This is a genomic window from Streptomyces sp. NC-S4, assembly GCF_054353315.1.
On the sequence record NZ_CM135937.1, the window covers coordinates 4176901 to 4234137 of the forward strand.

The window sequence follows — 57237 nt, forward strand, 5'->3', positions numbered from 1 at the left end:
CCGAGGACCAGCGGGCGGATGCCCTGCGGGTCACGGGCGGTGTAGAGGGTCCCCTCGTCCATGAAGACGAGGGAGAAGGCGCCCTTGACCTGAGGCAGGACCTTGGCGGCCGACTCCTCGATGGTCAGGGGCTTGCCCTCGTCGTCGGTCTGACCGGCGAGCAGGGCGGTGACGAGGTCGGTGTCATTGGTGGCGGCCACCTGGGTGGCACGGCCGTCCTGACGGGGGAGGTCGGCGACCATCTCGGCAAGCTCGGCGGTGTTCACCAGGTTGCCGTTGTGGCCCAGGGCAATGGAGCCGTGGGCGGTCGCGCGGAAGGTCGGCTGGGCGTTCTCCCAGACGGAGGCCCCGGTGGTCGAATAGCGGGCGTGACCGACCGCGATATGACCTTGGAGCGAGCCGAGAGAGGTTTCGTCGAAGACTTGGGAAACGAGGCCCATGTCCTTGAAGACGAGGATCTGGGAACCGTTGCTCACAGCGATTCCCGCGGACTCTTGTCCACGGTGCTGCAGGGCATACAGTCCGAAGTAGGTGAGCTTGGCGACCTCTTCACCCGGAGCCCAGACACCGAAGACGCCGCAAGCGTCCTGGGGGCCCTTTTCGCCGGGGAGCAGGTCGTGGTTGAGTCGTCCATCACCACGAGGCACGCTCCCGAGTGTAGGCGAGATCGACCACTGGTCCGAATTGGGGACGGCCGGGAAATGTCACAGCACAGAGGGTGACCGATCCATTCCGTCTCGGTATCCGGAATGCCCTTGTTGACAGGCGCATGGGCATTCGTACAGGCTCTCGCCCCATGCAGCCTCTCGGTGACCGTACCGTCACCCTCGTCGAGCGCCGGCACGTGGACCTCGTCCGTGTCGCGAGCGCCATCTGTCGCTGTTCTGCGTAGTCACACGCCGCTTTCCGCTCTTTTCCTTTCCTGATCCCTGCCCGAGCCCGCCCTGCCGTGCCGCGCGCCGTCCCGCGCCGCCCGGGGCGGGCCGGCGGGCCATGCCTTGGAGTACCTGTGACCTCGTACGAACCCAACCTGTCCCGGCGCGCCTTCGGCGGCGCGGTCGGCGTGAGCGCGGCCGCCGCGGCGGTGGGGCTGGGCGCCTCCCCGGCGGCCGCCGCCCCGGCCTCCGCCCCGGCCGCCGGGGACGGGCGGGACCTGCCGCAGGAGCGGGAGTTCCGGGCCGGGCGGCCCCGGCCGTCCCGCCGGCCGAACATCCTGTTCATCCTCGGTGACGACCTGGGCTGGGCCGACCTCTCCTCGTACGGCTCCCCGCACATCAAGACCCCGAACCTGGACCGCCTCGCCCGCCAGGGCGTCCGGTTCACCGATGCCTACTCGGGCTCCGCGACCTGCTCGCCGACCCGGTTCAGCCTCTACACCGGGCGCTACCCGGGCCGCACCAGGGGCGGACTCGCCGAGCCGATCGCCGACAAGTCGGTCGGCCTGGACCCCACGCACCCGACGCTGGCCTCGCTGCTGAAGTCGGCCGGCTACGCCACCGCGCTGATCGGCAAGTGGCACGCGGGCTACCTGCCCGACTACAGCCCGACGAGGTCCGGCTGGGACGAGTTCTTCGGCAACTTCGGCGGCGCCCTGGAGTACTACTCCAAGCTGGGCCTGGGCGGTGAGTACGACCTGTACGAGGGCGACGCCGAGTACAAGGACCTGCGCTACTACACCCGGATCATCACCGAGCGGGCGAGCGAGTACGTCTCGCGCGACCACCACGGCAAGCCGTGGCTGCTGAACCTCAACTTCACCACCCCGCACTGGCCGTGGATCGCCGACGGGGACACCGGGCAGAGCGCCGAGATCGTCCGCCGGATCAAGGCGGGCGACGGGCGCGCCCTGTGGCACCAGGACGGCGGCTCGGTCGAGAAGTACAAGGAGATGGTCGAGGACCTCGACCGCTCGATCGGCGAGGTGCTGAAGGCCCTCAAGCGCTCCGGCCAGGAGGAGGACACCCTCGTCGTCTTCTCCAGCGACAACGGCGGCGAGCGCTTCTCGTACAACTGGCCGCTGTCCGGCAACAAGGCCTCCCTGCAGGAGGGCGGGATCCGGGTGCCGAACATCGCGCGCTGGCCCGCCCGGCTGGACGGCGGGCAGGTCAGCCACGTCCCGGTGTTCAGCCCGGACTGGACGGCGACGCTGCTGGAACTGGCCGGGGCCCGGCCCGACCGGGCCCACCCGCTGGACGGGGTGAGCCTCGCCGGATACCTGCTGCGCGGCGAGAAGCCGGCCGAGCGGGACCTGTTCTGGCGGGTCCGCGGCGAGCGGGCGCTGCGCCGCGGCGACTGGAAGTACTACCGCGGCAAGGCGGGGAAGGACCAGCTGTTCGACCTGGCCGGGGACGTCCGCGAGCAGGCCGACCGATCCGCCGCGGAACCGGCCCGACTGGCGCAGCTCCGCGCGGCCTGGGAAAAGCTGGACGCCCAGCTCCTCCCGTACCCGGCCTGACCGCCGCCGCCCTCACTCGGCGGCGGAGGCCGCCTTCGCGGTCAGGCCCTTGCCGTCGGGGGCGGTGAGGGTGAGGGTCCGGCCCTCGGTCTTCGCGGTGAGGGGGCCGCTGCCGAACAGCTCGGTCAGTGTCCGCTCGACCTCGCCCACCGCTCCCTCGCAGGCCATCTTGGTCGAGGTCAGCGGCCCGAAGGTGATCGTGGAGCCCTCCACGGTGGCCTTCGCGCTGAACCGGTTGCAGCCCAGGATGCCGCTCACGGTGAAGTCCGGGGCGATCGTGAACCGTGCCTTCCCGGCCGCCTCGGTGGGCAGGGAGGCCGCGGTCCCCGAGCTGAGCAGGGACTCCACGGTCCACTCGGTCGTGGTGAGCGGGGCGTCCGTGACCGCGGGCGCCGAGGTCATGGCGATGGTGCTCCCGTCGGCGGTCTTCAGGGTGAGCCGATCGGGTCCCCGGTCGATCGCCAGCCTGCCCCGGAACAGCTTGGCGAAGGCCGTCTCGAACTCCATGTCCGCGCAGGCCATGGTGGTCGAGGCGCCGGGTGTCACGGTCACCGCGGAGGAGCCGTCGAAGGCCGCCGCCGCGGTGAAGCCGTTGCAGCCGTAGTTGCCCTTGACCTGGTCGCGGCCGATGTCGAGGTGGGCGGACTCGGGCGCGTGCAGGGTGCGGCCGCCCGTGGTCAGGGACTCGACGGCCCAGGAGCCCACGGGATCGGGCAGCCGGACGCCGCGGCCGTCCTCGGACCGGCCGCAGCCGGCCAGGGCGAGCGTGAGGGCGAGGGCCAGGGCCGTGGAGGCGGGGACGTACCGGATTCCGGGCATGTCCCTGGGACGGAGCGGGCGGCGCGACGGTTCCACCGTGATCGCTCCCCTCAGCCCATCAGCGGGAGCAGCGCCGACAGGTCGGCCCGCTCGCCACTGGCCCGTACCTGCGCCGCGTCGAGGGCCTCGGCCCATCCCGTACGGCCGGTCGCGAGCCGGATCCAGGTCAGCGGGTCGGTCTCCACCACGTTCGGCGGGGTGCCGCGGGTGTGCCGCGGGCCCTCGACGCACTGGACCACGGCGAAGGGCGGGACGCGGACCTCCACGGCGCCGCCCGGCGCCTTGAGGGCGAGGGCGTCGGCGAGCAGCCGGGTGCAGGCGGCCAGGGCCTGCCGGTCGATCGGGATGTCCAGCCCGGCGGCCCGGTTCAGGTCGTCGGTGTGGACCACCAGCTCGACGGTCCGGGTGACCAGGAAGTCGGCCAGGGTCATGTCCCCGATCCACAGGTCCAGCACCCGCTCGCCCGGGTTCGCCTCGAGCGCCCGCGCCATCCGGGCGGCCGCCCGGTCGTACAGCTCGGGCAGCGGGGCCCCGGTCAGGGTCTCCCGGGCCGCTTCGGAGATCTTCCCGGCGAGGGAGGCGGTGGCGAAGGGCCACTCGACCGCCGACAGTTCGGCGACGGCGGCGGGCGGCCGGGCCAGGCCCCCCGCCAGCGAGTCCGCGATCCAGGCGATGTGCCCGGCGAGTTCGGCCACGGTCCAGTCCCCGAGCCCGCTGGGCCGTGCCAGCTGCTGCGGCCCGAGGTCCGCCACCGCCCCGACGACGTGCGCGAACTGTGCGGTGACGGCCGCGCGGATCTTCGCGGGGTCGTACGTTCGGGTGCGGGTCCTGGATGCCATGCGGCGAGTCTGCCGGATCAGTCGCCGCCACCGCAGCCGCCCCCGCAGCTGCTGCCGCAACTGCTGGAACAACCGCTGGAGCCGCAGCCGCCGGAGGAGCCGCAGGAACTCCCCGAGCCGCTCGGCCGATCCGCCGCGCGCTGCTTGCGCTTCTCCTCCTCGGCCCGCCGCACGAGGGTGTACGAAGTGCCCGCCGGCCTCCAGGACGACCGCAGGTGGCGCCGGAGGAAGGGCAGCAGCGGCACCGCCCTGACGGCGTCGACGATCCGGCTGTCTCCGCGGTAGACGGCGTACCGCAGGATCACCTCGGCCCCCTCGCAGGGCACCCCGTACAGGAGCGCCTCGTAGGGCTCGGCCCGGCGGTCGATGTCGTGGTGGTCGGCCCGCAGCCGGCTCTCCGGGCCCCCGAGGAGGGTCTCGGGGGCGCGGCTGCGGTAGCCGTCGTCGAAGCGGTCCCGGAACGCGATCAGCGGCGGGGCGGTCGGCGTGTCGGCGTCCGCGACCAGCCAGAAGGGCCCGGACCGGTGCTCGCGGACGCCCACGCGCACCACCGGCTGGGGCCCGTCGTGCAGCCGCCGGGCGGCGCGCCGCGCGGTGAGGCCGCGGCCGAGCAGCGGGACGCCCGGGACGAGCAGCAGCATGGCCAGGACCTGCTGGCCCGTCGCGTCGTACGGGTGCTCCGGGCCCGCTCCGAGATCCTGCGCGAGGCCCCACACCAGGAGCGCGGCGGCGGCCGGGCACGCCGCCGCGCCGGCGACGAGCAGCCACCGGCCGCGGTGGCGGTGGCCGTCCGGCAGGTTCTCGGGGATCGCCGCGCGGGCGTCCCCGGCGGCGGCGAGGAACAGCTCGCGCCCGCGCCGGCGCGAGCGCAGCCGGAGCACGGACCCGGCGAACGCCCAGGCGCACAGGACGAGCATCAGCACCCCGCCGACCCGGGCCGCGCCGTCGGCGGGACCGAGGACGTGGAGGCTCCGGAGCGCGTCCGCGGCGATCACCGGGGTGGACACGAGGGTGGCGGCGGGCAGGAACCGGTACCAGGCGGGGAGGGACAGCAGCAGGACCGCGGGGGCGTATCCGGCCCAGGTGGTGCCGTGTCCCGGGGTGTCGGGGGTGTTCCGGGCGACGAGGGCGATCGAGAGGAGCACCAGCGGTACGAGGACCCAGCCGACGACGATCGGGGCGAAGGCGGCGGGGACGCGCGCTTCGAGCCAGCGCTGGGCGTCCGCCACCCGCCAGGCCGGGGCGCCGCCTTCGGGTATCGCGGCGTCCGGCAGGTGTTTGACGATGCTCACGCGGTCAGTATGCGGAGACGCCCGGCAGGCCAGAAGGGCCGCCGGGCCACGGAATCGCTACGGCCGCTTCCCCGCGGGCCCCGACGCCGAAGCCCCGCACGGCACTGCGTGCGGGGCTTCGAGCGGGCTGTCGCCGGGGATCAGGCCAGCAGCGCCGGGATGGTCGCCTCGTGGGCCTCGCGGAGCTCGGCCAGGGGGAGGGTGAACTCGCCCTGGATCTCGATCTCCTCGCCGTCCACCACACCGATGCGGGCGACCGGCAGGCCGCGCGCACCGCACATGTCGGTGAAGCGGAGCTCCTCGCTGCGCGGGACGGCCACGATGGCGCGGCCCGCGGACTCGGAGAACAGGAAGGTGAAGGCGTCCAGGCCCTCGGGCACCACGATCCGGGCACCGTTTCCGCCCTTGAGGCAGGACTCGGTGAGCGCCTGGATCACGCCGCCGTCGGACAGGTCGTGCGCGGCGTCGATCATGCCGTCGCGCGAGGCGGAGATCAGGATCTCCGCGAGCAGCTTCTCGCGGCCCAGGTCCACCTTCGGCGGCATGCCGCCGAGGTGGTCGTGGACGACCTGGGACCAGGCCGAGCCGCCGAACTCCTCGGCCGTGTCGCCCAGCAGGTACAGCAGCTGGCCGGCCTCCTTGAAGGCCATCGGCGTACGGCGGTTGACGTCGTCGATCACACCGAGGACCGCCACGACCGGGGTCGGGTGGATCGCGATGTCGCCGGTCTGGTTGTAGAGCGAGACGTTGCCGCCGGTCACCGGGGTGCCCAGCTCCAGGCAGCCGTCCGCGAGACCGCGGGTGGCCTCGGCGAACTGCCACATGACGTCCGGGTCCTCGGGGGAGCCGAAGTTCAGGCAGTCGGAGATGGCCAGGGGCTTGGCGCCGGTCGCCGCCACGTTGCGGTACGACTCCGCCAGCGCCAGCTGCGCACCCGTGTACGGGTCGAGCTTGGCGTAGCGGCCGTTGCCGTCGGTGGCCATGGCGACGCCGAGGTTGGACTCCTCGTCGATGCGCACCATGCCCGCGTCCTCGGGCTGCGAGAGCACGGTGTTGCCCTGCACGAAGCGGTCGTACTGGTCGGTGACCCACGACTTCGAGGCCTGGTTCGGGGAGGAGACCAGGGCCAGGACCTGGGCGCGCAGCTCCTCGGAGGTCTGCGGGCGGGGCAGCTTGCCGGCGTCGTCCGCCTGGAGCGCGTCCTGCCAGGAGGGGCGCGCGTAGGGGCGGTTGTAGACGGGGCCCTCGTGGGCGACGGTGCCCGGGGGCACGTCCACGATCTGCTCGCCGTGCCAGAAGATCTCCAGGCGCTCGCCCTCGGTCACCTCACCGATGACGGTGGCGATGACGTCCCACTTCTCGCAGATCTCCATGAAGCGGTCGACGTGCTGCGGCTCGACGATGGCGCACATGCGCTCCTGCGACTCGCTCATGAGGATTTCCTCGGGCGAGAGCGTGGCGTCGCGCAGCGGCACGGTGTCCAGCTCGACCCGCATGCCGCCGGAACCGGCGGAGGCGAGCTCGGAGGTCGCGCAGGAGAGCCCGGCGCCGCCGAGGTCCTGGATGCCCGCGACCAGCTTCTCCTTGAAGATCTCCAGGGTGCACTCGATGAGGAGCTTCTCCTGGAAGGGGTCGCCGACCTGCACGGCGGGGCGCTTGGTGGGCTTGGTGTCGTCGAAGGTCTCGGACGCGAGGACCGAGACGCCGCCGATGCCGTCGCCGCCGGTGCGGGCGCCGTAGAGGATGACCTTGTTGCCGGGGCCGGAGGCCTTGGCGAGGTGGATGTCCTCGTGCTTCATCACGCCGATGCAGCCGGCGTTGACCAGCGGGTTGCCCTGGTAGCAGGCGTCGAAGACGACCTCGCCGCCGATGTTGGGCAGGCCCAGGCAGTTGCCGTAGCCGCCGATGCCCGCGACGACGCCGGGCAGGACGCGCCGGGTGTCGGGGTGGTCGGCGGCGCCGAAGCGCAGCGGGTCCACGACCGCGACCGGGCGGGCGCCCATCGCGAGGATGTCGCGGACGATGCCGCCGATGCCGGTGGCCGCGCCCTGGTAGGGCTCGATGTAGCTCGGGTGGTTGTGCGACTCGACCTTGAAGGTGACCGCGTAGCCCTGGCCGACGTCGACGACGCCGGCGTTCTCGCCGATGCCGACGAGCATGGCGTCGTTCTGGGGGGCCTTCTCACCGAACTGCTTCAGGTGGACCTTGCTGCTCTTGTACGAGCAGTGCTCGGACCACATGACCGAGTACATGGCGAGCTCGGCGCCGGTGGGGCGGCGGCCGAGGATCTCCCGGATCCGGGCGTACTCGTCCTCCTTGAGGCCGAGTTCCTTCCAGGGCTGGGAGGCGTCCGGGGTTTCGGTGGCGTTCTTGACGGTGTCGAGGCTCATGCGCTGACCAGCTTCTTCAGGACCGAGGTGAAGAACGGGAGGCCGTCGGTGCGGCCCGTCCCGATCAGCGGCTCGACCGCGTGCTCGGGGTGCGGCATGAGGCCGACGATGTTGCCCGCGGCGTTGGTGATGCCGGCGATGTCGCGCAGCGAGCCGTTCGGGTTGCCGTCCAGGTACCGGAAGGCCACTCGGCCTTCGGCCTCCAGTTCGTCGAGCGTGCGCTCGTCGGCGGTGTAGCGGCCGTCCATGTTCTTGAGCGGTACGGAGATCTCCTGGCCGGCGGTGTAGTCGCCGGTCCACGCGGTCTCCGCGTTCTCCACCCGCAGCTTCTGGTCGCGGCAGATGAAGTGCAGGTGGTTGTTCCGGAGCATCGCCCCCGGCAGCAGGTGGGCCTCGGTGAGGACCTGGAAGCCGTTGCAGATGCCCAGGACGGGCATGCCGCCCTTGGCCTGCTCGATGATGGTCTCCATCACCGGCGAGAAGCGGGAGATGGCTCCGGCGCGCAGGTAGTCCCCGTAGGAGAAGCCGCCCGCGAGGACGACCGCGTCGACCTGGTGCAGGTCCTTGTCGCGGTGCCACAGCGAGACCGGCTCGGCCCCCGCGAGGCGGACGGCGCGCAGCGAGTCACGGTCGTCGAGCGTTCCGGGGAACGTGACGACTCCGATGCGAGTGGTCACCGTCAGGCCTCGACCTTCACGGTGAAGTCTTCGATGACGGTGTTGGCGAGGAACGTTTCGGCCATCTTGTGGATGCGGTCGAGGGCGGCCTGGTCGACCGGTCCCTCCACCTCGAGCTCGAAGCGCTTCCCCTGGCGGACGTCGGCGATCCCTTCGAAGCCCAGGCGCGGCAGTGCACGCTGCACCGCCTGGCCCTGGGGGTCGAGGATCTCCGGCTTGAGCATGACGTCGACTACGACGCGTGCCATCGGGCACTCCCGTGTGTGGTTGGTGCGAAGGCGGTTCCATCAGCGTACCCGGCCGAAATTTCTACGCGGGTAGATATCCCAGGGGCATGATCACCGGGTCGTTTCGGCTTCACCAACGCTTCGCAAAATCCGCCGGAAAACCACGCACCCGGCATTGCGGCGGGACACGCGGAGAGAATTAACTGGGCTTCGCATTGCAATGGGAATCGCGGTACAAAGGAATCACTCCGGATTCCGGATGAAAGTTGCATTGCCCCGAAACATCCACACAGGCGACATCACCGCACGTCAGCGGGTGGCGACGTCGCACGAAGGGACCGATATCCGTGGCGCAGCGCGTAGTAGTCACGCTCTCCGACGACATCGATGGCGGAGAAGCGGCGGAAACGGTCGTGTTCGCTCTGGACGGAAAGTCCTACGAGATCGACCTCAATGCGGCGAACGCAAAGAAACTGCGTAAGGGCCTCGCCCCCTTCGTGGCCGCCGGCCGGCGCCAGTCGCGCTCGGGGAAGGCCTTCAAGCACACCGCCGTCGCCCCGGACCCGGCGGTCGTCCGCGCCTGGGCCCGGTCGAACCAGTACGAGGTGCCGCCGCGCGGGCGCATCCCGAAGAAGATCTACGAGGCCTACAACGCGGCCCACTGAGCGTCGATTTGCCATGCACCCCCATCCATCGGCTAGTGTGTGGATCACGCCGAGGGGCCAGACCGCAGGTCAAAGCCCCGAAGGTCGTGCGGGTGTAGTTCAGTAGCAGAACATCCCTCTTCCAGAGGGAAGGCGCAGTGTGCAATTCCTGTCACCCGCTCTGCATCACTTCCGGACCACTGTTGTGGATCGGGTAGAGTGATGCACGCATCGCCTCACGGCAATGCAGTGCATGCGGACGTAGCTCAGTTGGTAGAGCACCACCTTGCCAAGGTGGATGTCGCGCGTTCGAGTCGCGTCGTCCGCTCTGTGTGCAGAAGGCCCCGATCATTGCGATCGGGGCCTTCTTCGTGTTCCCCGACCTCGACGCCCGGGGCGCCGCGGCTCCCTGACAAATGTCATCGGCGGCGGTGACAGCACGCACTGCCGACCCGGCGCCGGCGCCGCGAGGCTTGGATCATGACTGACACCGTGATCGAAGCCGAGGGCCTGCGCCGCGGCTACACCGGAGGGTTCGAGGCCGTACGGGGCGTCTCCTTCTCCGTGGCCCGGGGCGAGATCTTCGCCCTGCTCGGCACCAACGGCGCGGGCAAGACCTCCACCGTCGAACTGCTGGAGGGGCTGGCCGCGCCGAGCGAGGGCCGGGTACGCGTCTTCGGGCTCGATCCGCACACACGGCGGGCCGAGGTCCGCCCGCGAACCGGGGTCATGCTCCAGGAGGGCGGCTTCCCCTCCGACCTGACGGTGACCGAGACCGTCCGGATGTGGAGCGGGGTCACCACCGGCGCCCGCCCGGCGGCGGAGGTGCTGGAACTGGTCGGCCTGGCCGCCCGGTCCGCCGTACGCGTCAAACAGCTCTCCGGCGGTGAGCGGCGGCGCCTGGACCTGGCGCTGGCCCTGCTCGGCCGGCCCGAGGTGCTCTTCCTGGACGAACCGACCACCGGCATGGACCCGGAGGGGCGCCGGGACACCTGGGCGCTGGTCCGGGAACTGCGCGCGCAGGGCACCACGGTGCTGCTGACCACGCACTACCTGGAGGAGGCCGAGGAGCTCGCGGACCGCCTGGCCATCCTCCACGAGGGGGAACTCGTCCTCTGCGGCACCCCGGCCGAGGTGACCGCCACCCGCCCGGCCCGGATCCGCTTCGCACTGCCCGACGGGGTGCCCGCCGCGCGGCTGCCGCTGTCGTTGCGGGCGGCCGCCTCCGGGCAGCGCGTGGAGATCCGCACCGGACGGCTCCAGGAGGACCTGACCGAACTGCTCGGCTGGGCCCGGGAGAACGGCGTGGAACTGGCCGGGCTCGACGCCCGGTCCGCCTCCCTGGAGGAGGCCTTCCTGGAAATCGCGGAGAACCGCCGCACCGCGGCCGGCACCCGCACCGCGGCCGGCACCCGCACCGAGGACGACACGAAGGCGGGGACCCGATGACCACGCTCACCCTGAACCCCGGCCGGCTCACCGCGCTCGGCCGCTCGGAGCTCACCCTCCTGGTGCGCAACCGGGCGGCGCTCAGCCTGGCCGTCCTGATGCCCGTGCTGATGGTGTTCGTCCTGCGCTCCTCGCTGAGCGGGGCCGAGGGCGCCGAGGCGGTCGGGGTGGCGACCCTGACGGGCGGGATCGGCATGGTGCTGATCCTCGTCGTCCACATGAACCTGGTGTCCGCCTACGTCGCCCGGCGCGAGGAGCTCGTCCTCAAGCGGCTCCGGACGGGCGAGGCGAACGACCTGGAGATCCTCGCCGGGACCGCCCTGCCCGCCGCAGTCCTGGCGTTCGGGCAGATCGTCGTCCTCGCCGTGGCCGGGGCGGCCGTCCTGGACGTGCCCATGCCGCGCAACCCCCTGCTGCTCGTGGTGGCCGTCCTGGCCGGCATCGTGGTGCTGGCCGGACTGTCCGCGCTGACCAGCTCCGTCACCCGCACCGTGGAGACGGCGGGCCTCACCACGCTGCCGCTGTTCCTGGCGACCGCGCTCGGCTCGGGGCTGTTCCTCCCGGCGGACGCGCTCCCGGACGTCGTGGCCTCGCTGTGCGAACTGCTGCCGCTGAGCGGGGTGATGACCCTCGTACGGGCCGGGTGGAGCGGTGCGGGGGACGCGGACCTGGTGGGGGCCTGTCTGGTCACGCTGGCCTGGACGGTCAACTCCGTGTTTGCTGTTCCGCGGTGGTTCCGCTGGGAACCGCGCCGGTAGTACGAGTCGGGGGACGGGAACCGTGTCGAAGATGACCGGGTGGTGGAAGAACCGCAGCAGTGCGGGGAAGGTCGAGCTGTACACGCGGTGGTCGTTCCACCTGTTCGTGCTCATCGAGATCACGTCGTTCGGACTGCCGGCGTTGGGAGCCGCCGCCGAGGACCCCTCCGACCTGGCGCTGCCCCTCTCGCTCTTCATGCTGCTGTGCGTCCATGCGGTGCTGTGCGGGGTGCTCTCCTCCGAGGCGCTCACCTGGGTGGTGGGGCGGCGCGAACGCCCCACCCGGCTGGCCGCGACCACGGCCTCCCTGACGGCCGCTGCCGTCCTGGGCATCCTCGCCCTGAAGGCGGCCGGAAGGATCGACGAGCCGGCGCTGGCTCCGATGCTGGTGCTGGGGCTCACCTGTTTCACGACCGGATCGCTCGTGCTCTGCATGCAATCGGTGCGGAACATGCGCTACGTCGCCCCGGTCGCGGCGACCGGGACGGGGGTGGCCGTGCTCGCCCTGGGCCTGCCGGCCACACATGCTCTGGGTTACTTCCTCGGGGTGCTGCTGTGCTGCCTGTTCTTCACCGCCACCAGCGGGTTCTCGGCCTGGCTGCTGCGGACCGTGCACGAGCTCGACCAGGCCCGCGAGGTCCAGGCACGCCTCGCGGTGGCGGAGGAGCGGCTGCGCTTCGGCCGCGACCTGCACGACGTGATGGGCCGCAACCTCGCGGTGATCGCGCTCAAGAGCGAGCTGGCGATACAGCTGGCCCGGCGCGAACGTCCGGAGGCGGTCGAGCAGATGATCGAGGTTCAGCGGATCGCCCAGGAGTCCCAGCGGGAGGTACGCGACGTGGTGCGGGGCTACCGGGAGGCCGACCTCGCGGTGGAACTGGAGGGCGCGCGCGGGGTGCTCAGCGCGGCCGGAATGGACTGCCGCGTGGACTTCCGGGCCGCTCGGGGCAGGGAGCTGCCGTCCGAGGTCCAGTCGGCCCTCGGCTGGGTGGTGCGGGAGGCGACGACGAACATCCTGCGGCACGGGGACGCGCACCGCTGCCTGATCCGGCTGACCGCCGAGGAGGCGGGCTCCGTGACGCTGGTGGTGGAGAACGACGGGGCACCCGAGGCCCCGGCCGGGCCGCCGGGCTCGGGTCTGGCCGGGCTGCGGGAACGGCTCGCGGCCCTGGAAGGGACCTTGGAGGCGGGACCGGTCGGCGACGGCCGCTTCCGGCTGCTGGCACGGATCCCGGACCGACGACAGCAAGAACTGGAGGTGCGGGCGTGAGCCCCGTACGCGTACTGCTCGCCGACGACGAGCACTTGATCCGCGGGGCGCTGGCCGCGCTGCTCGCGCTGGAGGACGACCTGCTGGTCGTCGCGGAGGCGGCCTCGGGCCCCGAGGCGCTGGCGATGGCGCGGGCGCACCGGCCGGACGTGGCGGTGCTGGACCTGCAGATGCCGGGGGCAGACGGTGTGAGTGTCGCCACATCCCTGCGGGCCGAACTGCCCGGCTGCAAGACCATGATCGTGACCAGTCACGGCCGTCCCGGGCACCTGAAGAGGGCCCTGGCGGCGGGGGTGCGGGCCTTCGCCCCGAAGACCGTTTCGGCGCAGCGGCTGGCCGAGCTGATCCGGACCGTGCACGCCGGAGGCCGTTATGTGGACCCGGAGTTGGCGGCCGACGCGATCAGCGCGGGGGACTCGCCGCTGACCGCCCGGGAGGCGGAGGTGCTCGAACTCGCGGCGGACGGGGCACCGATCGCGGAGATCGCGGAGCGGGCCTCGCTGTCGCAGGGGACGGTACGGAACTACCTGTCCTCGGCGGCGACGAAGCTGGGCGCGGAGAACCGGCACACGGCAGTGCGTCTCGCCCGCGAGCGAGGTTGGGTATAGTAGTTCTCGCGTTACGGCGCACCTGCGGACATAGCTCAGTTGGTAGAGCACCACCTTGCCAAGGTGGATGTCGCGCGTTCGAGTCGCGTTGTCCGCTCTGTAACGAAGAAGCCCCCGGTCCTCGGACCGGGGGCTTCTCTCGTTTCCTACGACCAGGACTGGCCGGTGAGGCGCTCGAAGGCCTCGATGTACTTGGCGCGGGTCCGGTCGACGACCTCCGCGGGCAGGGCCGGCGGCGGGAGCTCGCTCTTGCGGTCCCAGCCGGAGGCCGGGGAGGCCAGCCAGTCGCGGACGTACTGCTTGTCGAAGGAGGGCTGCGAACGGCCCGGCTCCCAGGCGTCGGCCGGCCAGAAGCGGGAGGAGTCCGGGGTCAGCACCTCGTCCGCGGCGACCAGGGTGCCGTCCTTCGGGTCGAAACCGAACTCGAACTTGGTGTCCGCCAGGATGATCCCGCGCTCGCGCGCGATCTCCCGGGCGCGGCTGTACACGGCGAGCGTGGTCTGGCGCAGCAGTGCCGCCGTCTCGGGGCCGGCGGTGCGCGCGACCTCCTCGTAGGAGACGTTCTCGTCGTGCTCGCCGACCTCGGCCTTCGCGGCCGGGGTGAAGATCGGGGCGGGCAGCTCGGAGCCGTCCACGAGCCCCTCGGGGAGGGCCAGCCCGCAGACGGTGCGGGTCCGGTCGTACTCGACGAGGCCGGAGCCGGTGAGGTAGCCGCGGGCCACGCACTCGACCGGGACCATGTCGAGGTTCTTGCAGATCAGGGTGCGGCCGGCCCAGTCGGCGGGGGCGCCGGCGGGCAGGTCGGTGGAGATCACGTGGTTCGGGACGAGGTCCGCGAGCTGGTCGAACCACCACAGGGAGAGCTGCGTCAGGACACGGCCCTTGTCCGGGATCTCGGTGGGCAGCACCCAGTCGAAGGCGGACATGCGGTCGCTGGCGACCATGACGAGGCGGCCGTCCTCGTCACGGTAGAGGTCGCGCACCTTGCCGGTGTGGAGGTGGACGAGGCCCGGAACCTGAACCGGCTCGGGCTTTTCGACGAATCCGGACACGGGGTCTCCCTGTAGATCTGTATGAGCGCACCCCGATTCTCCCGCACCGGGCCCGGTCCGGCGGACCGGGGTGTTCCGGCCCCCGGGTCCGCGATGGGTCGGTGGCCGGTCGGTGGCCGGTCGGCGGTGGGCCGGCGGTGGGTCAGTCGTGCTTGCAGATCCGGTCGAGGAGGTTGGCCGTGGCCCGCTGCACGCGCTCGTCGACGTGGCCGGGGCGGTCGAGGGCCGGGGACCAGGCGAAGGTGCCGGAGGCGAAGACCAGCGCCCCGCTGGGCGCCCGGTAGAGGGAGGTCTCCTGGTGGCGGCGGTGGCCCTCGCTGTCGAGGTACGGGGAGTGCGCCAGCAGGATCCGGTCCTGGTGCTCGGGGAGCTGGGTGCGCGGGAAGTAGCGGTCGGCCTCACCCGCGACCAGGCCGGGCAGCTCGTCGTTCTCGCCCGCACCGGTGGAGTCCCAGAGCCAGTGGGTGGCGTTGCGCACGATCAGCGGCGCGGGTTCGGGGACCCGGCCCGCGTACTGGATGCCGAGCAGCTGCTGCTCGGGGCGGTCGACCTCGCGCCACAGGCTGGGGCGGCCCGGGCCGCGCCGTTTTCGGCAGGTGAGGAGCCGGTCGTCGACCCCGGAGGGCGACGGACCGAGCTCGACCTGCCAGTACATGGTGTTGGCGGAGAGGAAGACGAGCGAGGTGCCGTGCCGGCGGGCGCGCTCGACGGTGCGGCGCATGGGGGCCGACCAGTACTCGTCGTGGCCGGGGAAGACCAGGCCGCGGTAGCGGGTGGGGTCGACGCGGCCGGCGTGCAGGTCGCGGGTGTCGGCGTAGGCGATGTCGTAGCCGTAGCGCTCGGCCCAGCGGATGAAGTCGTAGGCGTGGCCGACGTGCAGGGGCAGGCCCGCGCCCGCGTAGGGGCGGTCGAAGGACACGGTGATGGCGGCGTCCTGCTCGCCGAGCAGCCGGCCCTCCTCGTCCCAGGCGTGGTAGAGGCTGGCGCCGCTGCGGCCGTCCTCCGGATAGAGGTTGTAGGCCTGCCAGGTGATGTCGGGGAGCAGGAGCAGGAGGTCGGCGGGATGGTCGTCGCGGACCGTGAAGGGGATGTGGGAGCGGTAGCCGTCGGCGGTGGTGAGAACGGCGACGTACGCGCCCACGCTCCAGTACGAGGGGACCTGCAGGCGCCAGGACAGCCACCAGTGGTGGCAGGAGACGGTGCGGTCGGCGGCGAGCGGGGCCGGCTGGACGATGCCGGAGAGCCGGGGGCTGGTGGTGATCTTGGAGGCTCCGTCGCCGCCGTAGTGGCCGATCCGGTAGACGTCGACGGAGAACTGCTGGGGCGGGTCGACGGTGATGTGGAAGTCGATGGCCTCGCCGGGGGCGACGCCGCCGGTGGAGGCGAAGCCCTTGATCTGGCGGTGCACGTCGTCGGCGGTGCGGGGGCCGCCGTTGCCGCGGGCGCGGGGGATCTGGCCGGTACCGGCGGCCGCGGCGGCGGGGTCCACGTACCAGGGGACGACCTGGCCGGTGTCGTCGAAGTAGAGCTCGCTGCCCCGGAACCAGGGCAGGGGGCCCTGCCCGAAGGGGTCGGACACCGCGTGCGCGAGCGCACCTGACTCCCAACGCCGGATCTGGTCGGCACCCATGACCGTTCCCCTCCCTCGATCCCCCCGAACGGGCGTACATCGCCTCGGTACGCGGCTCCCGGCCGAGCAGAAACGGTGTTTCTCGGTACCCGCTTCTGAACCGCCGGCCGCGACCGGTCCCAGCACATCACATAACGCACGCACTCCGTCACTGTTCGTCGCGAATTGACGTGATCGGAACACCGGCATCCGTTGCCGTCCGGCTGCCCGTACGCGCCTCCGGCCTCAGACCAGGCGGACCGGCTTCTCCGGACGGACGCCGAGGGCCGAGAGCCAGTCCCGCAGCGGCTCCGGGTTCCCCTCCTCGACCAGGGACAGCACGCGCGGCGCCAGATCGGAGCGGCGGTCACCGCCCACCAGCAGGACCGGCCCGTCGAGCCAGTCCAGCCCGGGGGCGGCCCCGGCCGAGTCCACGGCCGCGCAGCACACCATCGCCGTGACGTGGTCGGCCAGCAGGTCCCGGCCGCTGCGCGGCGGCTGGAGCGGGAACAGCGGGACGGCGTCCGCGCCGCGCGCCTTCCCGGCGTCGGCGGCCGGTCCGGCGGCCCGCTCCTCGCGGGCCAGCTCACCGGTGATCCGGCCGGCCAGCGCCTCACCGGCCGCGCCCTCGCCGCCGAGGTCGGTGAGGTAGCGCAGCACACGCTCCAGGGTGGGCCCGGCGAAGGCGTCCGCGGTGGGCGGGGCCGAGTCGGCGGCCGCGAGCGTGGCGGGGCCCGCCGCTCCGGCCGCACCCGGGGAGCCCGGGGAGTTCGCGGAGCCCGGCCGGGCCGCGGGGGCGGCCGGAGGGGGCGCCGCGGCCGGTGCGGGGGAGCCCGAAGGGCCCGCCGGCAGCCCCGCCGGGACGGCCAGGGCGTCCAGCGCCGCATGCAGGCGGGCCGCCTCCGTCCGCCACTTGCGGTCCACGACCTCCTCCGGATACGCCGTCCAGTCCACCGGGGACCAGTCCGGCCCGGCCTCGGCCGGACCTCCGTGGAACAGCCGCGCGGCCAGCAGCGAGGTCGCCTCGTCGATCAGCCCGGGCTGCTCCAGCAGGTCGCAGGCGGGGCGCTCGCCCAGCCGCGAGGTGAACCCCTCGGCCAGCCGGTCCCGCCGGGACAGCTCGGTCAGCGCGGAGACCACGCCGGCGTCGAGGTGCGCCGGCCATCGGCCCATCCGCCAGGCGGGCAGCGCGACCCGGGTCAGCAGCCGGTCCCAGCCCGCGTAGGCGAGGCCGACCTGCTCCTGGGCGACGATGCGCAGCCCGTAGTCCACACCCTGTGCACGCTCGGAGGCGGCCGCGGCCACCCCCCGCTCCATCTCGGCGGCGTCCGTGCGGCACAGCCGCAGCAGCAGCCGCGCCGGCGCGGCGATCCAGCCGAGGCCGCGCCTGCCGCCCACGTCCACGGCGGCGTCCAGGCCGCGCACGAAGCCGCGCGCGTCGGCTATGTCCGGGTGCGCGGAGGGGCCCGTACCGGCGACGACGGGCGCGAGGACCGCCCGCAGCTCCGCGACCCGCATCCACCACAGGAAGGGCGAGCCGATCACCAGCACCGGGGCCGCGCCCGGCTCGGACTCCGGCCCGCCGGATCCGGGCCCGGCGCCGAGGACGCGGGCGGCGCCGCGGCGGTGGGCCGCGTGGCTGCGGTCCTCCAGCCAGCTGTCGCAGTCCGGTGTCAGGGCTATGGCGGAGGGCGGCGGCACGTCCATCCGGTCGGCCAGGTCCCGCACCAGCCGGTACAGATCGGGCGCGGCGGCCTCCGAGAGGGGCACCGTCGGTGTCACGGCAGGGCTCGCCCGCAGCACCACCGCGGCGAAGGCACCGCCGACGAGCAGCACGATCACGGCGACCACGCACACCACGAGGGTCACCGTGGGCCAGGGATCACCGGCCAGCCGGCCCGTCGCCCGGGCGGCCACCAGGACCACCGCGAGGGCGGCGGGCAGCAGCCCGACGGCCGAGGCCCTGCTGCGCACGCGCAGCACGGCCAGAGCTCGGGAACGCGCGGACGGTACGCCCGCTTCCAAGATCGAACCGGTTCCGGACACGGCCGGACCTCACCCCCTCTGCCCTGCGGCGACGTTGCTCACTCCCCCACTGTGACACCCGCCACTGACATCGCAATGCCGGTGGGCCAAGTGCCGGAATGCTTGGCATCGCACCCTAGTTGGGGCACGCGCGGGCGTCAGGCAGACCGGTGGACGATCACCCGATGGAATGGCTTTGGGTAAAGCTGGCTGCGTTCGAACGCGGCCGGATGCAGTCGCACGCGGACACGCCCGCGGGCCCGGGCGCACGAGGTGCGCACCGGGCCCGCGGGTCTGCGGAGCCGCTGGTCAGCGGCCCTCGGCGGCCTTGGCCGCAATATCCGTACGGTGCTGCGAGCCGTCGAGACGGATGCGCGCCACCGCCTTATACGCCTTCTCGCGCGCCTGCGCCAGGTCGGAACCGGTCGCCGTCACCGACAGCACGCGGCCGCCGGCGCTGACCACCGTGTCGCCCTCGTGCCGGGTCCCGGCGTGCAGCACGTAGGCGTCCGGCCCGTCCTCGGCGGCCACCTCGGCCAGGCCCTCGATCGGGTCCCCGGTGCGGGGGGTCCCGGGGTAGTTGTGGGAGGCGATGACCACCGTGACGGCCGCGTCCTCGCGCCAGACCAGCGGGGGTACGGCGTCCAGGGTGCCCTTGGCCGCGCCCAGCAGCACGCCGGCGAGCGGCGTGCGCAGCCGGGCCAGGACGACCTGGGTCTCGGGGTCGCCGAAGCGCGCGTTGAACTCGATGACGCGGGTACCGCGGCTGGTGATCGCGAGGCCCGCGTAGAGCAGCCCGGAGAAGGGCGTGCCGCGGCGGCGGAGCTCGTCGACGGTCGGCTGGAGGACCAGTTCCATGACCTCGTCGACCAGCTTCGGGTCGGCCCAGGGCAGCGGGGAGTACGCGCCCATGCCGCCGGTGTTGGGGCCCTCGTCGCCGTCCAGGGCGCGCTTGAAGTCCTGCGCCGGCTGGAGCGGGACCACGGTGACGCCGTCGGTGATGGCGAAGAGCGATACCTCGGGCCCGTCGAGGTACTCCTCGATGACCACCCGGTCGCAGGCGAGCGCGTGCGCGCGGGCGGCGGCGAGGTCCTCGGTGACCACGACGCCCTTGCCGGCGGCGAGGCCGTCGTCCTTGACGACGTACGGGGCGCCGAAGGCGTCGAGGGCCTCGTCCACCTCTTCGGGGGTGGTGCAGACGTAGCTGCGCGCGGTCGGGACCCCGGCCGCGGCCATCACGTCCTTGGCGAAGGCCTTGGAGCCTTCGAGCTGCGCCGCCTCGGCGGACGGGCCGAAGACGGGGATCCCGGCGGCACGCACGGCGTCGGCGACGCCCGCGACCAGCGGGGCCTCCGGGCCGACGACGACCAGCTCGGCTTCGAGTTCGGTGGCGAGAGCGGCGACGGCGCCGCCGTCGAGGGCGTCGACCGGGCGGAGCTCGGCCACCTCGGCGATGCCGGCGTTGCCGGGAGCGCAGTACAGCGCGGAGACGGCGGAGTCGAGGGACAGAGAGCGGCACAGGGCGTGTTCGCGGGCGCCGCCGCCGATGACGAGGACCTTCACGCTGCTCAGCCTAGCCGGGACCGGGCGGTCGTCTTCGTGCGGCCACCCAATCAGGACCGGCTACTCGTTCGTGTATTCCTCCACAACGGTGGCTCCGAGCTCGCGCACGATCAGGTCGTGCCCGGTCAGGGCGCTCTCGACGAGGTCGGGGTCGTCCTCCTCCGCGAAGTCGTCCTCGGGGGCGACCGGCGGGGGCGCCTGCTGTACGGGGGGCTGCGGAGCGGGGGCCGACTGCTGGGGCTGCTGCGGCGCGTACGGCGGGGCGGCCGGAGCCTGCGGGGCGGGCGCCTGCGGCTGCGCCGGGGCCGGCGGCGGGCTGTAGGCGGGGGCGGCCGGGGCCCCGTACGAGGAGCCGTACGAGGAGGGCTGGACCGGGGCCGGGGCTCCGCCGCCGACGACGGCCTCGATCTTCCAGTTGACCTGGAACTGCTCGGCCAGGACCGCCTTCAGGACGTCCTCGCTGCCGCTGCTGGCGAAGTTGTCGCGGGCTCCGGCGTTGGGGAAGCCCAGCTGGAGGGTGGTCCCGTCGAAGCCGGTGACCTGGGCGTTCTGGCTGAGCAGGATCCAGGTGAAGCGGCGGCGGTTCTTGACGGCGTCCAGCACGCCGGGCCACATCGCCTGGACCTGCCCGGCTCCGGCGGCCATGCCGGGGGAGGGCGCGGGGGCCGCGGCGGCCGGGGCAGGAGCGGCGGCCGGGGCGGCGGGCGCGGGAGCGGGGGCGGGAGCGGCGGACGCGCTGGGCCAGGCACCCGCGGCGGCCGGTGCCGCGGCGCCGGGCCAGGCACCGGGCGCACCGCTCCCGGGCTGCGCGGCGCCGGGCCAGGCGCCGGGGGCGGCCGGGGCGGGGGCGGCCGGGGCGGGAGCGGGGGCCGGAGCGGCCCGGACCGGCTCGGGAGCCTGCACCGGGGCGGGTGCGGGAGCCGGGGCCTGAGTGGGTGCGGGGGCGGCGGCGCGCGCGGCGGCCGCGCCGCCACCGGGACCGGCGGGCGCCATGGCATGCGCCTCGGGCCCGGGCACGTACCCCATGGCGGGCGCGGCGGCCGGCGGCGCGGCGAAGGCCGCGGCGGCGGGCGGGCCGCTGCGCTCCAGCCGGTCGAGCCGGGCCTGGAAGGACCGCTCGTCGTCGAAGGCGGCGGGCAGCAGCACCCGGGCGCAGATCAGCTCCAGCTGCAGCCGCGGCGAGGTCGCGCCCCGCATCTCGGTGAGCCCTGCGTTGACCAGATCGGCGGCGCGCGACAGCTCGGCGGCGCCGAAGACGGAGGCCTGGGCCTGCATCCGCTCCACGACATCGGCGGGGGCGTCGATCAGCCCCTTCTCCCCGGCGTCCGGCACGGCGGCCAGGATCACCAGGTCGCGCAGCCGCTCCAGCAGGTCGGCGACGAACCGGCGCGGGTCGTTCCCGCCCTCGACGACCCGGTCGACGACCTCGAACGCGGCGGCCCCGTCCCCGGCGGCGAAGGCGTCGACGACCGAGTCGAGCAGCGAGCCGTCGGTGTAGCCGAGCAGCGAGGTGGCCATGGCGTATGTCACACCGTCGTCGGCGGCGCCGGCGAGCAGCTGGTCCATGACGGACATCGAGTCACGCACGGAGCCCGCGCCGGCGCGCACGACCAGCGGCAGCACGCCGTCCTCGACCTTGGCACCCTCGCGCCCGCAGACCTCGCCCAGGTACTCGCGCAGGGTGCCGGGCGGCACGAGCCGGAAGGGATAGTGGTGCGTCCTGGACCGGATGGTCCCGATCACCTTCTCCGGCTCCGTGGTGGCGAAGATGAACTTGAGGTGCTCCGGCGGCTCCTCGACCACCTTCAGCAGGGCGTTGAAGCCCGCCGAGGTGACCATGTGGGCCTCGTCGATGATGTAGATCTTGTAGCGGCTGGACGCCGGCCCGAAGAACGCCTTCTCGCGCAGGTCACGGGCGTCGTCCACGCCACCGTGCGAGGCGGCGTCGATCTCGATGACGTCGATGGACCCCGGCCCGTTCCTGGCCAGGTCGCGGCAGGACTGGCACTCCCCGCAGGGGGTGGGGGTGGGACCCTGCTCACAGTTCAGGCACCGGGCGAGGATGCGCGCACTGGTGGTCTTGCCGCAGCCGCGCGGCCCGCTGAACAGGTACGCGTGATTGACCCGGTTGTTCCGCAGGGCCTGCATCAGCGGGGCAGTGACATGCTCCTGCCCGATGACCTCGGCGAACGACTCGGGGCGGTAGCGGCGGTACAGCGCAAGGGACGACACGTATACGAGGTTATCCGGGCCCACCGACATCAGCGGTCCGCCGAAGCCCCCGCAGGGCATCCGCAGGACGCCCCGGAACGCAAAGCGCCCCCCACGCACCCGCCAGAGCCCACTTACCCTTGCTGCCTTCCGGCCCTGGGGGAGTTGGGTGAGATAGCGCCACGTGAGGGGCTGGCCCCACCCTAGCGGATGGAGGGCCCCGGAATCGAGCCGGACCCCGACCGGATCCCGGCCGGACCTCCGCCCGACGATCACGTTCGCGAGCACCCCTCAACGTCTTGTATTGTTTGCCGCGGAGGATTCGCCTAGTGGCCTAGGGCGCACGCTTGGAAAGCGTGTTGGGGGCAACCCCTCACGAGTTCGAATCTCGTATCCTCCGCCAGCTCAGAGGCCCGGACCGCGCAAGCGGTCCGGGCCTCTGGCGTTTTCCCGTCCCGGTTTCCGTCTCGGTCGGCCGGTGCCCCCAGAGCGCCTTCCCCGGCCTGACCGGCGGCCCGCTGGAGGAGGGGCCCGGTCGCATGCATGCACCGGGCTCCCGTCTCAGGACTGCGTCGACCACCACATTCGGGACTCCGAGCAGGAGCAGGAGGGTCGCCGACCGCGGCTCGCGCCACTCCGGCCTGGCCAACGACGCCCGGACCCTTCGCCCCTCCATCCCGAGCGGGCTGCGGCACCGAGCCCCCCACCCACCAGGGAGAGATCCCGGCACAGCGATAAACCATCGAAGGTATACTTGTCTCCATAGTTGATATATGAGAGGTGTGCCATGAGTCGTACGGTGATCGACCTCGATGACGAGCTGGTCGCGGACGTGGCCAAGGCTCTGGGGACCAGCACCAAGAAGGAGACGGTCAACACCGCCCTGCGCGAGGTGCTGGAGAGCAGGCGGCGTGCGCTGGCCCTGACCCGCCTGCGCGCCGCGGCCGACGATGGCGCATTCGATCTGACGCTCTTCGAGGACAAGCGGAACTACCGACGGTGAACGCAGCGCTCTACCTGATCGACACCAGCGCCCTCGCCCGCTTCATGCGGGGCGACGCGGAGCAGTACGGCTGGGACCAGGCGTCAGCCGCCGGCCTGATCGCCACGTGCCCCGTCACGGAGCTGGAGTTCTTCTACAGCGCCCGGTCGGCAGCCGACCGGGCGCGCGGCATTGAGGACATGCGGCTGCTCTTCGGCTGGGTTCCTGTCGACGACCGCGCCTACGACCGCGCCTGGCAGGTCCAGGAGGCCCTCACCAAGCAGGGCAAGCACCGCAGCGCAGGTGCGGTCGACCTCGTCGTCGCAGCGACTGCCGAGTTGCAGGGGCTCACCCTCCTGCACTGTGACCACGACTTCGACGGCATCGCCGCGGTAACCGGCCAGCCCGTCCAGTGGTACGGCCCGGAGGGCCGCAAGTAGCCGAGCAGTAGTTGCAGTTCTGAGCGTGTTGGGGGCAACCCCTCACGAGTTCGAATCTCGTATCCTCCGCACTCGCCCGCCAGGGCAGCCGAAGGACCCGACCGCATCGCGGCCGGGTCCTTCGTCGTTCCGGGCGTGATGCGGACCCGAGGAGCCCGGCGGTACGTCACGGGCGCACGGCGGGCCGTCCGGGGGCGCTCGGGGCCCGCACCGGGACGTGTAGCATGTCCGTCAGACCACAGCGTGAAAGCGCATTCGGTCGAACCATTTCGGTGGTCACAGCGTTAGGGAAACGCCCGGTCACATTCCGAACCCGGAAGCTAAGCCTTTCAGCGCCGATGGTACTGCAGGGGGGACCCTGTGGGAGAGTAGGACGCCGCCGAATCAAACATGGAAAGCCCCACCCGGTTATTCGGGTGGGGCTTTCGCTTTGTTTCCAGCGGCGATCCGTATTCCGGGCAGGGCGCGGCACACCGGTGCGGCATTTCTTGCGGCGGCCGCCGCGCCGCCCTCCTCACGCTGCGTCCGGCGTCCCGGTGGCCGTCGGCTCGGGCAGGAGCGCCGCGAGGGCGGCGAGGGCGACCGTCGTACCCGCCCTGTCCTGGGCTTCCCGGGTGCCCGCGCCCAGGTGCGGGGTCACCGTGACGTTGTCCAGGCCGAACAGCGGGGAGTCGGTGCACGGTTCACGGCTGAAGACGTCCAGGGCCGCGCCGGCGATGCGCCCCGAGCTCAGCGCGGCATGCAGCGCGTCCTCGTCGACGATGCCGCCCCGGGCGACGTTGACGACGAGTGCCGTGGGCTTCATCCGCCCCAGCTCGGCCCCGCCGATGAGACCGGTGGTCTCCGGGGTCTTCGGCAGATGGACGGTGACGACGTCGGCACGGTGCAGCAGGTCGTCCAGGGACATGAGCTCGATCCCGTCCGGGGCGGCGCCGCGCCGGTACGGATCGTGGGCGACGATGTCCATGCCGAAGGCCGCCATCCGCTCGGCGACGAGGGTGCCGATGCGGCCGAGGCCGATGACACCGAGCGTCTTGCCGGACAGTTCGAAGCCCGTATGGCGACCGCGGGACCAGTCGCCCCGCTTCAGCGCGGTCCCGGCCGGGACGATGTTGCGCGCGGCCGCCATGATCAGCGCGCAGGTCAGCTCGGCGGCGGACACCACGTTCGCGGTGGGGGCGTTGGTCACCGCGATGCCGCGGCGGCCGGCCTCCCGGACATCGACGTTGTCCAGGCCGACGCCGGCCCGGCCGATGAACCTGAGGCGTTCGGCGCACCCGATGACCTCGGCGTCCACCGTCGTGGCGCTGCGGATGAGGAGTGCGTCCGCGTCGCGGACGGCGGCCAGCAGGGAGGGCCGGTCCGTGCCGTCGCAGCGGCGGACCTCGACGTCGGGACCGAGGGCTTCCAGTGCGGCGGGGGAGAGCGGGTCGGCGACGAGTACGACGGGTCTGGTGTTCACAGGGTTCCTCCGGTGCGTGGGGCACGCACAGGTCGTGGTTCGGGTCGGCCGGCGGGGCCGTTCAGGCCGCCGCGGGGGGCGCCAGGACGCGGTCCGGTCGGACGTCGCGGCGTCCCCAGGGGACGCGGTCCTCCCGCGGTACCTGCCCGGAGTAGTCGCATGCGTAGGAGAACCGCCCGTCCGGCGCGGGCGCGGAGGCGCTCAGGAGGTACAGCTCCACGAGTTCTTCGAGCAGGGATTCGGCATGGTGCTCGTCGGTGCCGAGGAGTACGGCAGCGGTTTCCGGGGTGATGCGCGCCGGGTCCCCCTGGGAGGCCAGGGTGTGGAAGGCCGCCCGGACGTCGGTGGGCACGGCCGCGAGCGTGCGGTCGAGCCCGGCCCGGGTGCCCAGCGGGTCCTCGTGGGCGTACGAGGAGCCGGTGATCCAGCTGATCGCCTGGCGTGCGGTCCAGTGCGGCCGCAGCCGGAGCTTCGACGTCACGGCGAAGAGCGCGCCGGGCAGTCCCTGGCAGAGCTCGGCCAGGGCACGGACCCCCTCAGGGTCCATCGTGATCCGGTGCTCCGGGACGGCGGTCAGCAGGATCTCCAGGCAGTCGTCGAGCGGGAGCCGGTCGAGGGTGATGTGCTCGGTGGCCGACGGGACGAACAGCCGCCTGCGGCCGCTGACCAGTGCTCCGCACCCCGTGCCGGAGGGCAGGAGCGGGGCGAGGTCCTCCGGCCGGGTCACGTCGTCCAGCACGACGAGGACGCGGCGGTCGGCGGTCCAGGTGCGGTAGAGCAGGCCGAGATCGGTGACGTCGAGTTCGAGCTGCTCCCCGGTGGCCCCGAGGCCGCGCAGGAAGGAACGCAGGATCTCGGCACGACCGACCGGCCGGCCGTCGTCGTCGAGCAGCCGGGCGAACAGCTGCCCGTCGGGGTAGTGGTCCCTGACCTGTTGGGCGGCGTGGAGGCAGAGCTCGCTCTTGCCCGACGAAGGACCGCCACCGGCGACGACGAGCGACCTCTCTCCTGCCGTCGGCCGGGGGGTCAGGGCACCGACCATGCGGACCAGCTGGCCCGTCCGGCCGGTGAGCCGGCCCTGCGGCGCGGGCACGTGGCACGGCGCCTGGACGGCGGGCGCGGAGAGGACCGCGGCCGCGCGCGGCGGGCGGGGTGCCGACAGCAGGGAGTCGTCCGAGTTGAGGATGGCCGTGTGCAGCGCCTGGAGTTCGGGTGAGGGGTCGAGGCCGAGTTCGTCGGCGATCGAGGTGCGGGCCCGCTGGAACACCCGTAGCGCGTCCGCCCTTCGGTCCGTCCGGTACAGCGCCGTCATCAGGCTGCGCTGGACGCCCTCGTTGGTGGGTTCCAGTGCCGCCAGGGACGTGAGCTCCCCCAGCAGCTCGTGGTGGCGGCCGAGGTGGAGGTCCGCCTCGATGCGCAGGTTCTTGGCACTGCCGTACAGCTCGGCGAGGCGCAGTGCTTCGGCCTCCAGGATGGCGCCCTTGCGTACGTCCACCAGGGCCGAGTCGCGCCACAGTGCCATGGCCGCGGACGCCGAGTCGCGGGCGCGCGGGTAGTCGCCCGCCTGGAATTCCCTGCGGCCCCGGGAGACGAGGGGTTCGAAGCGGAACGCATCCACGCGATCTCCGGCCAGGGTCAGCTGGTACCCACCGTCGATCGTGCTCAGTGAAGGCGTCTCGGCGTTCGTGCGGGAGCCGCCGCGTCGCGGGCTTCCGAGATCGAACTTCTTCCTGATCTGATAAATGTACGTCTGCAGTGCCGTGCTGGCGCTGACGGGTGGATTGTCTTCCCACAGTTCGTCGACGAGTTGGTGGGACCGCACCACCCTGTTCGCGTTCAGTGTCAGGACGGCGAGGATCTGACGCATTTTCTGCGCTGCGGGTGCGGTGTTGACGGGGCTTTCTCCGGCATAGATCTCGAACGACCCCAGAAGATTGACTCGCATTGAATCTCCATCCCGCACGAGTGCGGGTACTCGGGTTGAACTCCTGGCAGTCCGCGGGTCACTGCCAGCCGGCGTCGTAGCGGAACGTCTGGACGGAAGCGGCCATCGTGCGGGGGGTGGGCGACTGCCAGCCCGCGTCGTCCGCCAGGCTCCGGACCTGGTGCGCCGACGGCGCCTGACCCGCCTCGGCCGCACCCACCGCCATCGTCAGCACAGCGGCGGCCACGGCGACGAAACCTGCAACTCGACGAACCGTCATCATCTTTCTGTTCCCCCTCGTACGACTTTCTCCGGGATGCCGATCGGCCCCGACACCGAATATGGCCGGTGCACAAGGGTGGAGAGAAGGGCTCCGGGGAGGGGCAGAGCGGTCATGTCCGCATGTGGACAGGCCGAGGGTCGCCCGCTCGGTACGCATGGGTACGAATCAGCCCGCAGGGGGATCACCGGGCGGTGTCCGGCGCCAGGGAGACCGACGCCCGCAGCAGGGACCACTCCCCCAGCCACGGCCGCTCGTCCACGGCGCTCCACCAGGCCACGCGCGCCGCGGACTCGGCGAGCTCCGGTGCCGCGGACTTGAGGTAGACGCCGATGACCGGACCCGGGCCGTCCGCCGGGTGCACGGCGACGTGCAGGATCTCCGGGGTCCTCGCCGCGGCACCCGTGATGAGCGCCGCCACTTCCATGGGCAGCGCGGTGCCGGCCGGGTGCGGCGCCAGGTAGACGTGAACGAGGTACAAGATTTCGCCTAGGGTAAGAAAATGGACATTCTCGGTGCGCTCACCACGACGGTCCCCGTCGCTCCGGCGCCCGGCGCGGTAGCACCGCGCGTAACCCCCGTCACTGCTCGTACCTGGGCCTTCATGTAATCTCCGGGCTGGTTCGCACGCAGGGGATCGGACATTTCGGGGGAGTCCCAATGCTTTCTGGCCTGGGCATCGATTCGGTCGCGGAGGTCGTGTACCGGACCATGCTGTCCCGCCCGGAGGGAGGCGTCGCCGATTGGGCGGACTCCCTGGGTCTGCCGGCCGACGCGGTGCGTGATGCGCTCGACCGGTTGAGTCGGCTCGCGCTCGTCCGACGCTCGACAGAGGACCACACCCAGGTACGTCCGGTAAACCCCCTTCTCGGCCTGGAAGCCCTGCTCGCCCAGCAGCAGGCCGCGCTGGCCGCGCACCAGCAACGCGTCGAGGCGAGCCGCGCGGTGGTCGCGGAGACGATGGCCCAGTTCGCCCATCAGTACGCTCCTGGCGCCGGCTCGGGATTCCAGTACGTGGCGGGCGTCGACGCCATCAGGGAACAGATAGAGATCCTCACCACCCAAGTGCGCGAGGAGTTCCTGACGTTCGCCCCCGGGGGGCCGCAGACGCCGGAGAACATGGTCGCGTCACGCCCTCTCAACCTGCGGCTGCTCGAGCAGGGGATCCGCATGCGCACCGTCTACCTCGACAGCATCCGGCGTGATGCGCCCACCGTCGCCCACGCCGAATGGCTGGTCGCCCACGGGGGCATGATCCGTACCGCTCCCTCCCTGCCCAACCGTCTCATCCTCGTCGACCAGCGCATCGCCCTCATCGCGACGGACAGCCAGAACACCGGAGCGGGCGCGGTGATGGTGGAGAACGCGGGCACGATCACGCTGATCTCCGCGCTCTTCGAGTCCGTATGGCAGTCGGCACAGCCGCTGGGCGTGAGTCCCGAGCGGGCTCCGGAGGAACTGACCTCGCACCAGGCCGAGGTCCTGCGCCTGATGGCGCGCGGGCTCACCGACGACGCGATCGCCCACCAGCTCGGGGTCTCGGCCCGGACCGTGCGAAGGACCGTGTCGGGCCTGCTCACCCAGCTGGAGGCGCGCAGCCGCTTCCAGGCCGGTGTCGAGGCCGTACGCCGTGGCCACCTGGACGCCGCCGCCGAGTGAGGCGTGCCCGCGGCCGGGCCGGGCCGGGCGTCACCGGAGCCGCGGCGGGTCGTGCTTGAGTCGCGCTTGAGCCCGTCCGGAATTCGGCGTGCCAGAGTCGGATCATGGTTCAAAGACATGCCGACAAGGCGCTGGTCGAGCGAATCAAGCAGCTCCGCAACGGCCTGGCGGGGACCCCGCTGATTCCCCTCGAAGATGACGAACTGAATATTGTTGCCAAGCTGGAGTTCTGTAATCCGACCGGCAGCACCAAGGATCGCTCGGCGCTTTGGATCCTGGAACAGGCGATCGTCCGCGGAGAAATCCTCCACGGCACCACCGTCGTGGAATCCTCGTCCGGAAACTTCGCCCTGGCACTGGCCTTCTACTGCCGCCTGCTGGGTATTCCGTTCGTCCCGGTGATCGACCCCAACTGCAACGCGGGCACGGAAGAGCACCTGCGCACCCTGTGCCGACGGGTGGAGAGGGTGGTCGACCGGGACGCCACGGGCGGTTACCTGAAGACCCGCCTGTCCCGGGTCCAGGAACTGCTGACCGAGCTTCCCCATGCGTACTGGCCCAACCAGTACGCGAACCCGGACGCGCTCGAGGCGCACTACCGCTTCACCGCCGGAGAGCTGGTCAAGGACGCCGGCGTGATCGACTACCTGTTCGTCGGTGTGGGCACCGGTGGCACCATCGCGGGGGTCTCCCGCAGGGTCAAGGAAGAGTTCCCGCAGTGCGTCGTGGTGGCCGTGGACACCGAAGGATCGGTGATCTTCGGCGGGCCGCCCCGGAAGCGCAGCATCCCCGGCATCGGATCCAGCATCGTGCCGCCGCTGTGCGAGCAGGCACTGATCGACGACGTCGAGATCGTCTCCGAGGTCCGGGCCGCCGAGAGCTGCCATGAACTGCTCGCCCGCTACGGGCTGTTCGCCGGCGGATCGACGGGCAGCATCTACGCCGCGATCCGGAGCTACTTCGCACGCAACCGGCCCACCGGGCACCGCCCCACCGTGGCCTTCCTCGCCGCGGACCGCGGGCACGCCTACCTCAAGACCGTTTACGACCACGACTGGCTCCAGCGACTGCGCGCGGAGGATGCGCTGCACTCCGCCCTCGCACAGGACCGGCCGAGCACCGAAGGAGAACAGCTCATATGCACGCCATGACCCCGCCGACCATGACGGTGATCGACGCGGCCTCCGTCGCCGCGGAGGTCGAGGGCAGCCGTCCGGAGATCCTGGAAGTGGTCCGCGCCGCCTATCTGGCGCACGACGCCGGCCAGAGCTCCAATCCGCACAGCTCCTTCCTCCGGTTCCCCCACCAGGACCGCTCCCGCGTCATCTCCCTGCCCGCCTACCTCGGTGGCGAGTTCGACGTCGCGGGCAACAAGTGGATCGCCAGCTTCCCCGACAACACCCGGCACGGGATCCCGCGGGCCTCGGCCACCCTGATCCTCAACGACTGCACCAACGGGTTCCCGTTCGCCTGCATGGAGTCCTCGATCATCTCCGCCACCCGTACCGCGGCCTCCGCGGTGCTCGGCGCCGAGGCGCTGCTCGGTGAACGGCGGGCCCGCAGGGTCGGCGTCGTCGGCACCGGCCTGATCGCCCAGCACGTGTGGAAGTTCCTGCGGGACCTGGGCTGGGAGATCGCCGCCTTCCGGCTCTTCGACCTCGACCGGGACGCCGCCGAACGCTACGGCAGGGTCATCGCGAAGGACTCCACGGCCGAGGTGGAGATCGCCGACCGCGTCGAGGACGCGTTCACCGACTGCGACCTGGTCGTGCTCACCACCGTCGCGGGCGAGCCGCACCTGCACGATCCGCAGCTCGTGGCACACGGGCCGGTGGTGCTCCACCTCTCGCTGCGCGACCTCGCCCCCGAAGTGGTCCTCGCCGCGCAGAACTTCACCGACGACGTGGACCACGCCGTGCGCGAGCGCACCTCGCTGCACCTGACCGAGCAGCGGACCGGCAACCGCGACTTCATCGACGGAACCATCGGCGACCTGCTCACCGGGCGGGCCGCCAAGGAGGCCGGACGCCCCGCGGTCTTCGCCCCGTTCGGCCTCGGCGTGCTGGACCTCGCCGTCGGCAAGTGGGTGCACGACCGGGTGGTCGCGGCCGGCAAGGGCTACCGTGCGGCCGGCTTCTTCGACGGCGTGGAGGCCTGATCATGAGCAGCCGCGAAGAGCGCTACGTGACCGTCGTCAACCACGAGGAGCAGTACTCGATCTGGTTCGCCGACCGCGCCCTGCCCGCCGGCTGGACGGCGGTCGGCGGCGAGGGCACCAGGCAGGAGTGCCTCGCCCGCATCGAAGAGGTGTGGACCGACCTGACGCCGCGCTCCGCGCGGGTCGCGCCGTCCCCGTCCGGGGCAGGGGTACCGGCGCGATGAGCACCCAGACCGTCGCCGCGCCGCTGTGGCTGCGCGGCCTGGACAGCCGGGAGCGGACGGCGGACCGCCGCCTGTTCGTGTTCCCCCATGCCGGCGCCGGCGCCTCCGCCTACCAGCTGGCCGACCACTTCCCGGACCGTGTCGAGGTGTGCTCCGTGCAGCTGCCCGGCCGGGAGAACCGGTTCGCCGAGCCGTGCCTGTTCTCCGTGGACGCCGTGGTGGACGAGCTGGCACCGCTGATCGCGGGGTGCTCGGAGCTGCCCTTCGCCTTCTTCGGACACAGCATGGGCGCGCTGCTCGCCTTCGCGGTGGCCCACCGGCTGCGCGAGACGGGGGCGCGGCTGCCCGCCCGGCTGTTCCTGTCCGCGATGCGCGCGCCGCACGTGCCGGACCGGGACGAGCTGCACGCCCTGCCGGACGCCGACCTGCTGGCACGGCTCGGGCGTGCCGAGCTGGCCGGCCTCGATCCCGAGCTCCAGGAGCTGCTGCTCCCCATGGTGCGCGCGGATCTGACCGTGTGCGAGACGTACGAGCCCTCGTACGAGGTGCCGCTGCCCTGCCCGTTCACCGTGCTCGGCGGCTCCGAGGACGAGACCGTCCGCGCCGCGGAGCTGGCCGCCTGGCGCCAGCACACGACGGGCGGGTTCGAACTGCGGATGTTCCCGGGCGATCACCTCTACGTGCGCGGCGCGCAGCAGCGGCTGGCGGAGTCGATCGCGCACACCGCCCCCGCCTGGAGTTGACGGACGTCCCCCTCTGGGGTTGAGAAAGGATCAGTTCATGGCGTCGACCACCTTGGTCGCACTGTGGGAGCAGCGGGTCGCGAAGACCCCTGACTCGGTTGCTGTCATCGCGGGTCCGGACCGCGCCACCTATGCCGAAGTCGACCGGCGCGCCGCCGTGCTCGCCGCCGAGCTGCGCGGACGCGGCATCGGCCCGGAGTCGCTGGTCGGCGTCTGCCTGGGCCGGTCCGTCGACATGGTGGTGGCGCTGCTCGGCATTCTGAAGTCGGGCGCCGCGTACCTGCCGCTGGACCCCGGCTACCCGGCCGACCGGCTGCGGTACATGCGGGCGGACTCCGGCGCGGCCCTCGTGCTGTGCGACGCCCTCCACCGCGAGCAGGCCCGTTCGGCGGCGCAGGACGCCGCCGGGGCGGTGGAACTCGTACTGGTCGAGGAGGTCACGGCGGCGGGCCGCCCGCACGCCCCGGCGGCCCCCTGCGGTGCGGTGCGGCCGGACCACCTGGCGTACGCCATCTACACCTCCGGATCCACCGGGCTGCCCAAGGGCGTGGGCATCTCCCACGCGTCGATCGCGTCCTTCCTCACGAGCGTGGCCGAACGCCCCGGACTCACCGCCGGGGACCGCGTCCTCGCGCTGACCCCGCTCTCGTTCGACATCTCGACCCTCGAACTGTTCCTGCCCCTGACGCTCGGCGCGACCGTGGTCATGGCGCCGCAGGCCGCCAACACCGACCCGGAGCTCCTGGCCTCCACCATCGAGGACGCCCGGGTGACGGTCGTCCAGGCGACGCCGACCACGTGGCGCATGCTCGTGGCGTCCGGCTGGACCGGTGGCGAAGGGCGCGTCCTGCTCTCGGGCGGCGAGGCCCTGGACCCGCAGCTCGCCGCGGACCTGCTCGCCACCGGCGGCACGGTGTGGAACCTGTACGGCCCGACCGAGGCGACGGTCTGGGCCACCGCGGCCCGCGTCGACGCGGCGGACCGCCGGGTGACGGTCGGCAGCCCGCTGTCCAACACCCGGGTCCACGTGGTCGACGAGCAGGGCGCGGAGGTCGCGCGGGGCGTCACCGGCGAGCTGTGGATCGGCGGTGAAGGGGTCGCCCGCGGCTACCTGAACCGTCCGGCGCTGACGGCGGAACGCTTCGTCCCGGACCCGTTCGGCGGCACCGGGGAGCGCCTGTACCGCACCGGTGACCTCGCCCGGTGGACCGCCGAGGGCGACCTGGAGGTGCTCGGCAGGAACGACCAGCAGGTCAAGGTGCGCGGCCATCGCATCGAGACCGGCGAGATCGAGGCGGCCGTACGCAGCCACCCGCTCGTCGCGGACGCCGTGGTCGTCGTCGACCACGAGGCCGCGGGCGGTGCCCGGCTGGTGGCGTACGTGATCGGTGCGGGGACCGCGCCGGACGACCTGCCGGCCCGGATCCGCGACCACGTCGCCCGGAGCCTGCCGGCCTACATGGTGCCGCAGGGGTACGCCGTGCTGGCGTCCCTTCCCCGGACCCCCGCCGGCAAGGCCGACCGGGGCGCCCTCGCCGGTGTCGCGTACGAGCGGGTCCGCTCGTCCGGGCCCGTGGCCGGGGACGGCCCCCTGCGACCGGAGACCGCTGTCATCCGCCAGGTGTGGGGCGAGGTGCTCGGACTGGCCGACGTCTCCCCCCATGACGACTTCTTCGCCCTGGGCGGGCAGTCCCTCACCGCCGTCCGCGCGGTGGTCCGGCTGCGCGAGGTGCTCGCCGTACCGGTCGACACCCGGACGGTGTTCGCCCACCCGACGCCCGCCGGGCTCGCAGAGGCCCTCGGCACGATGTCCGCGGTGCCCGAGGAGCCGATCCGCCCGGCCACCCGGGCCGAGCTCTCCTTCGGCCAGGAACGGATCTGGATCTTCGAACAGCTCAACAGCGGGATCCCCGCCTACCACCTGCCGCTCGTCCTGGCCTTCCCGGACGGACGCGCCGCCGTGCCGGAACTGCAGGAGGCCCTGTCGTCCGTGGTCCGCCGGCACGAGGTGCTGCGCACCGCGCTGCGGGCGGTGGACGGCCTGGCCGAGCCGCAGGTGCAGCCCGCCGCACCGGTCCGCGTCACCCGCATCGAGACCTCCGAGGAGGCGCTGGACGAGCTGCTCACCGAGCGGATCCGCATCCCGTTCGCCCTGGACGAGGCACCGCTGCTCCGCGCGGACCTGCTGCACACCCCGCAGCGCGACCTGCTGCTGCTCACCCTCCACCACATCGCCTCCGACGGCACCTCGCTCGACCTGGTCGTGCGGGAACTGGGCGCGCACTACGCGGACCTGCGCGCCGGGCGCCGCCCCGCCGAGCCGGCGCCGCCCGTGCAGTACGCCGACTTCGCCCAGTGGCAGCGCGAGCGGCTGGACGAGGCGGAGCTGGCACGGCTGCTCGGCTACTGGCGCGAGCAGCTGGCCGGTGTCCCCGCGCTGGAGCTGCCGACCGACCGGCCGCGCCCGGCGGTCGCCGGGCACCACGGACGGCGCGAGCTGTTCCGTGTCCCCGCCCGCCTGGCCGACCGGGTGCGCGAACTGTGCAGGGCCGAAGGCGTCACGCTGTTCATGGGGCTGCTCGCACCGCTCCAGGTGCTGCTGGGCCGGTACGCCGACATGACCGACGTGGCCGTCGGCACGCTGATCGGCGGCCGGCAGCGGGCGGAGACCGCGGACGCCGTCGGGTACTTCGTGAACACGGCGGTGCTGCGCACCGACCTCTCCGGCGACCCGTCCTGGCGCGAGCTCCTCGGCCGGGTCCGCGAGGTCGCGAAGGAGGCGTACGCCCACCAGGAGCTGCCGTTCGAGAAGCTGGTCGAGGAGCTCTGCCCGCAGCGCGACCTCAGCCGCAACCCGCTCTTCCAGGTGCTGTTCGCCCTGGACGAGGAGGCCCCCGCCGGCGCCCTCACCGAGGTGTTCGACCGCAAGGAACTCGAAGGACGGCTCGGTTCGGCGAGGTTCGACCTGGCCTTCGACGTCACCGACCACGCCGCTCGGGGCGGGGACCTCTCGGTGTCGATCGAGTACGCCACCGCCCTGTTCGACCACGCGTTCGTCCAGCGGCTGGGCGCCCACTTCGTACGGGTCCTGGAGCAGATGGTGGGCGACAGCGCGGCTCCGCTGTCCCGGCTGGAGATCCTCGACCCGCGGGAACTGCGCAGCCTGTCCCGCGGCGAGCGCGCCGCGGCGCTGCCCGAGCCGAGCACCCTGGTGCACCTGTGGGAGGCCCAGGTGCGCGCGACCCCCGACGGGGTGTGCCTCGTGGGTGACGGCGAGTCCCTCACCTTCACCGAGGTCGACCGCCGGGCCGCCGCGCTGGCGCGGGTCCTGCGGTCCGAGGGGGTGGGACCGGAGCGTCTGGTGGGTGTCTGCCTGGAACGCTCGGTGGAGATGGTGGTCGCCCTGCTCGCCGTGCTGAAGGCCGGCGGCGCCTACGTCCCGCTCGACCCCGGCTACCCGGCCGACCGGATCCAGCACCTGCTGGACGACTCGGGCGTGCGCCTGGTGATCGCGGACCCCGGGCACGGCTCGGCAGCCCTGCTGCCCGACTCGGTGGCTCTCGTCCCCGTCACCGCGGGGGCCGGTCTGCCGGCGGAGCACGACGTCCCCGACGGGCCGCGGGCCGAGCCGCAGCACCTGGCGTACGTGATCTACACGTCCGGCTCGACGGGCAAGCCGAAGGGTGTCGCCATCACCCACGCCAACATCACCGCGTTCCTCGAATGGAACCAGCGGGTGTGCCGTCTCACCGGACGGGACCGCGCGCTGCTGAACCACTCGGTGGCCTTCGACAACTCGGTGTGGGAGATCTTCCAGTGCCTGGTGTCGGGCGCGCAGCTGCACCTCGCGAGCTCCACGGCGGCCTACGACCCGCAGGCGTTCCTGCGCGAGCTGTCCGGGCGCGGGATCACCACCCTCAACGCGACCCCGTCGCAGATGAGGATCCTGCTGGAGGCGGCCGACGACGTCGCCGGGGGGCTCGCGTCCGTCAGGCTGCTCTTCACCGGTGCGGAGGCCGTGCCGCACGACGTCGCGCGCCGCATCCTGGCCGCGACCGCGGAGGGCTGCGAGGTCTTCAACGAGTACGGCCCCACCGAAGCGACCGTCACCTCCGCGTACTGCCCCATCACCGAGGACCTCCTCGACCGGCACGCGCACCGCCCGAGCGTCCCGTTCGGCCGGGCCACCGACAACGCGCGGCTGTACGTGCTGGATCCGCAGCTGCGGCCGGTGGTGCCGGGATGCCGGGGCCAGCTGTACGTCGGCGGGATCGCCGTGGGCCGCGGTTACCTGGGGCAGCCCGCCAGGACCGCACAGGCCTACCTGCCCGACCCGTTCGCGGAGGAGGCGGGCGCGCGGATGTACGCCACGGGAGACGTGGTGCAGCTGCTGCCGGACGGGAACCTGGTCTTCCTGGGCCGCGACGACCACCAGGTCAAGGTGCGCGGCTTCCGCATCGAGCTCGGCGAGATCGAGTCCGTGCTGCGCACGCATCCGGCGGTCGCCGACTGTGCGGTGGCCGTACGCCGTACGACGACGGGCGTCGAGCAGCTGGCGGCCTACGTCGTCCCGGCGGACACCGCGCCGGCGGACCCCGCGCCCGTACCGGCGCACCTGCGGGCCCACCTGGCGGAGCAGTTGCCGTCCTACATGGTTCCGCAGAGCTACACGGCCGTGGACGGGATCCCGCTCACCCCGAACGGCAAGGTCGACCGGGGCGCCCTGCCGGCGCCGCAGCCGATGGCCGCCGAGCCGGTGGCCGCCCAGGACCTCACCGAGGAGCAACTGCTCGTGGCCGAGGTGTGGCAGGAGGTCCTCGGCATCGAGGGCCCCCTCGGCGCCGACGCCGGATTCTTCGAGGTCGGCGGCAACTCGCTGGCCGTCACCCGGGTCGCGGCGCGGCTGGGGGAACGGCTCGGACACCGGGTCCCGCCGGTCCTGGTCCTCCGTCACCCGACCGTGGCGCAGCTCGCCGAGGCCCTGGACGAGGCGGCATGAACGACAGCGGCACATCGCATGACCGACACCGCAGCAGCTTGACCGACCGCCCGGTCGCAAGCAGAGAGGCAAGCGTGAACAACACCGGCAAGAGCGTCGTCGTGCTAGTCGACGCGTACCCCTCCAGCTTCGCGCTGGCCAAGGCGTTCATGGACGAGGGCTGTGACGTCGTACGCGTGCAGTCCACCGTGGACGTACCGAAGTGCTACCAGGGCGATTTCGACACCTCGGCCTTCAGTGCCGACATCGTCCACCGGGGTGTGCTCGCCGATACCGCCGCGGCGGTGGCCGAGCACCGGCCCGTGGCCGTCATCGCCGCCGGTGAGTACGGCGTCGAGCTGGCCGACGAACTCAGCGAGGAGCTCGGCCTGCCGACCAACGGCCGCCGGCTCTCGCCCGCCCGGCGGAACAAGTTCATCATGATCGAGACGATCAGGGCCGCCGGACTGCGCGCGGCGCGGCAGCTGCTCGTCGAGGACGAGCGGACCCTGGCCGACTGGCACCGCGAGGTCGGCGGCCGGGTCGTGGTGAAGCCCCTGCGCAGCGCCGCCAGCGACGGCGTGGCCGTCTGCGACACCCCCGAGGAGTCGGCGGCCGCACTGCGCGGCATCCTGGGCCGCACGACGGTCTTCTCGGAGACCAACACGGCGGCCGTGGTCCAGGAGTACCTGGTCGGCGGCGAGTACGTCGTGGACACGGTGAGCCGGGACGGCCGGCACCGGGTCACGGACGTCTGGAAGTACAGCAAGATGTCCGTCCCCGGCGTGCGCGACCGCATCACCGGCGGGCACCTCGTCCCCGAGGACTCCCCGGTCCGCCGCGTCCTGGTCGACTACGCGTCCGACGTCCTGGACGCGCTCGGGATCCTGCACGGTCCGGCGCACCTGGAGATCATCGTGACCGAGGACGGGCCGTGCCTCGTCGAGGTCGGGGCGCGCATGGCGGGCGCGAACACCCCGTACTACGCCGAGCTGGGCGCCGGGGAGTCGCAGATCGGCTGGACCGTGGAGGCGTACCTGCGCCCCGAGCGCTTCCTCGCCGAGTACCGGCGCCCGTACCGCTTCGAACGGCACGTGTCCGTGTGCTGGCCGACCGCGCCGCGGGAGGGCAGGCTCGTCCGCTACCCCCTGCTCGACGTGGTCAAGGGCATGGAGAGCTTCAACAACGTGGAGACCTTCATCCGGCCGGGCGAGGTCATCGTGCGCACCGTCGACGACTCCACCAAGACCATCGCCGTCGGTTTCGCGCACTCCTCGGCCGAGGTCGTCGAACGCGACTTCAACGCGATCTGCTACCTGGACGGACCGGGCTTCTACGACGTGGAGCGCGCATGAACAGCAACGTACTGACGGAAATACCCGGGTTCCCGCCCTTCGATCCCACGCATCCGGTGGAGAACGCGGTCATCACGCGCTTGGCCGGCAACTGGCACCGCCGGGCGACGGTGAAGCGCAAGGAACCCGAGCTGGAGGACCTGTTCGAGGTCGACCGTCCCGACTACCCGGAACACCTCGTCCCGTTCGTCGGGCACCCGGTGTGGGAGGCACTGGACCCCGAGGTCCGCAGCCGGATCCTGAGCTGGGCCTGGCTGGGCTACAACAAGCACACGGTCCTCGCGGAGCAGCGGGTGGTCAACCCGGCCTTCGCCTACCTCATCGAGGGCGAGTTCCCCTCGCTCGGGGGGCCCGCGCTCGAAACCTCGCTCGCCCAGGCCATGGTGGACGAGCAGTACCACACGCTGATGCACCTCAACGCGAGCACGATCACCCGGCAGAAGCGGAACATCACCCTCCCCGACACGGTGCTCCCGGCCCCGCACCTGGTCCAGCGGCTCGCGGAGCTGCGGGACGGCTGCAGCGAGTCCTGGGAGAAGAAGCTCACGACGCTGGCGTTCGCGACGGTGTCGGAGACCTCGATCAGTGCGTACCTGCACCTGCTGTCGAACGACCGGGACATCCAGGTCATCAACTCGACGACGGTGGCGCTGCACAACCGCGACGAGATCTGCCACGCGTCCATCACCGGGGAGCTCGCGAAGACCGTCTACGACTTCCTCTCCAGGGATCAGCAGCGGTTCTTCGTCGACACCCTGATCACGGGCCTCGAGGCGTTCGTCGCCAACGACTACGGGACCTGGCACCGGATCCTCACGATGCACGGGGTGCCCCGCGTGGACGAGATGATTGCCGAGGTCCAGCACGACGCGAATCGCAAGAACCTCGTGCGTGACTTCAGCGGTCTGCGCTCGCTCCTTTCCGATATGGACCTGCTCGGTGACGTCGACTGGGCCTGGGAGGACGGGAACTAGGCCCGCCGGGCCCGTTGCGGCCCGTTCACTGTCGACGCGAGAGGCGTTATTCGTGTTTTCCACTTATCGGCGGCTGTTTTCCGAACCAGGAATCCGGCCCCTCATGGTCATCGGCCTGCTGGCGAAAATGCCGGGCCTCGGTATCTCCTCGGTCCTCATCCTGCACGTGGTGGGGAACATGGATCTCGGATTCGGCGCGGGCAGCCTGGTGGCCGCGTTCTGGACGGCCGGCGGCGGCCTCGGCGCCCCGCTGCAGGGCCGCGGTCTCGACCGCTACGGACTCCGCAGGGTCTTCGGCCTGCTCGTGCTCGTCCAGGCCCTGTTCTGGGGCACGGCGCACTTCCTGCCGTACCCGGCCCTGCTCGCCGCGGCGTTCGTCGGAGGCCTGACCACCCTCCCGGCCTTCACGGTGATCCGGCTCGCCCTGGCCAACATGGTCACCGAGGAGAACCGTCACACCGCCTACGCGGTCGAGGCCATCACCACCGACATCGCCTACATGGCGGGCCCGTCGATGGGCATCCTGCTCGCCTCGATGGCCTCGCCCACGATCGCGTTCACCGTGATGGGCGCGATGCTCCTGGCGGTCGGCGCGGCCTATCTGCTGCTCGACCCGCCGCTCAAGCGGGCCCGGCCCGCCGAGGGTCCGAGGCCCGGCCTGCGCAGCTGGCTCACCGGGCGCATGCTGTGCGCGCTCAGCATCACCGTCGCCACCTCGATCGCCGTGATCGGGTTCGAGGTCGCGGCGATCGGCACGCTCCAGCGGTACGACCAGCTCATGTGGAGCTGGCTGCTGCTGGTGCTCGCCGGGATCGCCTCCGTGCTGGGCGGCTTCCTCTACGGAGCCATGCGCAAGCCGCCGTCCGTGTTCGTGGTGGGCGCGGCGCTCGGCCTGCTGTGCATGCCGATCGGGCTCGCGACCGAGTGGTACTGGCTGTGCCTGATCGCCGTTCCCGCCAACCTGCTGGTGGCCCCCGCGCTGTCGGCGAGTGCCAGTGCCGTGAGCGGGCTCGCGCCGGACGACAGCAAGGGCGTGGCCATGGGGTCGTACGCCAGCGCGCTGCTGATCGGCAACGTGATCGGGTCGCCGCTGGCCGGCACGGCCCTGGAGCTCGGCGGACCCGCCGTCTCCTTCGCCGTCATCGGCGCGGTCGCCGCGGCGCTCGCGGGCCTGGCCTACCTCTGCGACCTGCGGTTGCGGAACAAGCAGAACGATCTGTCCGCCGGACGGGACGGACAGCTGGAGACCTCGGGAGCCCCACAGTGAAGATCGCGATAGTCGACGGCTACTCGACCGGCAGCCTGCTGGTGAAGAAGCTGATCGAACGGGGCGTGGAGTGCCTCCACGTCCGCAGCCAGGAAGTACCGCCCGCACGCCTGCTCCCCTCGTTCGTGCCGGAGTACTACGCGGCCGATCTCGGCCACTTCCCCGACCCGGCCGATGCCGTGCGCGCGTTGAAGGAGGCGGGGGTCGACCGCGTGGTCGCCGGGACCGAGTGCGGGGTGGTGCTCGCCGACACGCTGGCGCACGAGCTCGGCCTGCCCGGCAACGCGTTCGACGGGGTCGAGGCCAGGCGCGACAAGTACGCGATGGCCGGCCGCCTCACGGACGCGGGTCTCGCCGCACCGGTCGGGTTCAGCACCACCGACCCGGACGCGGCCGTGGAGTGGTTCCGCGCGGCGGGCACCACCGTCGTGGTCAAGCCCGCCGCCAGTGCCGGCACGGACAACGTGCACATCTGCTCGACCGCGCAGGAGGTGCGCTCCGCCTGCGCGGCCGTCATGCGCAGCAACGACTACTTCGGCAACCCGAACCCGTCGGCGGTGGTGCAGGAGTTCCTCGTCGGTACCGAGTACATCGTCAACACGGTGGCCGTGGACGGCGTGCAGAAGGTCTCCGACGTCTGGCTCTCGATGAAGACCGACGGCCCGGCCGGTGCGCCCCTGTACGACTACCAGCAGCCCCTGCCGATGACCGCGCCGCACGTCCGGGAGCTGGTCGACTACGTGGTGTCGGCCGTCACGGCGCTCGGAATCACCGACGGCGCCGCGCACAGCGAGGTGATGCTCACCGCGGACGGCCCGGTGCTCATCGAGACCGGGGCGCGGCTGATGGGCGCCATGCTGCCCGACGTGATCGAGCGGCACTCGGGCACCTCCCACGTCGACCTGCTCGCCGTCGCCCTCACCGACCCGTCGGCGTTCCACGCCTTCCAGGACCAGGCGGTGCGCTGGGACGGCTACGTCCGCAACATCTGGCTGATCAACGGGGATGCCGGCACCTCGGCGGCCTGGCACGACCGCTTCCGCGCCCTGCCCACCTTCGACCGGCTGGTCACGGGTGTCCGCGCGGGCGCAGCGATGGCGGCGACCGTCGACATGGCGACCTCCCCCGGTTTCGTCTCCCTCACCGCAGGTACGGAGGCCGAGCTGGACCGCGATCAGGCGGTGATCCGGTCCATGGAATCCGCCGGAATGTATGCCGGGGTTCCGATTTCCCCGTGAAGGGCGGAAGACCGCCGCCACTCCCGATGCCGATGCCGTCCGAGCCCGACCGCCCGGACGGCATCGGCATGTCGTCGACTCCCGTCGACATTCGCACTACACAACCGCTCGATTCGTACTTGAGTACCCGCTCCTAACGTCTTCCCGGTGAAGTTGTATTCGATCCGGATCCGATTGATGGCCGCCGTCGCCAACTCCGTTCGAAGATTGGATGTGTTCTCGGGTGCTCATCAGCCGAAATGAAAGCGACCGTTCATGGCGAGAGGTACGGGCTGCCTGCGCGAGTGTCGTACAGGAGCTGCGGGCCCGCGGAGTCGATGAATCCCACCGGGTTCTGCTCTCGTCCGCCAATTCCGCGGCCTCGGTTCTGGCCACGTTCGCGCTCATGGAGATCGGCGTCTCCGTCGGACTGGTCGACCGCGGGGTGACCCCGAACCAGTTCGCACGTCTGGTGGCGGAGGCCGACGCGGACTTCTTCGTCTCCGACCACGAGGAGCCGGCGGCCGCCTTCGAGAAGCTCGACGCCCGGTGGGTGCCCCTGCAGGCGCTCGCCACGGCGGCGGAGCACAGTGACGGCGAGCCGGCCGAGCTCTCGTTCGAGCGGTGGGCGCAGCGCTCCGACGCCCTGATCGTCTGGACGTCGGGCAGCCTGGGCCGGCCCAAGGGGATCGTGCGTTCCGGCAGCTCCGTACTGGCCAACGTGTCGCGCACGCAGGACCGCATGCAGTACACCGAGGCGGACGTGCTGCTGCCGCTGCTGCCCTTCACGCACCAGTACGGTCTCTCGATCCTGCTGCTGTGGTGGCAGACGAAGGCCCGCCTGGTCCTGCTCCCGAGCCGGCGCACGGACCTGGCCCTCGACGCCATCGTCGACCTGGGCGTCACCGTCGTGGACTCCGTTCCCGCCGTGTACGAGGGCGTGCTGCGCCTGCTCGACCGCGGACACACCAGCACCACGCTGCTGGAGTCGGTACGCATGTGGTGCGTCGGCGGCGAGCCGCTGCAGGACGATCTCCTGCGCCGCTTCACCGAGCAGCTGGGCAAGCCCCTGCTCGACGGGTACGGCAGTTCCGAGGCGGGCAACATCGCACTGGCCGCGCCCGGGAACCCGGTCCACTGCGGCCGCCCCCTCCCCGGCATCACCGTGACCGTCGTCGACGACGAGGACCGCCCGGTGCCGGCCGGAGAGATCGGCGAGGTGATCGTCCACTCCCCCGACCTGATGGTGGGGATGCTGGAACCGGGCGGCCGGGTCCGCGAGACCCAGCGCACCGTCCACCGCACGCAGGACCTCGGCTTCCTCGACGAGGACGGCAATCTGCGGGTCCTCGGCCGCAAGGCGGCCGTGCACCGCTTCGGCAACACGCTCTACCCCGACGCCATCACCGCCAAGGCCAGCGAGTGCGGCCGGCCCGTACGCGTCGTTCCCGTGGAGAACGGCCGCTACGGCACGGACCTCGTCTTCGTCGTCGCCGACCCCGAAGCACGGCCCGCCGCGCACTGGCGCCGGGTGTTCGCCGATCTGGTGGCCGAGTTCGAGCAGCCGAACAAGGTGCTCGTCGTACCGGAGTTCCCGGAGCACACCAACGGCAAGGCGAACCTCACCGCGCTGGGCTACATGGCCCAGGCGGCCCTGCGCAACCGCGAGCAGAAGACCGAAGCCCCGAAGCAGACCGGTCCCGCCATTCCCTTCGCGGACCGGATCACGGTCCTGCAGGACGTGGCCCGGCTGCTGAGCGAGCGCCGGACCGAGATCCTCGGCATCCTCACCGAGGTCTGCAACCACCGCACGGCCACGGACGAGATAGACGCCTCCATCGAGGCGCTCGAAGGCGCGGTCGCGGAGGTGGCGCGCTACGGCCCGCAGGCGAGCCGGCTGACCAGCGTGCTGATGCCGTCGAACATCCCGCTCTACGGCTACATCCTCTACGTCGTCATCCCCAGCCTGTACAGCGAGAAGATCGTCTTCCGCCCGTCCCGGATGATCGGCGACCAGACCCGCGCCCTGCACAAGCTGATCGGCACGGTCCACGACCTGCCGCTCGTACTCGACGACAGCGGCCAGCGCGAGTTCATGGAGCAGGTCGGCAAGAAGTCCGACGTCCTCGTCTTCACCGGCTCGTACGAGAACGCCGAGGCGATCCGCGAACAGCTGCCCCAGGAGACGGTGTTCTGCTTCTTCGGCCAGGGCATCAACCCGTACATCGTGGGCGCCGACGCGCACCTGAACCGGGCCGTCGACGGCCTGATCAAGGTCCGCATGCTCAACTCCGGGCAGGACTGCTTCGGCCCGGACGTCGTCTTCGTCCACACCTCGGTGAGCGCCCAGTTCTGCAACCTGCTGACGCGGCGGGTCGAGGCACTGCGCCACGGCGCACCCAGCGACGCCACGGCCGACTACAGCGCGCTGTTCTACGACGAGGCCTTCGAATCGACGCTGGACTACCTGCGCAGCAAGCGCGAGTTCGTCGCCGCCGGCGGCCGCATCGACTTCGTGGACCGCCACGTCCGGCCCACCGTCCTCATCCACCCGACGGACACGCAGTTCCTGCCCCCCGAGATGTTCGCCCCCGTCTTCAACGTGGTGCCCTACTCCTCGCAGGAGTGGCTGAACGAGCTGCTGCGCCACCCCTACTACGCCGAACGCGCCATGGCGGCCTCGGTGTTCGGAACGCTGCCGGACACCGTGGAGGCCCTGCGGGAGCGCCACATGGTGAGCGTCGACGAGACCTTGATCGAGATCGAGAACGGCAACAAGCCCTTCGGCGGCCGGGGCATCCGCGCCAACTACGTCTCCGTCGGCCGCAAGCGGCACACGGAGCCGCTGCTGCTGTCGAAGGTCGTCGCCTCCTACCTCCCGGGACAGTCATGAGCAACGAATCGAACACGTCGGCGGCCGCCGCCTGGACCACCGCCGCCGCGGTCCTCTCCGCCTCGGGCGTCCGCACGGTCTTCGGGCTGCCCGGCGACGACATGTACGCGCTGGAGGCTGCCCACGAGGCCGGGATCCGGTTCGTCCTGTGCCGCGACCAGCGCAACGCGATGTTCATGGCCACCGGATGGGCGATCCAGTCGGGAGAGGTCGGCGTCGCCGTCGTCGGCAAGGGTCCCGCGGTGACCAACACCGTCACCGGGCTGCTCGAATCGGCCGCCTCCGCGGCCCCCGTACTGCTGCTCAGCGGCGGCACCGGGGCCCAGCACCGCGGCAGCGGGGCGTTCCAGGAACTCGACCAGCTCGCCGTCGTCGCCCCCCTGGTCAAGTACGCGGCCCGGGTCGACCACCCCGACCGGCTGGTGCCCACCCTCCGGCGCGCCCTCCTGGTCGCCCGGCACGAGCGGGGCCCCGTGTACGTGGAGCTGCCGGAGAACCTGCTCGCGCAGGCCACGGCCCTCACCGCGGCGTCCGCGGCGGCGCCGGACCCGGCCGAGACCCCGGAGGAGATCGTCACGCCGGCCGACTCGGCGGCCCTGCGGGCCCTGCGCGCGGCCCGCCGCCCGGTCCTCCTCGTCGGCGGCGGCACCCGCCACGAGAACCACGGCCGCGAGCTGGAGCGCCTGGCCGAGCGACTCGGCGCGGCGGTGTTCAGCACGGCGTCCGGCCGGGGTGCCGTGGACGAGGCGTCACCACTGTTCTGCGGTCTCGCCGGCCTCTACACGCCCGAGCAGGCGGCCCGGCTGTGGCAGGAGACCGACTGCGTGGTGGCCCTGGGCACCCGGCTGGAGGAGACGGCCACCTTCCAGTGGCCCGCCGCCATCGGCGACGAGGTGCCCGTCATCCAGGTCAACGTGGTGGCGGCGGACTTCGCGACCACCTTCCGGGGACCCAAGGTGCTGGCTCCCGCCGGGGCCACCGTCCGTTCCTGGCTGGCACACCTGCCCGCGCGGGACGCGGACGACGAGTGGACCACGGCCGTGCGCGCCGTGCACACCGAACTGCACGCCGCGCACCGCGAACTCCTCGCGGAGCTGGCGGGCTCCCCGGAACTCCACATCGCAGAGGTCCTCGCGGCTCTGGACGCGGAGCTGCCCGCCGACCGGATCCTGGTCCAGGAGAACGGTCTGCAGGACATGTGGTCGTACAAGTTCCCGCTGTACGCCTGCGCGTCGGGGGCCGGATCCGTCGTCCCGTCCGAGCAGACGAGCCTGGGCTTCGGCGCGGCCGCCGCGCTCGGCGTCAAACTCGCCGCGCCCGAGCGGCCGGTGGTGGCGTTCGTCGGCGACGGCGCGTTCGCCATGGCCGGGGTCGACCTGCCCACCGCGGTGAAGTACGGCGGCGGCCTGCTCTACGTGGTGCTGCGCAACGGCGGCTACGGGTGGCTGCAGGTCCAGCTCGACCAGCGGGAGAACCCGGTGGGCGACCACGCGTTCGTCGACCCGGAGGCCGTGGGCGCCCAGGCCCCGCAGCTCCCCGGACTGCACCAGGTGACCCTCTCGGACAAGGAGTCCCTCGCCTCGGAGGTGGCGCGGGCCTGGCAGAAGTGCGCCGCCGGTGAAGTGGTCGTGCTCAACGTGCCGGTGCGCCTGACCGACGCGATGTTCGGCGCCGACGTGGCCGGCGGCGACTTCCCCCAGATCGGGGCGGCGGGCGATGAGTGAGGCGCAGAGCGCGGCACCGGCCCGCACCGGATCCTCCCGGAAGGTCGTGATCACCGGCTGGGGGGCCGTCACCCCCCTCGGCCTGTCCGTCGACGAGACCTGGGACGCGCTGACGGCCGGGAAGAGCGGCATCACCGCGCTGACCGGCGTCGACACCACCGGCCTGGCCACCGACTTCGGCGGGGAGGTCAAGGGCTTCGACGCGTCCCGCTACCTCGACACCCGCCGGGCCCGGCGCACCGACCCGTACGCGCAGTACGCCTTCGCGGCCGCCGCCGAGGCGATGCGGCAGGCCGGTCTCGTCCTGGACGAGACCACGGGGCAGCGGACCGGAGTGCTGATCGGCAGCGGCTACGGGCCGGTGACCTCCACCGCCAAGCACCTGATGGCGCTGGTGGAGCACGGCCCCCGGAAGGTCAGCCCCTTCGCCCAGATCACCGGCGCCATGGACAGCGCTGCCTGCGAGATCAGCTTCGAGTACGGGGCGACCGGGCCGACCAGGGCCCTGAGCACGGCCTGTGCCTCCGGGGCCGACGCGATCGGCGAGGCGGCCGGCTGGATCCGGCACGGCACCGTGGACGTCGCCGTCGCGGGCGGCGCCGAGCACATCCTCACCCGGGTCGACCTGGCCACCAGCGGCAACGCCCACGCGCTGTCGACGCGCACCGGCGACCCGGCCGGGGCCTCCCGCCCGTTCGACGAGGACCGCGACGGCTTCGTCATGAGCGCGGGCGCCGGCGTGCTGGTCCTGGAGGCCGAGGAGCACGCCCTGGCCCGCGGTGCGACCATCCTGGCCGAGGTGGCCGGATACGCCTCGACCTCGGACGCGCACCACTGGACCGCGCCCCACCCGGAGGGGCGCGGCGCCCGGACCGCGATGGCGCAGGCCCTCGCCGACGCCGGACTGCGGCCGGCCGACGTGGACTACATCAACGCGCACGGCACCTCCACCCAGGCCAACGACCGGACCGAGGTGGACGCGATCCGGTCGGTCTTCGGCAGCCACGCCGAGCGCATACCGATCAGCTCGACCAAGTCGATGACCGGGCACATGATCGGTGCCGCGGGTGCCGTCGAGGCCATCGTCGCCGGTCTGGCGATCCGGCACTCCGTGGTCCCGCCGACGATCAACTGCCACCGTCCGATCGACGAGGACCTGGACTTCGTACCCCACGAAGCGCGGGAGCGGCGGGTCGACGTGGCGATGAGCAATTCGTTCGGCTTCGGCGGTCACAACGCCGTTCTCGTCCTGCGCGCCTGGGAGGCCCCGCATGAGCACTGACGACGGCGCCGCCGTGACGCTGCCCGCGTACGGCATGCCGGTAAGGGGCCTGGCGAACGGCGAGACCGACTCCGACGGCTATCTGCGCCGGAACCCGGCGGAGATGGCGTGGAACCTCTTCCGGGTCCGCGGCCCCCTCGACGCGGCGCGCCTCGCCGCCGCCGTGGAGCGGGTCACCCTGGCCACGGACGTCCTGCACCTGCGCCTGCGCGCGACGCAGGAGGGTCCGCGGCTGGAGCGGCAGCGGCCCGCTCCGCTGGAGCTGGAGACCGTGGAGCTCCCGGCCGTCGTCACCGACGGCCGGCTCTCCCCGGAGGCGACCGCCTTCCTCGCACCGGTGTTCTTCGGCAAGCCCGACCTGCGCCGCGATCCCGTCGGCCGGGTCTGCCTCCTGCGGGCCGCCGGCGACGACACCGGGCAGGAGCAGCTGCTCGCGTTCTCCTTCGACCACTCCGTGATCGACGGCTGGGCGCTCGGGCTGCTGACCCGGGCCGTCGCCGGTGCCTACCGGTCGGGCGAATACTCGGTACGCGGCCGGGGGTTCGCCGCGTACCTCGACGACCTGCCGGAGGAACACGTACGCCTGCAGAGCCTCGCCCGGTGGACCGATCTGCTCCGGCCGCACCCGCTGCCCGGTCCGGCCCTGCGGCTGCCCGGCGGTGGCGCGGCGCCCGAGCAGTTCATGGGCGACGGGACCTTCGACGGTGCGCTGCCCGACCGGCTCGCCGCCGACCTGACGGGCGCGGCCAACCGGACCGGCCTGAGCCGCGCCGAGGTGCTGTTCGCCGCGACCGCCCTCGCGGCGGGCCTGTGGGCGGACGGGGCGCAGGCCCTGCTCAGCCTGCGGCACGGCCATGCGAAGCCGGAGGACGTCCTGGTCATCGGCCCCCTCGTGGAGCCCTGCGTGCTGGTTCCGCCGAGCCCCGAGCCCCGGACCGTGGGTGACTGGATCACCGCGCACTGCCGGGCCAACGAAGCCCTGCCGCCCACCTACGGGCGGTCCATCCGGGAGGTGGCCCCGCTGGCGCCGCGCAACGTCGGGGTGAACGTCCTGCCGCCCGCGCGCCCGCTCGTCCTCGGACCGGGCACGAAGGCCACGACCGCGGCGCGGGACTTCCTCGCTCCGCTGTGGGAGGGGGAGCGGCCCGCCGGCCCGGCCACCGCGGCGGTCTGGATCAACTACTACATGGACCGGCCGGGCACCGTCGAGGCCACCATCACCTACGACACCCGCGTCCTGCCGGACCCCGAGCCGCTGATCGACGCCGTCATGGCCGTGGCCGCCGCCGCCGCGCACGAGCCGGAGCTCGCCGTGTCCGAGCTGCGCACCCGCATCCGTTGAGAAAGGTGGACCCGTTGTCCGCACGAACCGGCCTGCTCGAAGGAAAGACCGTTCTGGTCACGGGCGTTCTCACCGACCGCTCGATCGCATTCCACGTGGCGCGCAAGGCCCAGGAGGAGGGAGCACGCGTCGTCCTCACGGGCTACGGCCGGCTCTCCCTGGTCGAACGGATCGCCCGGCGGCTGCCGGAGCCCGCCCCGGTGATCGAACTGGACGTCACCGACGACGAGCACCTGGCCACGCTGGAGAGCCGGATCCGGGAGCACACCGACCGTCTCGACGGGGTCCTGCACGCGGTGGCCTACGCGCCGCCCGGGGCGCTGGGCGGCGGCTTCCTCAGCACGACCCGGCAGGACGCCACGACCGCGTTCGAGGTCTCCACGGTCTCCCTGCAAGCCCTGACCGCCGCGCTGCTCCCGCTGCTGGGCCCGGGATCCTCGGTGGTGGGACTGGACTTCGACTCCCGCCAGGTATGGGCGGGTTACGACTGGATGGGCGTCGCCAAGGCGGGCCTGGAGGCATGCGCGCGCTACCTGGCCGCGTACCTGGGGGAGCAGGGCATCCGGGTCAACCTGGTGGCCGCGGGCCCCCTGCGGACCCCGGCCGGGCGGGCCACCTACGACGAGGGCACCGATCCCGACGAGGCCGAGGCGGTGTGGGACCTGCGCGCGCCGCTCGGCTGGCGGGCCTCGGACTTCGAACCGGTGGCGAAGGCCTGCACGGCCCTGCTTTCGGACTGGTTCCCGGCGACCACGGGGGAGATCCTCCACGTCGACGGCGGAGCGCACGCGATCGGCGACGGCGGTGTCCGTGTCCACGCCCGCTGAGTCCGTGCCGACCGGGTCCGTGGGCCCCGTCGAGGTGACCGGTGAGTCCATCGCCGCGTTCGCCGACGCGATCGGGGATCCCCATCCCGTGTACCGGAGCGCGGCGGCCGCCCGCGAACGGGGGCACCCGGATGTGATCGCACCGCCCACCTTCGCCGTGCGACTGGCGGCGCAGGCGGAGGCGGCCGTCCTCGCACGGCGGCCCCTCGGGTACGACTTCGCGTCCGCCGTCCACCTCGCCCAGGACTACCGCCATGTCCGCCCGATCCGGAAGGGCGACGTCCTGACCGCTTCCGCCCGGCTGGTCCAGGCGCGCGAGGCCCTGGGCGGGGGTCTGGTCTCGGTGGAGGTGACGGTCTCGGACCGGGACGGAGCCACCGTGACGGTGTCCACCGCCCAGGTCCTGTCCCGTCGGCCGGCGCCGGAGGACGCGGACGTGGACGTGGACATGGCCGAGACCGAGACCGAGACCGGCGAGGAACGGCAGACGCCGGATCAGGCGCTGGCGGAGCTCATCGGCCGGGAGGACTTCATCTGCCTGGGAGCCAAGGCGGCCCTGCGGCGCGGCGGCGTCTTCCACCGGCACTGCGGCGAGCTCGGCAGCCCTTCGGGCGTGCTCGACAGCCTGGCCGGCCTGGGCGATTTCCTGGAGTCGTTCGAACCCGGCGACCGGAGCTTCTCGTCCTTCGTCGCCACGTTCGACAGCATGCCGGATCAGGCCGAGCAGGCCTTCGAGGAAGCGGTCTGGGGCCATCTGCAGGGCATGCACGACCGGGACAGCCTCCGTCACGGATGGAGCGAGCAGTACGACTCGGATCCCGCGTCCCCACGGTTCGCCTTCTCCGTCCAGGGCCACCCCTTCTTCGTGGTGGGCCTCCATCCCGGCGCGTCCCGGCCGAGCCGCCGATTCCGGCTGCCCGCGCTGGTGTTCAACTCGCACCTCCAGTTCAACGCGATGGGCCGCAACTTCTTCAGGATGCGCAAGAAGATCAGGCAGCGGGACGTGACGTTCAACGGCTCGGCGAATCCGAGCCTCCTGACGTACCGGGACGAGGCCCGGCACTACAGCGGCCGGATGACGGCGCCCGGGTGGGGGTGCCCCTTCGCCCCGCAGGACGGCGGGGACGCCCGCGACACAATGGCCGGATGACGGACGAGGTCTTTCTGATACCGGCCCGGCCGACCGCCACGGCCGGACTGCTCGCCGAGGCGGCCGCCCGCCGGGGGATGGCCGTCCGGTCCCTCGGCCCGGACTTCGGCGAACTCGCCGGCCGGGCCGTGCACTGGTGCGGTGGTCCGCACGCCGCCGCGCGCGTGGCCGGGCCGCTCGGGCTGGGGCTGCTGGAGCCGCCCGACGACTGGCTCACGCGGCTGCCCGGGCGGTTCACGGGCCGCCGGATCGAGCTGACCACCCTGGGCCGGGCGGCGCGGGAGCTGACCTGCTCCGGGCGGCCCGCGTTCGTGAAGCCGCCGCGCGAGAAGTCCTTCCCGCCCGCCGTGTACGGGCCCGGCTCGCCGCTGCCCCCGTCCCTGCCCGCCGCCACCCCCGTGCTGGTCTCGGAGGTGGTGGACTTCGCCGCCGAGTACCGGCTGTTCCTGCTCGACGGAGAGATCGCCGCCGGGAGCCGGTACGCCGTCCACGGGCGCCTCGACCCCGCCCCCCTCGACGAGGACCCGCGCGGGGCGGACGTACGCGGCTTCGCGGCCGCGCTGCTCGCCGCGACCGGCAGGGACCTGCCGAGCGCCGTCACCGTCGACGTCGGCCTCGTCGGCGCGACGGGCCGGTACGCCGTGGTCGAGGCCAACATGCCGTGGTTCTCGAACAGTTACGCCGCCCGGCCCGAGGCCGTCCTGGACGTGGTCCTGCGCGCGGCCGGCCCGCGGCACCGTGTCCGCGCCGCCGACCTGCCGTACGTGACCCCGTGAGCCGGGGGAGGCCGCGGCCCCGGCTCAGCCGGTGAAGCCGAGGGCCAGGGCCACGACCGCCGGGGCCGCGTAGATCACCGGGAAGGCCACGTGGGCGTAGGACTTCGCCCGCAGCACCGTGATCACGGCGCCCGCGAAGTACAGGGCGACCCCGATCGCCGCCGCGATGCCGATCGCGGGGACGAAGACCCCCACCGCGAGGCCCACCGCGCCGGCCGCCTTCGCGGTGGCGAGCGCGGTCCACCACGAACGCGGCACCCCGTACTCGGTCAGCGGCTCCACGACCCACTTCGCCCCGAGGAACATCGAAGCCGCCGAGAATCCGACCATGAACGCGCCGACCAGGGCGAAGACAACAGCGGTGGTGGACATCCGAGCTCCCTATCGGGCGGGCGCCGGTGCGGACTCGCTCCGGTCTGTCTCCAGCCTGCTTCACTCCTCTGACCCGCCCCGCCGCACCGATGTGACAGGCCGCGCGAAAAACTTTCGCGTGCTCAGCCGAAGCTCGGCATCTCACCCACCGTTGTCGACATGTCGATCACTGCGAAGGCGGCGCCCTGCGGGTCCGTGACCGCCGCGAAGCGGCCGAACGGACTGTCCATCGGGCCGAAGTGCAGCTTCCCGCCGTGCTTCTGGGTCTTCGCCACCGCCTCGTCGCAGTCCGGGACCCCGAAGTAGACCTGGATGTAGGGCGGCAGGTCCGGCGGGAAGTCGTCGTCCATCTTCATCCGGCCCAGCACCGGGTTCCCGGCTCCGCCGACGCTGAAGACCTTGAAGTCCATGCCGGCCATCTCGGGGTCCTCGCCCGGGTCCATCTGCTGGGCGGCGTAGGGGAAGACCTTCGCCAGGAAGGCGTCCGCCTTGGCCGGGTCCCGGGTGAAGACCTCCGCCCACGCGTACGAGCCCGCCTCGCCCGTCTTCTCGAAGCCCTTGTGCTCGCCCGGCTGCCAGACGCCGAAGACCGCGCCGCTCGGCTCCTTCGCGATCAGCATCGTGCCGAAGGCGCCCACCTGCATCGGGCCCATCAGCACCTCGCCGCCGTTGGCCGTCACCTTCCCGGCGGTGGCCGCCGCGTCCGGCGAGGCGAAGTACAGGCACCACTGGGAGGGCGCGTCGGCCCCCGGCATCGGCGGGACCACGGCGGCGACGGCCTTGCCGCCGGAGTAGGCCTGCGTGTAGTTGCCGTACTCGCTGCTGGCCTCGCCGAAGGTCCAGCCCAGCACGTCCGCGTAGAAGGTCTTGGCCCCCTCCACGTCGGCGAACATCGCGTCCACCCAGCAGGGAGCGCCTTCGGGGAACTCGGACATGATCGATCGACTCCTCGTCTCGTGCCTGCCGCCGTCGTGGACGGTCGTACTCACGCTAGGCGCGCGGTGCGGCGACCGCGCGGGGAGAGCGCCCAGGCGGGACGCTGGAGCCATGGACAAGGACATCACCATCCGGCTGGCACAGCAGCCGGAGGCCGACGCGCTGCTCGGCCGGAGCCCGCTCGCCGCACTCGTCGGAATGCTGCTGGACCAGCAGGTCCCGATGGAGTGGGCGTTCTCGGGGCCCTGGACGATCGCCCAGCGGCTGGGCGCCGACGATCTCGACGCGCACACCATCGCCGCGTACGACCCGGAGGCCTTCGCCGCCCTGCTCTCGGAGAAGCCCGCCGTCCACCGGTACCCGGGGTCGATGGCGACGCGCGTCCAGCAGCTGTGCGCCTACCTCGTCGAGCACTACGGCGGGAACGCCGAGGCGGTCTGGGCCGACGCCGCGACGGGGCAGGAGCTGCTGAAGCGCCTCAAGGCGCTGCCGGGCTTCGGGGAGCAGAAGGCGCAGATCTTCCTCGCCCTGCTGGGCAAGCGGTTCGGCGTACGGCCCACGGGCTGGCGGGAGGCCGCGGGCGGGTACGGACAGGCGAACGTCTACCGTTCGGCGGCCGACATCACGGGCCCGGAGTCCCTGGCCAAGGTGCGGGCGCACAAGCAGGAGATGAAGGCCGCAGCGAAGGCCGCCAAGGCCTCGAAAGCCGCGGGCGGCTCCTGATCCCGGCCGTTCCCGTGCTCCCGGCCGATGGAATTGACCGGCCGCACAGGCCTTCGATTGACCCCTGATTCCGGTCGCTCAAGATCATAGATTGGTGGACATGACAGAGATCGCGACCCGCGCCGCCACCGCCGAAGCCATCCAGGACGCCCCCGGCAGCCTCATCACCCTGCTCACCGACACCGCCGAGCTCACCTGCAACACCGCCACCTTCGAAGAGGGTGCGGCGGGCGCCCCGGTGCACTTCCACACCAAGGCCACCGAGTTCTTCCACGTCACCGCCGGCCGGCTCGACATCCTCGTCGACGACGAGATCCACACCCTGGACGCCGGCGACTTCATCGCGGTCCCGCCGGGTGTGAAGCACGCCTTCGCACCCGCGCCCGGCCACACCGCCGCCGTCTTCGTCGGCTTCACCCCCGGCATGGGCCGCTTCGACTACTACCGGCTCCTCGGCCGGGTCAACGCGGGCGAGGCCACCATGCAGGACATCAAGGACAGCTCGGCGACCTACGACAACCACTACGCGGAGAGCCCCGTCTGGAGCGGCCGCCGCCTCAGCGCGGAGCCGTAGACCACGTCCGCGTCGAGGCGGCGCAGTTCCTCCGCGATCAGTTCGGCGCCGCTGCGGATCTTCAGGGCCACCTTGCGGTCGGGGCTCTCCGGCAGGCTCAAGGTGGCCAGCACACCCGCGGGCCGGTCCACCCGGACCTCCCCGCCCGCGGTCTGCAGGCTGACCCCGGTGATCACCGGGCCCCCGGTCGCCACCCGGGCCACCGGCACCCCCAGCCGGTCCTCCAGCCAGCGCGCCAGCAGCTCCGCGCTGGCGTTGTCGGGCTCGCTCTCCACCGCCGCGCCGGTCACCGCCAGCGGCTTCTGGTCCAGGGCCGCGGCCAGCAGCGAGCGCCACGGCGTGAGGCGGGTCCAGGCCAGGTCGGTGTCGCCGGGCTGGTAGCCGGCGGCCCGCTCGTCGAGCACGCCGACCGGGTCGAAGGCGGCGGCCGCGTCCGTGATCCGGCGCTGGGCGAGCGCGCCCAGCGGATCCCGCGCCAGGTCGGCGGGCGCGTCGGCCGGCCACCAGGCCACCACCGGCGCGTCCGGCAGGAGCAGCGGCAGGACGACCGAGCCGGCGTGCTCGGTCAGCGCTCCGTGCAGGCGCAGCAGCACGATCTCGCCGGTCCCGGCGTCGGAGCCGACCCGCAGTTCGGCGTCGACGCGGTTCGCGCGCAGCTTGTGCGGGCCGCGCGAGGTCCGCCTGATCACCGCGATGATGCGGCAGGGGTGTTCGCGCGAGGCCTCGGAGGCCGCGCGTACGGCGTCGTAGGCGTTCTCCTCGTCGGTGGCGATGACGAGGGTCAGCACCAGCCCCATGGTCGGGCTGCCTATCGCCCGGCGGGCTGCCAGCAGGGCCCGGTTGACCTTGCTGGACGTGGTGTCGGTGAGTTCGGTCCGCATGCACCGAGTCTGTCACCGCGTCACCGGCGCCTGCGCGCCGTCCCGAAGATCGAGCGCGAGATCTCCCGGCCGAGCTGTGTCCCGATCGACCGGGCCAGCGAGCGGAACAGCCCGCTCCCCACCACCTGCTCGGCCAGCGAGGGATCCGGCTTCGGGGCGCTGCGCGCGGCCCGCGCGGCCTGCTTCTGCGCCTCCTCGGCCTGCTTCTCGGCCTCGGCGGCGGCCGCGGCGGCCTCCGCCCGCGCCTCCGCGGCGGCCTGCTCGGCGCTGATCTTCTCGTACGCCGACTCGCGGTCGACCGGCTCCGCGTAGCGCGAGTAGAGCGGGGAGGACTTCACGGCCCGCTCCAGGTCCGCCGCCGCGATCGGTCCCATCAGCGACTGCGGGGCGCGCAGCCGGGTCGCCGCGACCGGGGTCGGGGCGCCGTTCTCGCTGAGCACGGTGACGACCGCCTCGCCGGTGCCCAGCCCGGTGAGCAGCTCCTCCAGGTCGTACGCGGAACGGGGGAAGGTCTTCACGGTCGCCCTCAGCGCCTTGGCGTCGTCGGGGGTGAAGGCGCGCAGCGCGTGCTGCACCCGGTTGCCGAGCTGGGCGAGGACGTCCGACGGCACGTCCTTGGGGGTCTGGGTGACGAAGAAGACGCCGACGCCCTTGGAGCGGATGAGCCGGACCGTCTGGGTGATGGCCGCGAGGAAGGCCTTCGAGGCCCCGCTGAAGAGCAGGTGCGCCTCGTCGAAGAAGAAGACGAGCTTGGGCTTCTCCAGGTCACCGACTTCCGGCAGGTCGTTGTAGAGGTCGGCGAGCAGCCACATCAGGAAGGTGGAGAAGAGCTGCGGCTTGTCCTGGACCGCCGGGAGTTCCAGTACGGAGACCAGTCCGCGCCCGTCGGCGGCCGTCCGCAGGAACTCGCCCGTGTCGAACTCGGGCTCGCCGAAGAACTCCGAGGCGCCCTGCTGCTCGAAGGCGGTGAGCGCCCGCAGGATCACCCCGGCCGTCACCGTGGACAGTCCGCCGATGCCCTTGAGTTCGGGTTTGCCCTGGTCGGAGACGAGGAAGGCGACGACCGCGCGCAGGTCCTTGAGGTCGATCAGCTCCAGGCCCTTGGAGTCGGCGTAGTGGAAGATCAGCCCCAGGGACTGCTCCTGCGTCTGGTTGAGCTGGAGCACCTTCGACAGCAGCACCGGCCCGAAGCCGGTGACCGTGGACCGCAGCGGGATCCCGGTGCCGATCCCGCCGAGCGAGTAGAACGCGCAGGGGTATCCGGTGGGCTCCCACGACTGGGCCACGTCCCGGGCCCGTTCCCCGATCCGCTCGCCCGGCGTCCCGGGCGCCGAGATCCCCGACAGGTCGCCCTTGATGTCCGCGAGGAAGACGGGGACGCCGCCCGCCGACAGCTGTTCGGCGATGAGCTGGAGCGTCTTGGTCTTGCCGGTTCCGGTGGCACCGGCGACCAGTCCGTGGCGGTTCAGCATCGCCAGGGGGATGCGGATCTGACGGTCGGGCAGGCAGTCGCCGTCCCAGAGGAGGGCCCCGAGGTCGAGCGCGGGACCGGTGAACGCGTACCCGGCGGCGATCTCCCCGGCCGGGCCCGCCGGGTCCGTCGGGTCCGCCGGAGGGGCGGGGTCGGTGCTCTCGCTCATGATTCACTCCCCAAATAGCACTGTCCGTCACTTTTGCACCCCCGTCACGAGGCTGCGCCCGCACGCACCGGCCCGGTAGGCTTTCCGTGTGATCTTCAAGCGCATCGGAAGCGGACGGCCCTACCCGGACCACGGCAGGGAAACCACCCGGCAGTGGGCGGACGTCGCGCCGCGCCCGGTCCGGCTCGACCAGCTCGTGACGACCAAGGGCCAGCTGGACCTCGAAACGCTGCTCGCCGAGGACTCCACCTTCTACGGCGACCTGTTCGCCCACGTCGTGAAGTGGCGGGGCGACCTCTACCTGGAGGACGGGCTGCACCGCGCCGTGCGCGCCGCCCTCCAGCAGCGCCAGGTGCTGCACGCGCGCGTCCTCGAAATGGACTGACGGCTTCGCCCGGATTGCGCCTTTCGGGTCACCATCGACCTATCAGCAGATCATTTAGTAGGCATCGACACCGGGCCGCACTACGCTGCGCCCATGAGCATGCTCACTCCCCCCGGCATGGGCGGAAAGTACCGCGTCACGGGAGCCGCCTACCCCCGTATGAGTCGTAAGCGGAGCCGTA

49 protein-coding genes, 4 tRNA genes, 1 rRNA gene, 1 other RNA gene and 1 pseudogene (2 of these 56 cut by a window edge) are annotated in these 57237 nt (G+C 72.3%); 35 read left to right on the top strand and 21 right to left on the bottom strand.

The genetic code is table 11. The features are described 5' to 3' along the window. Window positions 1–647, bottom strand: the 5' end (the start) of a protein-coding gene (gene purF / locus ACXNSR_RS18455; protein WP_030009390.1) for an amidophosphoribosyltransferase. It extends 871 nt beyond the left edge of the window; 647 of the gene's 1518 nt are visible here — the first part of the coding sequence; the start codon lies at window positions 645–647; its stop codon lies beyond the left edge, outside the window. A 149-nt stretch (window positions 648–796) separates the two neighbouring features. On the opposite strand from purF, the gene ACXNSR_RS18460 reads away from it, so the two are divergent. Both ACXNSR_RS18460 and ACXNSR_RS18465 read left to right on the top strand, forming a co-directional pair. Next, window positions 797–892 carry a putative leader peptide gene (locus tag ACXNSR_RS18460; protein WP_324617183.1) on the top strand — a complete coding sequence of 32 codons (96 nt, stop codon included), beginning with the start codon at window positions 797–799 and terminating at the stop codon, window positions 890–892. A gap of 117 nt (window positions 893–1009) precedes the next feature. Next, window positions 1010–2455 (top strand): sulfatase family protein, encoded by a 1446-nt coding sequence (locus ACXNSR_RS18465; protein WP_458643069.1) that lies wholly within the window; start codon window positions 1010–1012, stop codon window positions 2453–2455. 12 nt (window positions 2456–2467) lie between these two features. On the opposite strand, the gene ACXNSR_RS18470 is transcribed toward ACXNSR_RS18465, so the two are convergent. The 6 genes from ACXNSR_RS18470 to purS form a co-directional block, all read right to left on the bottom strand. Beyond that, window positions 2468–3274: an META domain-containing protein gene (locus ACXNSR_RS18470; RefSeq protein ID WP_458643070.1), complete on the bottom strand. Its 807-nt coding sequence runs from the start codon at window positions 3272–3274 to the stop codon at window positions 2468–2470. Window positions 3275–3324: 50 nt separating this feature from the next. Further along, complete coding sequence (locus ACXNSR_RS18475; protein ID WP_458643071.1) at window positions 3325–4113, bottom strand: maleylpyruvate isomerase family mycothiol-dependent enzyme; 789 nt, start codon at window positions 4111–4113, stop codon at window positions 3325–3327. 17 nt (window positions 4114–4130) lie between these two features. After that, entirely contained in the window at window positions 4131–5405 is a 1275-nt protein-coding gene (locus ACXNSR_RS18480) for a hypothetical protein (RefSeq protein WP_458643072.1), read from the bottom strand. 140 nt (window positions 5406–5545) lie between these two features. Beyond that, window positions 5546–7795, bottom strand: coding sequence for a phosphoribosylformylglycinamidine synthase subunit PurL (gene purL, locus ACXNSR_RS18485; protein WP_458643073.1), 2250 nt, complete (start codon window positions 7793–7795; stop codon window positions 5546–5548). After that, window positions 7792–8472 carry a phosphoribosylformylglycinamidine synthase subunit PurQ gene (gene purQ / locus ACXNSR_RS18490; RefSeq protein ID WP_266594917.1) on the bottom strand — a complete coding sequence of 227 codons (681 nt, stop codon included), beginning with the start codon at window positions 8470–8472 and terminating at the stop codon, window positions 7792–7794. The genes purL and purQ overlap by 4 nt, the downstream gene beginning before the upstream one ends. 2 nt (window positions 8473–8474) lie before the next feature. Continuing rightward, window positions 8475–8720, bottom strand: a complete 246-nt coding sequence (gene purS / locus ACXNSR_RS18495) for a phosphoribosylformylglycinamidine synthase subunit PurS (protein ID WP_030009438.1) — start codon at window positions 8718–8720, stop codon at window positions 8475–8477. Window positions 8721–9046: 326 nt separating this feature from the next. Here purS and ACXNSR_RS18500 point away from each other — a divergent pair, with 326 nt between their 5' ends. From ACXNSR_RS18500 to ACXNSR_RS18535, 8 genes are all read left to right on the top strand, one after another. Continuing rightward, window positions 9047–9364, top strand: coding sequence for a histone-like nucleoid-structuring protein Lsr2 (locus tag ACXNSR_RS18500; protein WP_458643074.1), 318 nt, complete (start codon window positions 9047–9049; stop codon window positions 9362–9364). An 88-nt stretch (window positions 9365–9452) separates the two neighbouring features. Next, a tRNA-Gly gene (locus ACXNSR_RS18505) sits at window positions 9453–9524 on the top strand. 74 nt (window positions 9525–9598) lie between these two features. Then, window positions 9599–9671: transfer RNA gene (locus tag ACXNSR_RS18510), tRNA-Gly, on the top strand. A gap of 152 nt (window positions 9672–9823) precedes the next feature. Further along, window positions 9824–10792 (top strand): ABC transporter ATP-binding protein, encoded by a 969-nt coding sequence (locus ACXNSR_RS18515; protein WP_458643075.1) that lies wholly within the window; start codon window positions 9824–9826, stop codon window positions 10790–10792. Continuing rightward, the gene (locus ACXNSR_RS18520; RefSeq protein WP_458643076.1) at window positions 10789–11550 is read left to right on the top strand and encodes an ABC transporter permease; all 762 of its coding nucleotides are present in this window, start codon (window positions 10789–10791) and stop codon (window positions 11548–11550) included. The genes ACXNSR_RS18515 and ACXNSR_RS18520 overlap by 4 nt, the downstream gene beginning before the upstream one ends. 31 nt (window positions 11551–11581) lie before the next feature. Beyond that, a complete protein-coding gene (locus ACXNSR_RS18525) occupies window positions 11582–12820 on the top strand; it encodes a sensor histidine kinase (RefSeq protein WP_458643339.1) in 1239 nt (412 codons plus the stop codon). Then, the gene (locus ACXNSR_RS18530; protein ID WP_030009443.1) at window positions 12817–13428 is read left to right on the top strand and encodes a response regulator transcription factor; all 612 of its coding nucleotides are present in this window, start codon (window positions 12817–12819) and stop codon (window positions 13426–13428) included. Before ACXNSR_RS18525 ends, ACXNSR_RS18530 begins: the two co-directional genes overlap by 4 nt. 24 nt (window positions 13429–13452) lie before the next feature. Continuing rightward, window positions 13453–13525 (top strand) — tRNA-Gly (locus tag ACXNSR_RS18535). Window positions 13526–13574: 49 nt separating this feature from the next. Here the strand turns inward: ACXNSR_RS18535 and ACXNSR_RS18540 are convergent. From ACXNSR_RS18540 to ffs, 6 genes are all read right to left on the bottom strand, one after another. Further along, a complete protein-coding gene (locus ACXNSR_RS18540) occupies window positions 13575–14480 on the bottom strand; it encodes a phosphoribosylaminoimidazolesuccinocarboxamide synthase (protein ID WP_458643077.1) in 906 nt (301 codons plus the stop codon). 142 nt (window positions 14481–14622) lie between these two features. Next, complete coding sequence (locus ACXNSR_RS18545) at window positions 14623–16110, bottom strand: N,N-dimethylformamidase beta subunit family domain-containing protein (RefSeq protein WP_458643078.1); 1488 nt, start codon at window positions 16108–16110, stop codon at window positions 14623–14625. A gap of 225 nt (window positions 16111–16335) precedes the next feature. After that, entirely contained in the window at window positions 16336–18135 is a 1800-nt protein-coding gene (locus ACXNSR_RS18550; RefSeq protein WP_458643079.1) for a M48 family metalloprotease, read from the bottom strand. Between the two features lie 288 nt (window positions 18136–18423). Beyond that, complete coding sequence (gene purD, locus ACXNSR_RS18555; protein WP_458643080.1) at window positions 18424–19677, bottom strand: phosphoribosylamine--glycine ligase; 1254 nt, start codon at window positions 19675–19677, stop codon at window positions 18424–18426. 60 nt (window positions 19678–19737) lie between these two features. Next, the gene (locus ACXNSR_RS18560) at window positions 19738–21909 is read right to left on the bottom strand and encodes a DNA polymerase III subunit gamma and tau (protein WP_458643081.1); all 2172 of its coding nucleotides are present in this window, start codon (window positions 21907–21909) and stop codon (window positions 19738–19740) included. A 77-nt stretch (window positions 21910–21986) separates the two neighbouring features. Further along, window positions 21987–22085, bottom strand: an RNA gene (gene ffs / locus ACXNSR_RS18565) — signal recognition particle sRNA small type. 118 nt (window positions 22086–22203) lie between these two features. On the opposite strand from ffs, the gene ACXNSR_RS18570 reads away from it, so the two are divergent. The 4 genes from ACXNSR_RS18570 (at window position 22204) to rrf (ending at window position 23695) form a co-directional block, all read left to right on the top strand. Next, a tRNA-Ser gene (locus ACXNSR_RS18570) sits at window positions 22204–22291 on the top strand. A gap of 384 nt (window positions 22292–22675) precedes the next feature. Continuing rightward, a complete protein-coding gene (locus tag ACXNSR_RS18575) occupies window positions 22676–22891 on the top strand; it encodes a type II toxin-antitoxin system VapB family antitoxin (protein WP_309548726.1) in 216 nt (71 codons plus the stop codon). Continuing rightward, complete coding sequence (locus ACXNSR_RS18580; RefSeq protein WP_458643082.1) at window positions 22888–23310, top strand: PIN domain-containing protein; 423 nt, start codon at window positions 22888–22890, stop codon at window positions 23308–23310. The genes ACXNSR_RS18575 and ACXNSR_RS18580 overlap by 4 nt, the downstream gene beginning before the upstream one ends. Window positions 23311–23578: 268 nt before the next feature. Beyond that, a 5S ribosomal RNA gene (gene rrf, locus ACXNSR_RS18585) occupies window positions 23579–23695 on the top strand. Between the two features lie 162 nt (window positions 23696–23857). Here the strand turns inward: rrf and ACXNSR_RS18590 are convergent. From ACXNSR_RS18590 to ACXNSR_RS18605, 4 genes and pseudogenes are all read right to left on the bottom strand, one after another. Next, a pseudogene (locus ACXNSR_RS18590) lies at window positions 23858–24772 on the bottom strand (hydroxyacid dehydrogenase); the annotation flags it as partial. A gap of 61 nt (window positions 24773–24833) precedes the next feature. After that, window positions 24834–26717, bottom strand: coding sequence for an AfsR/SARP family transcriptional regulator (locus ACXNSR_RS18595; RefSeq protein WP_458643083.1), 1884 nt, complete (start codon window positions 26715–26717; stop codon window positions 24834–24836). A 58-nt stretch (window positions 26718–26775) separates the two neighbouring features. Further along, a complete protein-coding gene (locus tag ACXNSR_RS18600; RefSeq protein WP_458643084.1) occupies window positions 26776–26943 on the bottom strand; it encodes a hypothetical protein in 168 nt (55 codons plus the stop codon). A gap of 217 nt (window positions 26944–27160) precedes the next feature. Next, window positions 27161–27457 (bottom strand): hypothetical protein, encoded by a 297-nt coding sequence (locus ACXNSR_RS18605; RefSeq protein ID WP_458643085.1) that lies wholly within the window; start codon window positions 27455–27457, stop codon window positions 27161–27163. Window positions 27458–27636: 179 nt separating this feature from the next. Here ACXNSR_RS18605 and ACXNSR_RS18610 point away from each other — a divergent pair, with 179 nt between their 5' ends. The 17 genes from ACXNSR_RS18610 (at window position 27637) to ACXNSR_RS18690 (ending at window position 51545) form a co-directional block, all read left to right on the top strand. Further along, on the top strand, window positions 27637–28635 hold the full coding sequence (locus ACXNSR_RS18610; RefSeq protein ID WP_458643086.1) for a LuxR C-terminal-related transcriptional regulator: 999 nt from the start codon (window positions 27637–27639) through the stop codon (window positions 28633–28635). 104 nt (window positions 28636–28739) lie between these two features. Then, window positions 28740–29786 (top strand): 2,3-diaminopropionate biosynthesis protein SbnA, encoded by a 1047-nt coding sequence (sbnA, locus tag ACXNSR_RS18615; protein ID WP_458643087.1) that lies wholly within the window; start codon window positions 28740–28742, stop codon window positions 29784–29786. Further along, window positions 29774–30793 (top strand): 2,3-diaminopropionate biosynthesis protein SbnB, encoded by a 1020-nt coding sequence (sbnB, locus tag ACXNSR_RS18620; RefSeq protein ID WP_458643088.1) that lies wholly within the window; start codon window positions 29774–29776, stop codon window positions 30791–30793. Before sbnA ends, sbnB begins: the two co-directional genes overlap by 13 nt. A 2-nt stretch (window positions 30794–30795) precedes the next feature. Next, complete coding sequence (locus tag ACXNSR_RS18625; protein WP_458643089.1) at window positions 30796–31017, top strand: MbtH family protein; 222 nt, start codon at window positions 30796–30798, stop codon at window positions 31015–31017. Beyond that, window positions 31014–31760, top strand: coding sequence for a thioesterase II family protein (locus tag ACXNSR_RS18630; protein ID WP_458643090.1), 747 nt, complete (start codon window positions 31014–31016; stop codon window positions 31758–31760). The genes ACXNSR_RS18625 and ACXNSR_RS18630 overlap by 4 nt, the downstream gene beginning before the upstream one ends. A gap of 37 nt (window positions 31761–31797) precedes the next feature. Beyond that, window positions 31798–36759 (top strand): amino acid adenylation domain-containing protein, encoded by a 4962-nt coding sequence (locus ACXNSR_RS18635; RefSeq protein ID WP_458643091.1) that lies wholly within the window; start codon window positions 31798–31800, stop codon window positions 36757–36759. 74 nt (window positions 36760–36833) lie between these two features. Next, window positions 36834–38093, top strand: coding sequence for an ATP-grasp domain-containing protein (locus ACXNSR_RS18640; protein WP_458643092.1), 1260 nt, complete (start codon window positions 36834–36836; stop codon window positions 38091–38093). Next, window positions 38090–39067 (top strand): AurF N-oxygenase family protein, encoded by a 978-nt coding sequence (locus ACXNSR_RS18645; protein WP_458643093.1) that lies wholly within the window; start codon window positions 38090–38092, stop codon window positions 39065–39067. The genes ACXNSR_RS18640 and ACXNSR_RS18645 overlap by 4 nt, the downstream gene beginning before the upstream one ends. A gap of 103 nt (window positions 39068–39170) precedes the next feature. Continuing rightward, window positions 39171–40334, top strand: a complete 1164-nt coding sequence (locus tag ACXNSR_RS18650) for an MFS transporter (RefSeq protein WP_458643094.1) — start codon at window positions 39171–39173, stop codon at window positions 40332–40334. Beyond that, entirely contained in the window at window positions 40331–41572 is a 1242-nt protein-coding gene (locus tag ACXNSR_RS18655) for an ATP-grasp domain-containing protein (protein WP_458643095.1), read from the top strand. The genes ACXNSR_RS18650 and ACXNSR_RS18655 overlap by 4 nt, the downstream gene beginning before the upstream one ends. A 211-nt stretch (window positions 41573–41783) precedes the next feature. Beyond that, the gene (locus ACXNSR_RS18660; RefSeq protein WP_458643096.1) at window positions 41784–44444 is read left to right on the top strand and encodes an aldehyde dehydrogenase family protein; all 2661 of its coding nucleotides are present in this window, start codon (window positions 41784–41786) and stop codon (window positions 44442–44444) included. Then, complete coding sequence (locus tag ACXNSR_RS18665) at window positions 44441–46168, top strand: thiamine pyrophosphate-binding protein (RefSeq protein ID WP_458643097.1); 1728 nt, start codon at window positions 44441–44443, stop codon at window positions 46166–46168. Before ACXNSR_RS18660 ends, ACXNSR_RS18665 begins: the two co-directional genes overlap by 4 nt. Then, window positions 46161–47450 (top strand): beta-ketoacyl-ACP synthase II, encoded by a 1290-nt coding sequence (gene fabF, locus ACXNSR_RS18670; protein WP_458643098.1) that lies wholly within the window; start codon window positions 46161–46163, stop codon window positions 47448–47450. The genes ACXNSR_RS18665 and fabF overlap by 8 nt, the downstream gene beginning before the upstream one ends. Then, complete coding sequence (locus ACXNSR_RS18675) at window positions 47440–48792, top strand: condensation domain-containing protein (protein ID WP_458643099.1); 1353 nt, start codon at window positions 47440–47442, stop codon at window positions 48790–48792. The genes fabF and ACXNSR_RS18675 overlap by 11 nt, the downstream gene beginning before the upstream one ends. A 14-nt stretch (window positions 48793–48806) precedes the next feature. Continuing rightward, on the top strand, window positions 48807–49619 hold the full coding sequence (gene fabI, locus ACXNSR_RS18680; RefSeq protein WP_458643100.1) for an enoyl-ACP reductase FabI: 813 nt from the start codon (window positions 48807–48809) through the stop codon (window positions 49617–49619). Continuing rightward, complete coding sequence (gene gntA, locus ACXNSR_RS18685) at window positions 49603–50769, top strand: guanitoxin biosynthesis heme-dependent pre-guanitoxin N-hydroxylase GntA (protein ID WP_458643101.1); 1167 nt, start codon at window positions 49603–49605, stop codon at window positions 50767–50769. Before fabI ends, gntA begins: the two co-directional genes overlap by 17 nt. Further along, a complete protein-coding gene (locus ACXNSR_RS18690) occupies window positions 50766–51545 on the top strand; it encodes an ATP-grasp domain-containing protein (protein ID WP_458643102.1) in 780 nt (259 codons plus the stop codon). The genes gntA and ACXNSR_RS18690 overlap by 4 nt, the downstream gene beginning before the upstream one ends. A gap of 24 nt (window positions 51546–51569) precedes the next feature. Here ACXNSR_RS18690 and ACXNSR_RS18695 read toward each other — a convergent pair whose 3' ends face one another. Together ACXNSR_RS18695 and ACXNSR_RS18700 are read right to left on the bottom strand one after the other, a co-directional pair. Continuing rightward, window positions 51570–51917: a DoxX family protein gene (locus ACXNSR_RS18695; protein WP_458643103.1), complete on the bottom strand. Its 348-nt coding sequence runs from the start codon at window positions 51915–51917 to the stop codon at window positions 51570–51572. A gap of 122 nt (window positions 51918–52039) precedes the next feature. Next, window positions 52040–52852: a VOC family protein gene (locus ACXNSR_RS18700; protein ID WP_458643104.1), complete on the bottom strand. Its 813-nt coding sequence runs from the start codon at window positions 52850–52852 to the stop codon at window positions 52040–52042. 112 nt (window positions 52853–52964) lie between these two features. Here ACXNSR_RS18700 and ACXNSR_RS18705 point away from each other — a divergent pair, with 112 nt between their 5' ends. Further along, window positions 52965–53576: an HhH-GPD-type base excision DNA repair protein gene (locus ACXNSR_RS18705; protein WP_458643105.1), complete on the top strand. Its 612-nt coding sequence runs from the start codon at window positions 52965–52967 to the stop codon at window positions 53574–53576. Between the two features lie 100 nt (window positions 53577–53676). Continuing rightward, window positions 53677–54150 (top strand): cupin domain-containing protein, encoded by a 474-nt coding sequence (locus ACXNSR_RS18710; protein ID WP_458643106.1) that lies wholly within the window; start codon window positions 53677–53679, stop codon window positions 54148–54150. On the opposite strand, the gene opcA is transcribed toward ACXNSR_RS18710, so the two are convergent. Next, a complete protein-coding gene (opcA, locus tag ACXNSR_RS18715) occupies window positions 54099–55031 on the bottom strand; it encodes a glucose-6-phosphate dehydrogenase assembly protein OpcA (protein ID WP_458643107.1) in 933 nt (310 codons plus the stop codon). The genes ACXNSR_RS18710 and opcA overlap by 52 nt on opposite strands. Before the next feature lie 20 nt (window positions 55032–55051). After that, window positions 55052–56671 carry a helicase HerA-like domain-containing protein gene (locus ACXNSR_RS18720; protein WP_458643108.1) on the bottom strand — a complete coding sequence of 540 codons (1620 nt, stop codon included), beginning with the start codon at window positions 56669–56671 and terminating at the stop codon, window positions 55052–55054. An 88-nt stretch (window positions 56672–56759) separates the two neighbouring features. Between ACXNSR_RS18720 and ACXNSR_RS18725 the strand changes: the two genes are divergently transcribed. Together ACXNSR_RS18725 and ACXNSR_RS18730 are read left to right on the top strand one after the other, a co-directional pair. Further along, on the top strand, window positions 56760–57056 hold the full coding sequence (locus ACXNSR_RS18725; RefSeq protein WP_030010424.1) for a type II toxin-antitoxin system VapB family antitoxin: 297 nt from the start codon (window positions 56760–56762) through the stop codon (window positions 57054–57056). A gap of 93 nt (window positions 57057–57149) precedes the next feature. Beyond that, a protein-coding gene (locus tag ACXNSR_RS18730; protein WP_458643109.1) for a LytR C-terminal domain-containing protein crosses the window boundary here: on the top strand, window positions 57150–57237 show its 5' portion. 584 nt of this gene lie beyond the right edge of the window; the window shows 88 of its 672 coding nt (coding positions 1–88); the start codon lies at window positions 57150–57152; its stop codon lies off the right edge, out of view.

Excerpts from the sequence above, each read along its gene's own strand:
- ACXNSR_RS18460 (WP_324617183.1), top strand. The coding sequence starts at position 797 with ATGCAGCCTCTCGGTGACCGTACCGTCACCCTCGTCGAGCGCCGGCAC.
- ACXNSR_RS18470 (WP_458643070.1), bottom strand. The coding sequence starts at position 3,274 with ATGCCCGGAATCCGGTACGTCCCCGCCTCCACGGCCCTGGCCCTCGCC.
- ACXNSR_RS18475 (WP_458643071.1), bottom strand. The coding sequence starts at position 4,113 with ATGGCATCCAGGACCCGCACCCGAACGTACGACCCCGCGAAGATCCGC.
- purL (WP_458643073.1), bottom strand. The coding sequence starts at position 7,795 with ATGAGCCTCGACACCGTCAAGAACGCCACCGAAACCCCGGACGCCTCC.
- purS (WP_030009438.1), bottom strand. The coding sequence starts at position 8,720 with ATGGCACGCGTCGTAGTCGACGTCATGCTCAAGCCGGAGATCCTCGAC.
- ACXNSR_RS18515 (WP_458643075.1), top strand. The coding sequence starts at position 9,824 with ATGACTGACACCGTGATCGAAGCCGAGGGCCTGCGCCGCGGCTACACC.
- ACXNSR_RS18520 (WP_458643076.1), top strand. The coding sequence starts at position 10,789 with ATGACCACGCTCACCCTGAACCCCGGCCGGCTCACCGCGCTCGGCCGC.
- ACXNSR_RS18525 (WP_458643339.1), top strand. The coding sequence starts at position 11,582 with ATGACCGGGTGGTGGAAGAACCGCAGCAGTGCGGGGAAGGTCGAGCTG.
- ACXNSR_RS18545 (WP_458643078.1), bottom strand. The coding sequence starts at position 16,110 with ATGGGTGCCGACCAGATCCGGCGTTGGGAGTCAGGTGCGCTCGCGCAC.
- ACXNSR_RS18575 (WP_309548726.1), top strand. The coding sequence starts at position 22,676 with ATGAGTCGTACGGTGATCGACCTCGATGACGAGCTGGTCGCGGACGTG.
- ACXNSR_RS18595 (WP_458643083.1), bottom strand. The coding sequence starts at position 26,717 with ATGCGAGTCAATCTTCTGGGGTCGTTCGAGATCTATGCCGGAGAAAGC.
- ACXNSR_RS18610 (WP_458643086.1), top strand. The coding sequence starts at position 27,637 with ATGCTTTCTGGCCTGGGCATCGATTCGGTCGCGGAGGTCGTGTACCGG.
- sbnA (WP_458643087.1), top strand. The coding sequence starts at position 28,740 with ATGGTTCAAAGACATGCCGACAAGGCGCTGGTCGAGCGAATCAAGCAG.
- sbnB (WP_458643088.1), top strand. The coding sequence starts at position 29,774 with ATGCACGCCATGACCCCGCCGACCATGACGGTGATCGACGCGGCCTCC.
- ACXNSR_RS18625 (WP_458643089.1), top strand. The coding sequence starts at position 30,796 with ATGAGCAGCCGCGAAGAGCGCTACGTGACCGTCGTCAACCACGAGGAG.
- ACXNSR_RS18630 (WP_458643090.1), top strand. The coding sequence starts at position 31,014 with ATGAGCACCCAGACCGTCGCCGCGCCGCTGTGGCTGCGCGGCCTGGAC.
- ACXNSR_RS18635 (WP_458643091.1), top strand. The coding sequence starts at position 31,798 with ATGGCGTCGACCACCTTGGTCGCACTGTGGGAGCAGCGGGTCGCGAAG.
- ACXNSR_RS18645 (WP_458643093.1), top strand. The coding sequence starts at position 38,090 with ATGAACAGCAACGTACTGACGGAAATACCCGGGTTCCCGCCCTTCGAT.
- ACXNSR_RS18650 (WP_458643094.1), top strand. The coding sequence starts at position 39,171 with ATGGTCATCGGCCTGCTGGCGAAAATGCCGGGCCTCGGTATCTCCTCG.
- ACXNSR_RS18660 (WP_458643096.1), top strand. The coding sequence starts at position 41,784 with ATGTGTTCTCGGGTGCTCATCAGCCGAAATGAAAGCGACCGTTCATGG.
- ACXNSR_RS18665 (WP_458643097.1), top strand. The coding sequence starts at position 44,441 with ATGAGCAACGAATCGAACACGTCGGCGGCCGCCGCCTGGACCACCGCC.
- fabF (WP_458643098.1), top strand. The coding sequence starts at position 46,161 with ATGAGTGAGGCGCAGAGCGCGGCACCGGCCCGCACCGGATCCTCCCGG.
- ACXNSR_RS18675 (WP_458643099.1), top strand. The coding sequence starts at position 47,440 with ATGAGCACTGACGACGGCGCCGCCGTGACGCTGCCCGCGTACGGCATG.
- ACXNSR_RS18690 (WP_458643102.1), top strand. The coding sequence starts at position 50,766 with ATGACGGACGAGGTCTTTCTGATACCGGCCCGGCCGACCGCCACGGCC.
- ACXNSR_RS18695 (WP_458643103.1), bottom strand. The coding sequence starts at position 51,917 with ATGTCCACCACCGCTGTTGTCTTCGCCCTGGTCGGCGCGTTCATGGTC.
- ACXNSR_RS18700 (WP_458643104.1), bottom strand. The coding sequence starts at position 52,852 with ATGTCCGAGTTCCCCGAAGGCGCTCCCTGCTGGGTGGACGCGATGTTC.
- ACXNSR_RS18705 (WP_458643105.1), top strand. The coding sequence starts at position 52,965 with ATGGACAAGGACATCACCATCCGGCTGGCACAGCAGCCGGAGGCCGAC.
- ACXNSR_RS18710 (WP_458643106.1), top strand. The coding sequence starts at position 53,677 with ATGACAGAGATCGCGACCCGCGCCGCCACCGCCGAAGCCATCCAGGAC.
- opcA (WP_458643107.1), bottom strand. The coding sequence starts at position 55,031 with ATGCGGACCGAACTCACCGACACCACGTCCAGCAAGGTCAACCGGGCC.
- ACXNSR_RS18720 (WP_458643108.1), bottom strand. The coding sequence starts at position 56,671 with ATGAGCGAGAGCACCGACCCCGCCCCTCCGGCGGACCCGACGGACCCG.